The organism is Bradyrhizobium erythrophlei, assembly GCF_900129505.1.
Classification (GTDB): domain Bacteria; phylum Pseudomonadota; class Alphaproteobacteria; order Rhizobiales; family Xanthobacteraceae; genus Bradyrhizobium; species Bradyrhizobium erythrophlei_D.
On the sequence record NZ_LT670818.1, the window covers coordinates 4122088 to 4179758 of the forward strand.

At 59.8% G+C, this 57671-nt stretch carries 43 protein-coding genes and 2 pseudogenes; 22 read left to right on the forward strand and 23 right to left on the reverse strand.

Annotated features, from left to right (window positions below; translation table 11 throughout):
- Window position 1 precedes the first annotated feature (1 nt).
- Window positions 2-1210 (forward strand): formaldehyde dehydrogenase, glutathione-independent, encoded by a 1209-nt coding sequence (gene fdhA / locus B5525_RS19180; protein WP_079567408.1) that lies wholly within the window; start codon window positions 2-4, stop codon window positions 1208-1210.
- A gap of 92 nt (window positions 1211-1302) precedes the next feature.
- Here the strand turns inward: fdhA and B5525_RS19185 are convergent, their stop codons facing one another.
- The 3 genes from B5525_RS19185 to B5525_RS44050 form a co-directional block, all read right to left on the reverse strand.
- Window positions 1303-2046 carry an MIP/aquaporin family protein gene (locus B5525_RS19185; RefSeq protein ID WP_172899926.1) on the reverse strand — a complete coding sequence of 248 codons (744 nt, stop codon included), beginning with the start codon at window positions 2044-2046 and terminating at the stop codon, window positions 1303-1305.
- A 122-nt stretch (window positions 2047-2168) separates the two neighbouring features.
- Window positions 2169-3596 (reverse strand): catalase, encoded by a 1428-nt coding sequence (locus B5525_RS19190; RefSeq protein ID WP_079573552.1) that lies wholly within the window; start codon window positions 3594-3596, stop codon window positions 2169-2171.
- 96 nt (window positions 3597-3692) lie between these two features.
- Window positions 3693-4025 carry a hypothetical protein gene (locus B5525_RS44050; protein ID WP_154073308.1) on the reverse strand — a complete coding sequence of 111 codons (333 nt, stop codon included), beginning with the start codon at window positions 4023-4025 and terminating at the stop codon, window positions 3693-3695.
- 124 nt (window positions 4026-4149) lie between these two features.
- Between B5525_RS44050 and B5525_RS19200 the strand changes: the two genes are divergently transcribed.
- From B5525_RS19200 to B5525_RS19210, 3 genes are all read left to right on the forward strand, one after another.
- Window positions 4150-5388 carry a molybdopterin-dependent oxidoreductase gene (locus B5525_RS19200; RefSeq protein ID WP_079567411.1) on the forward strand — a complete coding sequence of 413 codons (1239 nt, stop codon included), beginning with the start codon at window positions 4150-4152 and terminating at the stop codon, window positions 5386-5388.
- 13 nt (window positions 5389-5401) lie between these two features.
- Window positions 5402-5734, forward strand: coding sequence for a c-type cytochrome (locus tag B5525_RS19205; RefSeq protein WP_079567412.1), 333 nt, complete (start codon window positions 5402-5404; stop codon window positions 5732-5734).
- A gap of 111 nt (window positions 5735-5845) precedes the next feature.
- Window positions 5846-6298 (forward strand): GlcG/HbpS family heme-binding protein, encoded by a 453-nt coding sequence (locus tag B5525_RS19210; protein ID WP_244568056.1) that lies wholly within the window; start codon window positions 5846-5848, stop codon window positions 6296-6298.
- 422 nt (window positions 6299-6720) lie between these two features.
- Here the strand turns inward: B5525_RS19210 and B5525_RS47855 are convergent, their stop codons facing one another.
- Entirely contained in the window at window positions 6721-7419 is a 699-nt protein-coding gene (locus B5525_RS47855; protein WP_079573553.1) for a VOC family protein, read from the reverse strand.
- On the opposite strand from B5525_RS47855, the gene B5525_RS19220 reads away from it, so the two are divergent.
- From B5525_RS19220 to B5525_RS19230, 3 genes are all read left to right on the forward strand, one after another.
- On the forward strand, window positions 7373-8083 hold the full coding sequence (locus tag B5525_RS19220; protein ID WP_079567414.1) for a carbohydrate ABC transporter permease: 711 nt from the start codon (window positions 7373-7375) through the stop codon (window positions 8081-8083). The two genes, B5525_RS47855 and B5525_RS19220, sit on opposite strands and share 47 nt — an antisense overlap.
- A gap of 158 nt (window positions 8084-8241) precedes the next feature.
- Window positions 8242-8595, forward strand: a complete 354-nt coding sequence (locus tag B5525_RS19225; RefSeq protein ID WP_172899927.1) for an enoyl-CoA hydratase/isomerase family protein — start codon at window positions 8242-8244, stop codon at window positions 8593-8595.
- Window positions 8596-9177: 582 nt separating this feature from the next.
- The gene (locus B5525_RS19230; RefSeq protein WP_079567416.1) at window positions 9178-12534 is read left to right on the forward strand and encodes an adenylate/guanylate cyclase domain-containing protein; all 3357 of its coding nucleotides are present in this window, start codon (window positions 9178-9180) and stop codon (window positions 12532-12534) included.
- A gap of 6 nt (window positions 12535-12540) precedes the next feature.
- Here the strand turns inward: B5525_RS19230 and B5525_RS46395 are convergent, their stop codons facing one another.
- Entirely contained in the window at window positions 12541-13161 is a 621-nt protein-coding gene (locus tag B5525_RS46395; protein ID WP_244567953.1) for a hypothetical protein, read from the reverse strand.
- A complete protein-coding gene (locus B5525_RS46400) occupies window positions 13162-14025 on the reverse strand; it encodes a patatin-like phospholipase family protein (protein WP_244567954.1) in 864 nt (287 codons plus the stop codon).
- 439 nt (window positions 14026-14464) lie between these two features.
- Here B5525_RS46400 and B5525_RS19240 point away from each other — a divergent pair, with 439 nt between their 5' ends.
- The 6 genes from B5525_RS19240 to B5525_RS19265 all read left to right on the forward strand — a co-directional run bounded on the left by B5525_RS19240 (window position 14465) and on the right by B5525_RS19265 (window position 21681).
- On the forward strand, window positions 14465-16447 hold the full coding sequence (locus B5525_RS19240; RefSeq protein ID WP_244567955.1) for an AMP-dependent synthetase/ligase: 1983 nt from the start codon (window positions 14465-14467) through the stop codon (window positions 16445-16447).
- A complete protein-coding gene (locus B5525_RS19245; protein WP_079567417.1) occupies window positions 16444-17229 on the forward strand; it encodes an ABC transporter ATP-binding protein in 786 nt (261 codons plus the stop codon). Before B5525_RS19240 ends, B5525_RS19245 begins: the two co-directional genes overlap by 4 nt.
- Window positions 17230-17284: 55 nt before the next feature.
- Complete coding sequence (locus tag B5525_RS19250; protein WP_079573557.1) at window positions 17285-18169, forward strand: branched-chain amino acid ABC transporter permease; 885 nt, start codon at window positions 17285-17287, stop codon at window positions 18167-18169.
- A gap of 15 nt (window positions 18170-18184) precedes the next feature.
- Entirely contained in the window at window positions 18185-19312 is a 1128-nt protein-coding gene (locus tag B5525_RS19255) for a branched-chain amino acid ABC transporter permease (RefSeq protein ID WP_079567418.1), read from the forward strand.
- On the forward strand, window positions 19248-20765 hold the full coding sequence (locus B5525_RS19260) for an ABC transporter substrate-binding protein (RefSeq protein WP_244567956.1): 1518 nt from the start codon (window positions 19248-19250) through the stop codon (window positions 20763-20765). The genes B5525_RS19255 and B5525_RS19260 overlap by 65 nt, the downstream gene beginning before the upstream one ends.
- A 118-nt stretch (window positions 20766-20883) precedes the next feature.
- Window positions 20884-21681, forward strand: a complete 798-nt coding sequence (locus B5525_RS19265; protein ID WP_079567420.1) for an ABC transporter ATP-binding protein — start codon at window positions 20884-20886, stop codon at window positions 21679-21681.
- 517 nt (window positions 21682-22198) lie between these two features.
- On the opposite strand, the gene B5525_RS19270 is transcribed toward B5525_RS19265, so the two are convergent.
- From B5525_RS19270 to B5525_RS19300, 6 genes are all read right to left on the reverse strand, one after another.
- Window positions 22199-22615: a hypothetical protein gene (locus B5525_RS19270; RefSeq protein WP_244567957.1), complete on the reverse strand. Its 417-nt coding sequence runs from the start codon at window positions 22613-22615 to the stop codon at window positions 22199-22201.
- Window positions 22616-23662: 1047 nt separating this feature from the next.
- Complete coding sequence (locus B5525_RS44055; protein WP_154073309.1) at window positions 23663-23926, reverse strand: hypothetical protein; 264 nt, start codon at window positions 23924-23926, stop codon at window positions 23663-23665.
- Between the two features lie 121 nt (window positions 23927-24047).
- Window positions 24048-24575: a hypothetical protein gene (locus tag B5525_RS19280; protein ID WP_079567423.1), complete on the reverse strand. Its 528-nt coding sequence runs from the start codon at window positions 24573-24575 to the stop codon at window positions 24048-24050.
- Window positions 24576-25533: 958 nt separating this feature from the next.
- Complete coding sequence (locus tag B5525_RS19290; protein WP_079567424.1) at window positions 25534-26580, reverse strand: methyltransferase; 1047 nt, start codon at window positions 26578-26580, stop codon at window positions 25534-25536.
- A 41-nt stretch (window positions 26581-26621) separates the two neighbouring features.
- Entirely contained in the window at window positions 26622-27860 is a 1239-nt protein-coding gene (locus B5525_RS19295) for an ABC transporter substrate-binding protein (protein WP_079567425.1), read from the reverse strand.
- Window positions 27861-27873: 13 nt separating this feature from the next.
- The gene (locus tag B5525_RS19300; protein WP_079567426.1) at window positions 27874-28392 is read right to left on the reverse strand and encodes a MarR family winged helix-turn-helix transcriptional regulator; all 519 of its coding nucleotides are present in this window, start codon (window positions 28390-28392) and stop codon (window positions 27874-27876) included.
- 468 nt (window positions 28393-28860) lie between these two features.
- Here B5525_RS19300 and B5525_RS19305 point away from each other — a divergent pair, with 468 nt between their 5' ends.
- Both B5525_RS19305 and B5525_RS44060 read left to right on the forward strand, forming a co-directional pair.
- A complete protein-coding gene (locus B5525_RS19305) occupies window positions 28861-29460 on the forward strand; it encodes a hypothetical protein (protein ID WP_079567427.1) in 600 nt (199 codons plus the stop codon).
- 442 nt (window positions 29461-29902) lie between these two features.
- Window positions 29903-30181: a hypothetical protein gene (locus B5525_RS44060; RefSeq protein ID WP_154073310.1), complete on the forward strand. Its 279-nt coding sequence runs from the start codon at window positions 29903-29905 to the stop codon at window positions 30179-30181.
- Here B5525_RS44060 and B5525_RS19315 read toward each other — a convergent pair.
- The 5 genes from B5525_RS19315 to B5525_RS19335 form a co-directional block, all read right to left on the reverse strand.
- A complete protein-coding gene (locus tag B5525_RS19315) occupies window positions 30157-33300 on the reverse strand; it encodes an efflux RND transporter permease subunit (RefSeq protein WP_079567429.1) in 3144 nt (1047 codons plus the stop codon). The two genes, B5525_RS44060 and B5525_RS19315, sit on opposite strands and share 25 nt — an antisense overlap.
- Window positions 33297-34373: an efflux RND transporter periplasmic adaptor subunit gene (locus B5525_RS19320; RefSeq protein WP_079567430.1), complete on the reverse strand. Its 1077-nt coding sequence runs from the start codon at window positions 34371-34373 to the stop codon at window positions 33297-33299. Before B5525_RS19320 ends, B5525_RS19315 begins: the two co-directional genes overlap by 4 nt.
- Window positions 34370-35440: an efflux RND transporter periplasmic adaptor subunit gene (locus B5525_RS19325; protein WP_244567958.1), complete on the reverse strand. Its 1071-nt coding sequence runs from the start codon at window positions 35438-35440 to the stop codon at window positions 34370-34372. Before B5525_RS19325 ends, B5525_RS19320 begins: the two co-directional genes overlap by 4 nt.
- Window positions 35441-35635: 195 nt before the next feature.
- Window positions 35636-36172, reverse strand: coding sequence for a hypothetical protein (locus B5525_RS19330; protein ID WP_079567432.1), 537 nt, complete (start codon window positions 36170-36172; stop codon window positions 35636-35638).
- 17 nt (window positions 36173-36189) lie between these two features.
- On the reverse strand, window positions 36190-36948 hold the full coding sequence (locus B5525_RS19335) for a sensor histidine kinase (protein WP_079567433.1): 759 nt from the start codon (window positions 36946-36948) through the stop codon (window positions 36190-36192).
- A 130-nt stretch (window positions 36949-37078) separates the two neighbouring features.
- Between B5525_RS19335 and B5525_RS19340 the strand changes: the two genes are divergently transcribed.
- On the forward strand, window positions 37079-37753 hold the full coding sequence (locus B5525_RS19340; RefSeq protein ID WP_079573559.1) for a TetR/AcrR family transcriptional regulator: 675 nt from the start codon (window positions 37079-37081) through the stop codon (window positions 37751-37753).
- A gap of 423 nt (window positions 37754-38176) precedes the next feature.
- Here B5525_RS19340 and B5525_RS19345 read toward each other — a convergent pair whose 3' ends face one another.
- Entirely contained in the window at window positions 38177-38614 is a 438-nt protein-coding gene (locus B5525_RS19345) for a hypothetical protein (RefSeq protein ID WP_079567434.1), read from the reverse strand.
- 634 nt (window positions 38615-39248) lie between these two features.
- Here B5525_RS19345 and B5525_RS19355 point away from each other — a divergent pair.
- The 3 genes and pseudogenes from B5525_RS19355 (at window position 39249) to B5525_RS19365 (ending at window position 45171) form a co-directional block, all read left to right on the forward strand.
- Window positions 39249-40424 carry a DUF3734 domain-containing protein gene (locus B5525_RS19355; protein ID WP_079567436.1) on the forward strand — a complete coding sequence of 392 codons (1176 nt, stop codon included), beginning with the start codon at window positions 39249-39251 and terminating at the stop codon, window positions 40422-40424.
- A gap of 33 nt (window positions 40425-40457) precedes the next feature.
- Window positions 40458-41239, forward strand: a pseudogene (locus B5525_RS19360) (acetoacetate decarboxylase).
- Window positions 41240-41952: 713 nt separating this feature from the next.
- Complete coding sequence (locus B5525_RS19365; RefSeq protein ID WP_079567437.1) at window positions 41953-45171, forward strand: ATP-binding protein; 3219 nt, start codon at window positions 41953-41955, stop codon at window positions 45169-45171.
- 57 nt (window positions 45172-45228) lie between these two features.
- Here B5525_RS19365 and B5525_RS19370 read toward each other — a convergent pair whose 3' ends face one another.
- From B5525_RS19370 to B5525_RS19380, 3 genes are read right to left on the reverse strand one after another with little or no spacing between them, the layout of a single operon-like run.
- Window positions 45229-46638 carry a Dyp-type peroxidase gene (locus tag B5525_RS19370; RefSeq protein WP_079567438.1) on the reverse strand — a complete coding sequence of 470 codons (1410 nt, stop codon included), beginning with the start codon at window positions 46636-46638 and terminating at the stop codon, window positions 45229-45231.
- A gap of 5 nt (window positions 46639-46643) precedes the next feature.
- Window positions 46644-47405 carry a hypothetical protein gene (locus B5525_RS19375; protein WP_154073312.1) on the reverse strand — a complete coding sequence of 254 codons (762 nt, stop codon included), beginning with the start codon at window positions 47403-47405 and terminating at the stop codon, window positions 46644-46646.
- Complete coding sequence (locus B5525_RS19380; RefSeq protein WP_172899928.1) at window positions 47368-48381, reverse strand: catalase; 1014 nt, start codon at window positions 48379-48381, stop codon at window positions 47368-47370. The genes B5525_RS19375 and B5525_RS19380 overlap by 38 nt, the downstream gene beginning before the upstream one ends.
- A gap of 1205 nt (window positions 48382-49586) precedes the next feature.
- Here B5525_RS19380 and B5525_RS19385 point away from each other — a divergent pair.
- Both B5525_RS19385 and B5525_RS19390 read left to right on the forward strand, forming a co-directional pair.
- Window positions 49587-50855, forward strand: a complete 1269-nt coding sequence (locus tag B5525_RS19385; protein ID WP_079573561.1) for a M20 family metallopeptidase — start codon at window positions 49587-49589, stop codon at window positions 50853-50855.
- 69 nt (window positions 50856-50924) lie between these two features.
- Complete coding sequence (locus B5525_RS19390) at window positions 50925-51590, forward strand: trimeric intracellular cation channel family protein (RefSeq protein WP_079573562.1); 666 nt, start codon at window positions 50925-50927, stop codon at window positions 51588-51590.
- A 333-nt stretch (window positions 51591-51923) separates the two neighbouring features.
- Here B5525_RS19390 and B5525_RS19395 read toward each other — a convergent pair whose 3' ends face one another.
- A complete protein-coding gene (locus B5525_RS19395; RefSeq protein WP_079567441.1) occupies window positions 51924-53378 on the reverse strand; it encodes an IS1182 family transposase in 1455 nt (484 codons plus the stop codon).
- A gap of 296 nt (window positions 53379-53674) precedes the next feature.
- On the opposite strand from B5525_RS19395, the pseudogene B5525_RS19400 reads away from it, so the two are divergent.
- Window positions 53675-55584 (forward strand): annotated as a pseudogene (locus B5525_RS19400) (potassium transporter Kup).
- A gap of 1143 nt (window positions 55585-56727) precedes the next feature.
- Here B5525_RS19400 and B5525_RS19405 read toward each other — a convergent pair.
- The gene (locus B5525_RS19405) at window positions 56728-57447 is read right to left on the reverse strand and encodes an ROK family protein (protein WP_079567442.1); all 720 of its coding nucleotides are present in this window, start codon (window positions 57445-57447) and stop codon (window positions 56728-56730) included.
- Between the last annotated feature and the right edge of the window lie 224 nt (window positions 57448-57671).

The following is a 57671-nucleotide window of genomic DNA, read 5'->3' on the forward strand; positions in this document are numbered from 1 at the left end:
GATGGCTTCCAATTCCAACCGAGGTGTTGTCTATCTCAAGCCCGGCAGCGTCGAAGTTCAGAAGATCGATTTTCCGAGCTTCCGCAATCCGGCCGGAAAAACCATCGATCACGGAGTCATTCTCAGGGTCGTGACGACCAATATCTGCGGCTCCGATCAACACATGGTCCGGGGCCGCACGACGGCTCCAGCCGGCATGGTGCTTGGCCATGAGATCACCGGCGAGGTGATCGAGAAAGGCCGTGACGTCGAGTATCTGGAGATCGGCGATCTCGTATCGGTACCTTTCAACGTCGCATGCGGCCGCTGCCGCACCTGTCGGGAGGGCGACACCGGCGTCTGCCTTCACGTCAACTCCGATCGCGCCGGAGGCGCTTATGGATATGTCGATATGGGCGGATGGATCGGCGGGCAGGCCGACTATGTGATGGTGCCTTATGCCGACTTCAGCTTGCTGAAGTTTCCGGACAAGGCACGAGCGATGGAAAAGATCCGTGATCTGACCTGCCTTTCCGATATTCTGCCGACCGGATTCCACGGTGCCGTCACAGCCAAGGTCGGCGTCGGATCGACGGTTTACGTCGCCGGCGCAGGGCCGGTGGGTCTCGCAGCCGCGGCGTCGGCGCGCATCCTTGGCGCAGCGGCCGTGCTGATCGGCGACATGAACAAGGAGCGGCTCGCCCACGCCAGGAAGGTCGGCTTCGAGCCGATCGACCTTACGAGGCACGATCGCCTCGGCGAACTCGTCGCCGACGTCCTCGGAACCCCGGAAGTCGACTGCGCAATCGACTGCGTCGGCTTCGAAGCAAAGGCACAGGGAGCCGATGGCAAGGCGGTCGAGGCGCCTGCCGTCGTTCTGAACAGCCTGATGGAAATCACGCGGGCGGCCGGCGCGATCGGCATTCCCGGCCTGTATGTAACCGACGATCCCGGCGCAAAGGAACGGGCAGCGAAAAATGGCAACCTCAGCCTGCGTCTTGGTCTCGGCTGGGCAAAGTCCCACACCTTCCACACTGGCCAAACGCCGGTCTTGAAATACAACCGTCAGCTTATGCAGGCGATCCTCTGGGACAAACTGCCCATCGCCAAGATCGTCAATGTCAAGGTCATCAATCTTGAGCAGGCGCCGGAAGGCTACAAGGACTTCGATGCCGGCGTCGCGAGCAAGTTCGTCATCGATCCGCACGGGGAGCTGTCCAAGGCGGCGTAAGAATCGAGATGGTGACTGCGCAGCTCTCCGATCGGAAATGGCGCCACTGCCCTCGGCAGCGGCGCCATTTCCATCTGACCGTCGCGGAGAGTTCATTCGGCGGGCGACTGGGCGGCCCTGCCCGACCGACCTGCCGCCCCCTCTTGGATGAACCGGGCGAGGCCGGTGTGCACAAGGGCAGCGATAATCGCGCCAACGATCGGGGCAGTCAGATACAACCAGGCATCATTGAAATTACCGGTCGCGACCATCGGGCCGAGTGCCCGCGCCGGGTTGAACGGAGCGCCCGTGAGAGCCCCGCCCATGACGATGTTGAAGGTCAGCGTCATTCCGATCGCCAGCGGCGCGAGGCTGCCGGCGCGGCCCGCGACCGCGGTGGCAAGGACGACCGTAACCAGGAAAAAAGCCAGCACGGCTTCGATCATGAAGCCGGCCTCCGGCGTGATCGAAAGCGTCGTGCCGCCCAAAGCCAGGTTGTGCGCGAGAGCGGGCAGGCCGAGGCCCGTGGTGGCGCCGCCCAGAACGGTCCGCAGCAAGAGCGCGCCGGCGACGCCGCCAATGAGCTGGCTGATAATATAGCCGACCGCCTCGCCAACGCTCATCGCGCCGGCGGCGAGCACGCCGATAGTGACAGCGGGGTTCATGTGCCCGCCCGACACGGGGCCGTAAGCGAAAGCGAAGGCCATGATAGCCAGGCCGTGGGCAAAGGCAACCGCTGTGATGCCGTTGAGACCGGCGCCGCCGCCGACCACGGCCGCTGCGCCGGCGCCGATGAATACGAACGAGAAGGTGCCGATGAACTCCGCAAGGAGCTTGGGTGCAATCCGATTGGACATGTTTTTCTCCGGGGACGAGATTGGCCGCCGGGCGCGATCAGGTTTGCGCCAGGTAACGATACGTCGGTTTGGGTGAGCCGGCGGCATGCGAAGCGCGCCGCCGGCCTTCGAAGCGCGCGGGCCTACTCCGCAGCCGCCATCTGCGGTTTGAAATCGATGCCCAGTGCCTTTGCGACGCCAGCGCCGTATGCGGGATCGGCTCGGTAACAATGGACGGTCTGCCGCGTGACGATCTCGACCGGCACGCCCTCCATGGCCGCCTTGTAGTTCTGGAACAGCTGTTCCTTCTGGTCAGCCGACATGAGCCGGAATAAGTTGCCGGGCTGACGATAGTCGTCGTTGCCGTCGCGGTGATTGTAGCGGTCGGCATCTCCCGAGATTTTCAGCGGTGGCTCGCGGAAGCGCTCGTCCTGAACGGGGCCGCCCATCGAGTTCGGCTCGTAATAGGCATCCGCATTAGGGTTGCCTGCGAGCCGCATCGCACCATCGGCGTTGTAAGTGTGCACGGGGCAGCGCGGTTTGTTGACGGGAAGCTGATCCGCATTGACGCCGACGCGGTAGCGGTGCGCATCGGCATAGGAGAAGATGCGCGCCTGCAGCATCTTGTCCGGCGAATGGCCGATGCCGGGCACGATGTTTGCGGGCGAAAGCGCGGCCTGCTCGACCTCGGCAAAATAATTCTCCGGATTGCGGTTGAGCTCGAGCACGCCGACCTCGATCAGCGGATAGTCCTTGTGCGGCCATACTTTCGTAAGGTCGAAGGGGTTGTACCAGTGTTTGCCGACATCGCTCTCCGGCATGATCTGCACCGAGAATTTCCACTTGGGGAAATCGCCGCGCTCGATCGATTCGAATAGATCGCGCTGATGAGTCTCGCGGTCGTGGGCGACTTTCTGGGCGGCTTCGGCATTGGTCCAGTTCTTGATGCCCTGCATGGTCTTGAAGTGGAACTTGACCCAGTGGCGCTCATTCCTGGCGTTGATGAACGAGTAGGCATGCGAGCCGAAGCCGTTGATATTGCGATAGCTCTGCGGCAGGCCGCGGTCCGACATCAGGATGGTGACCTGGTGTAGGCTCTCCGGCGACAGCGACCAGAAATCCCACATCGCGGTCGGCGAGCGCATGTTGGTTCTTGGGTGCCGCTTCTGGGTGTGTATGAAGTCAGGGAACTTCAACGCGTCGCGCACGAAGAATATCGGCGTATTGTTGCCGACCAAGTCCCAGTTGCCTTCCTCGGTATAGAAGCGCAGCGCGAAGCCGCGGACGTCGCGCTCGGCGTCGGCGGCGCCGCGCTCGCCGGCAACCGTGGAGAAGCGCAGAAAAGTTTCGGTCGTCTTGCCGGGCTGCAACGCCTTGGCCTTCGTATACTTGGTGATGTCGTGAGTGATGGTCAGCGTGCCGTAGGCGCCCGAGCCCTTGGCGTGCTGGCCGCGCTCGGGAATTCGCTCGCGGTTTTGGCGGGCAAGCTTCTCGAACAGAACGAAGTCTTGCATCAGCACCGGCCCGCGCGGACCTGCTGTGATGCTGTTCTGATTGTCGGCGATCGGCATGCCACCGTCGGTGGTGAGTGTTGGGCGTTTGTCCACGGATTACTCCTGTATTGCGAGACATTGAGATCCCGGCGGTGCCACCGCTCTGCGACAGCGTTACTCCTGCTTTCGCAACCCCGCCTGTTGGAGGAATTGCGTTTGCGAGACGCCGGGCGTGAATGAGAATGTATGGATTCGCTTTGCGATGACTTTGGTTGGATTGCTGTGATTGCCCCGGTTTGCGATAATCTGCGGCAGGCGGAAGTTGTTCGGTTGCTGCCCACGAGGGTTCGGCGAGCGCATTGCTGCAATGCGCGAACCGTCGAACATTCTGACCGATGCGCTGCCGATGATGTCGATGCCGGGCGAGGGTTTAGTGGCGTTCCCCCGTGTGCGCGACAGGGCCGCGGGAGGTGTGGATCTCGCCGAACACTCAAACGTGATGGGCAAAGTGCTCGTTTCCTCCTACCTCCGTGAGAGCGGCGCGTGGCTTTTGTTCCGACGTACCCGGACCTCCGTACCGCAAGGATATCCGGACCTCCGTACCGCAAGGATATAGAGGCAGGAGCAGTTGATGCGGGATCGCGACGTGCAACCATCGGGACTGACGCGACGGCGCGTACTGGGCGGGATGGGCGTTGCCAGCTTGGCGCTATTGTATTCGCCGGTGTCGGCGCAAGAGACGGTCGATCTGCATGTGCCGGGCGGCCCGAGTACGCGGATGATCACTACCTCCTATCCGCAAAAGGGCCGAATAATTTTGCAGCGATCCAGCCCGCCATGGCTTGAGACGCCCTTCGAGGTCTTCGACAAAGGCGTGTTCACCCCTAACGACCAGCATTATGTGAGCTGGCATTGGGCCAATTTTCCGGGCGACATCGATGTGGATAGCTTTCGTCTGACGGTGCGCGGCCTGGTCAATCAGACCCTTTCGCTGTCGCTCAGGGATATTTTGCAGGGCTTCCCGAGATTCGATACCGCCGCGGTCAACCAGTGCGCCGGTGCGTCGCGCATCTACGCCGTTCCACGCGTTGCCGGCGCTCAATGGGCAAATGGTTCGATGAGCAACGCGATCTGGACCGGTGTGCGTCTCAAGGACGTGCTTGACCGTGCCGGGATAAAACCTGGCGCCATTCAGGTCCGCTTCGGCGGCCTGGACGAGCCGGTGATGCAGGACGCGCCGAAATTCCTGAAGTCGCTGACCATCGATCACGCCCGCGACGGCGAAGTGATGATTGCTTTCGGCATGAACGGCGAACAGCTTCCGTTGTTGAACGGATTTCCGCTGCGACTCATCGTGCCCGGCTGGTGCGGGGCTTACTGGATCAAGATGCTGAACGACATCGAAGTGCTGGATCAGCCCGACACCAATTACTGGACGGCGACTGGCTACCGCGTACCCGATACGCCGCACAATACCGTCAAGCCTGGTGAGACCGGATTCAAGATGGTGCCGGTGACCCGCAACGCTCCGCGGTCGTTCATCACCAACATCCACAACGGCGACAGCGTGCCGGCGGGGACGCCGGCTACGGCGCGAGGCATCGCTTTCGGCGGCGATTGCGGCGTTGCCCGCGTCGATCTATCGATCGATGGTGGCAAGAGCTGGCAGCCGACCCAGCTCGGTGCCGACCAGGGGACATACGGGTTTCGGCAATGGCAAACGCAATTTACGCTGCCTGCGGGCGGCGCGCAAACTCTGATGGTTCGTTGCACCAACACCAGGAACGAGGCCCAGCCCGATTTCCCGATCTGGAATCCCGCCGGCTACATGTACAACACCATTGAAACGACCCATGTGGTTGCGGCCTGAGGAGGAACCACGAATGCTACGTGTTTTTCTGCCGACGGTCGCCGTTCTGGGTCTCGTTGTCTTGCCGCATCTCGGTCAGGCTGCAACGCTGACGACGTTGAAGTCGCTGAAGCTCGATGTCCCCACCAGCGACGCGATGTTCCCCGCCGGTCCGGGATCGGATGCGATCAACAACAACTGCCTGGCCTGTCACTCGGCCGACCATGTGTTGAACCAGCCTTCGTTGTCCAGGGAGACCTGGCAAGAGGTCGTCAACAAGATGATTAAGGCCTACAAGGCTCCTGTCAGCCCTGACGACGCCAAAGCGATCGTGGACTATTTGGTCCGCACCAAAAACCCTTCATAGATCCGGTAACGCAAAGCTCGCAGCGATCATATTCTCGCGCCGCAAACTTCAACAAAATGAAATTAGCCCGCCATGACGAAACTTGAAATAAGTGTTGGAATATTGGCCACGGTGTTCTGTTTTTCAGTCAGGGCACAGACCGTCAACGTAATGACCCTTGATCAAGCCGGAGCCCAGACGGCTCTGCAAACAGCGAGGGAGAGCGCGCAGCAGCGGAATGCGCCCTCGGCAATCGCGGTGGTCGATCCTGCCGGCGATCTGCTTGCTTTCCAGCGGATGGATGGTGTCCGCCCGGCAAGCGCGGATCTTGCCATCGAGAAGGCACGAACGGCTGCGCGGCTACAACGGCCGACGGCGGAGATCGAGGAGAACATTAATCGAGGCCGAACGGCATTCGTCACCGCCGGCATCGCGGCACTGCGCGGCGGCGTGCCGATACGCGTAAAAGGCGAAGTCGTGGGCGCCGTAGGTGTTGCCGGCTTGAGCAAGGAGATCGACGCCGAGATCGCGAACACCGCGGCGGCGGCCCTGAGCCCCTCACCGAACACGCCTTCGCATAATTGACGGAGTGACGGTTCGAGTGGGCGTGTCGCGGCGGAAGGTGATACGATCGTGATATTCTTGCAGACGTAATGGGCGATCTTCTCGGCATTCGAATAACCGCTGGATCTCTTGTCTCGCAGCCGGATCAAATGGCGGGGCGAACCCGACCGGACGGCCGATAGTTTGGACATTCGCCTAGCGAGGAGAAGTGACACCAGCTGCGGCGTTGTTGCGATCTCGCCGACGCGAAAATTAGTGCAAATTGCACCACCCAGGAAACCGGTCATGAGGATCGCGCCGAGCATGGTCTTTTGATCGGCGTGGGGGTCCCGACACCGATAACAACAAACCGAGATCAGTCGCAGACCGATCTTTGACCTGCGATCTCTGGGTGCGCCGGTCGCGAGTGCGAGCGCGGGCTTCTACGGATGTGCATGCTGGCATCATCCGGATTGGCAAAAGCACTCTAATGCGACGCTCAGAATGGCTTTTTTGGGGGCTTCTGGAGCTTTGGCAGGCGCTGAATCTTTATGTCGTAGGCGACGCTCAATCATCGTGCGCTTGGGCTCCAACCATGGAGGCAGGCTTACCATTTCCCCGGATCTCTGATTCGGAACGTCTGTTGCGAAACCTGGACCGTCGGTCGCGATAGCGAAATTCACGCCGCATGGCCCCCGAAAATAGACAGCCTGAAAATACTGGCGATTGAGAGGTGGTGTGACGTCAAAGCCGCAATTTGCGAGCATCGTGGCGATCCTGTCCAGTGCCTCGCTATCGGCTACACGCAAGGCAATGTGGTGCGCGACGCCAGGGCCTGTGTGACTCGGCCGGTGGGTCGGAGTGCAAAGAAGATCGACGGCGATCGGCCGGTCCGGGGGTCCATCGAGGAAGCGGAACACCGCGCCATCCTGCCCAAACTCCTCAAAACCTAGTCTCTCCGTCAGAAATCGCGACGTGTGCTGAAACCCTTCGATTTGAATCTCGACGGATCTAATCCGCCGAATTGCTTGATCGGTTGGCCCTTCCCTGTCTTGATCATTCCCTAATGTTGCCGGGTGCGATCCCTCGTGGGCGGGGCTGGCCAACTTCCAGCATATGTTCGGCGATCCGGTCTTCTGGCTGGCGCTGACGAATAACTTCATCTGGACCGCTATCTTCCTGACGGTTCCAATCGGCCTCGCGCTGGTGATGGCCGCGGCGCTATTGATGTCGCCGCGTTCGCGCGCCGTTGTTCAGCCCATCATCTTCCTGCCGCGGATTCTCGCCGTCGCGGTCTCCGGGCGCATCTTCCAGGGCATGATCTTCAGTCCGGCGACCGGTCTGGTCGCGTGGCTGAACGAGCATGGCTTCTCGATCTCCGACCCTCTCGCCGATCCCGATCGGTCGCTCTATGCCGTCGCTGCCGTCGATATCTGGCACTGGTGGGGTTTTCTCGCGGTCGTCTTCCTCGCGGCGATGCGACAGATCAGCATCGACCAGATCGAAGCGGCGCGGCTCGACGGCGCCGGTTTCCTTGCGCTGTTGCGCGACGTTCTGTTGCCTGGAATCCGCCCGACGCTTATCTTGATGCTGATCCTGACCGTCATCTGGTCGTTCCAGGTGTTTGAATTCATCTTCATTGTGACCCAGGGAGGGCCCGCATACGGCAGCGAAGTTCTTGCGACGCTGGCGTACCGGCACGCCTTCTTCGAAGGCGACGTGGGGCAGGCGGCCGCTGCGGCTGGTGTGAAGAGCCTCTTCGGCCTATGCGCGACAGCGGCCTATCTCTGGCTTCAGATCCGCGATAGCGCCGACGCTTCATTTTGAACTGGTCGGAATTCATGTTATAACCAAATGCGCGCATTCGCCGGGATGTGTGATGACTTGAGCATGTTGCCACTAAGTTGTGCAAACCATCATCGGAAGTCTATCGGCAGGGGATGACATGAACCGCAACATTGAGGAGTGACGCGCGCGTCCTTCTGGTGAAGGGAAAGGGCCCGGACTTCTGTCTGGGCGCGGACATCTGGGACTGGCCGGGCATCCCGGCGAAGGACCTCCGTCCGCGGGTCGAGGTCTTCGCCAGGGCGATAGACCTGCTCGAAGGATTGGTTATCCCGACGGTCGCAGTCGTTCAGCGCGGCTGTATGGGCGGCGGCTTCGAGCTGGCATTGGGATGCGACATCGTCATCGCGGTGAAATCGGCGCGGTTCATGTTTCCCGAAGCTCTCCTTGGCATCATGACGCCGCAGGGCGGCGTCTATCAACTAACCGGTGGGTGCCGAGCAGATGGCGGCGTGGAACGTCGTCAACCGGGTCGTGGACGACACTGCACTTGACGAGGCGGCGCACGCACTGGCCGCGCGTCTGGGCAACACCGGGAACGGATTTATCGTCTACCCGGAGCAGTCGCTGAAAAAATAACGCAACAAACTTTCAAATTTAATGCCTTCATTCAACTAAGGCATATGGGGCCCACAGGGCCGGATCGCTCTTCGCACTATCTCTAATATAAGACAGCTGGGTAGCGTTGCCGACATAGGCATCTCCTCCCTTGAGCATTGTTGGCGATCCTTGGATCCGTGAGCGGGGACGACGCGTCCGCCTTGAGACCGTATCATGCTTTCGGTCGTGAGATCAGGAATCTCAGAGTCGCGGAATGGCCACGGGGCATACTCATTTCATTTCCTTTTTTGCGGTACGCATCGCATTGCCCATCCATTGGGATTAGAATGCGGCAGTGTAGCTGTCGGACCTCGATCGTTGGAAGACTTGGGGGCGATCGAGTGAAATGTCGTTGCGATTACTCGCTGAGGCCACGCGCTACATGGGCGGAACTCCGACGATCGGTATTCCTTCGCAGATGTGCCTACGCATGCCTTCCTAACGTGCTATTGTGATCGCTCAGCCATAGGTGTGCCATGATCGGTATTGCAGAGTGGCTAGCATCCATCGGTTTGGGAGAGTACGCTCAACGCTTCCGCGACAACGCCATTGACATCTCAGTCCTCCGAGATCTCACGGAGCAGGATCTCAAGGACCTTGGCGTCCTGCTTGGGCACCGCCGCAAGATGCTGCGCGCGATCGCAGAACTTAAGGGGCACGTTCTACAAACACCCCCGGGCACCCAACCGCCGCCGCGGGACAGCGCCGAGCGGCGTCAACTTACAGTCATGTTTTGCGATCTGGTGGGCTCGTCGGCACTTTCGGTCCGCCTTGATCCGGAGGACTTGCGGGCGATAATCGGCGCCTATTACGCCTGCATCGCAGAGGTTATCGCCCGGAATGAGGGCGTCATCGCGCGGTATATGGGGGACGGCGTGCTCGCTTATTTTGGCTATCCGCAGGCCCACGAGGATGATGCGGAGCAGGCGGCACGCGCGGGGCTGGCGCTGGTCGATGCCGTGGCTAACCTCCAGACAGATATCGGCACCAAGCTACAGGTTCGCGTTGGTATCGCTACCGGCATGGTGGTCGTGGGCGATTTGACCGGCGAAGGCGCTGCTAGGGAGCAGGCGGTCATTGGTGAGACACCGAACCTAGCTGCTCGCCTGCAGGCGTTAGCCGAGCCCGGTACGGTGCTGATCTCCGAGAATACGCACCGGCTCGCCGATGGGCATTTCGACTTCCGCAATCTCGGCCCTGTCGCCCTTAAAGGATGGGCGGAACCGATACCCGCGTGGCGGGTATTGGGGGCAAGCGGAGTGGAAAGCCGCTTTGAGGCGCAGCACAAGACGAGATTGACACCGCTCATCGGGCGTGACGAGGAGCTCGAGCTGCTGTTGCGTCGATGGCAGCATTCCAAGCGTGGTGAGGGCTGCGTAGTAGTGCTGACCGGACAACCGGGTATCGGTAAGTCGCACATTGCCCTGGCGCTTCAAGAGCGGCTCCAAGCCGAACCACACATCACGCTGCGCCATTTCTGCTCGGCGCACCACACTAACAGTGCGCTGCATCCCTTCATCGGCCAACTCGAACGGGCTGCCCGGTTTGAGCGAAGCGACTCGCCCGCGGAGAAGTTCGCCAAGCTTGAGGCTCTGCTCGTGCGGTCCGGCGCTGACGCGGACCGTGTAGTGGCACCTCTGGCCACCCTTCTGTCGCTACCACCCAATGACCGCTACCGCCTGCCAGAGCTGAGCCCGCAGAAGCTTAAGGAGATGATGTTGGCGGCGCTTTCGGCTCAGCTCGATGGCTTGGCGGCGCGGCAGCCAGTGTTCATCATCTTTGAGGATGTCCATTGGGCGGACCCGACCTCGTTGGAACTGCTCACGGGTACCTTGGAACAAGTACAGCGGCTTCCGGTGCTGCTGCTCATCACCGCGAGACCAGAGTTCACGCCGCCCTGGCCAGGTCATGCGCATGTGACGACGGTCTCGCTCACACGGCTGAACCGGCGCAACGGGGCGGCGTTAATCGAGCGCGTCACGGCCGGCAAGACGCTCCCGGAGGAGGTGATGGACCAGATCCTCGCGCGTACCGATGGCGTGCCCCTGTTCGTCGAGGAACTGACCAAGGCCGTGCTCGAAACTAGGCTGTTGCAGGAGCGGGACGGCCACTACGTGCTCAGCCGTCCGCTACCCTCGATGGCGATTCCAACGACATTGAACGCATCGCTGATGGCGAGGCTCGACCGATTGGCGCCGGTGAGGGAAGTGGCTCAGATCGGCGCTGTTGTGGGTCGCGAGTTCTCCTACGAACTGCTGAGCACCGTAGCCGGGTTGCCAAAGGAGAGACTTGAGGAGGCGCTTGCCCAGTTGGTTCGATCGGAGCTGGTATTCTGCCGGGGCCAGGTGCCCCAAGCGGTCTATACTTTCAAGCACGCGCTTGTGCGAGACGCTGCCTACTCGGGACTACTAAAGAGCCGATGCGCAGGACTGCATGCCACGATCGCAGACGCATTCGAGCAACGGTTCCCAGAAATTGTAGAGGCTCAACCCGAAACTCTCGCGCACCATCTCACAGAGGCCGGATTGTTCGAAAAGGCTGCGGGTTATTGGCTGCAAGGCAGCAAGAAGGCCGCCACTCGCTCCGCCAATCTCGAGGCCATCGCACACGCGCAGCAAGGCATCGAGGCCTTGCGCCATTTGCCCGACGGCGCAGGAAAGGACCGGCTGGAACTCGATTTCCACCTCGCTCTTGGTCCGTGCCTGATCGCGACCCAGGGGCCAGCGTCGAACAAGGCGATGGCGACTTTCGCTCGCGCTCGCGAGCTGTGCGAGCGCCTCGGAGATCCCCCGGAGCATCTCCGGGTCTTGTTCTGGTTGACCACCGCGAGCGTCATTCGTGGTGAATTGCCGCTGGCCCAGGAAATGATCGCGGCCTTGCTTCAGCTCATCGAAGCGCGCGGTGATCGACCCGCATTGCTCAATGCGATGCGCGGACAGGCTATGATTCGCCTTTTCATGGGGCATGCCAGCGCTGCCCGCGAATTGCTTGAACGGGCCGTCGAGGCATTCAACGTAAGCAGCGAGGAGGAAAGAATGGCGGCTCGTGCGGCTGGCCAGGATGCTGGAGTGGCTGACCTCGCCTTGATGTCGTGGTCTCTCTGGCTGCTCGGCCACGCCGATACGGCGATCGCACGACTAGTTGCAGCCATTCAGCGGGCCGACGCCATCGATCATCCGCATTCGCAAGCTTATGCCTGTTACTATGCGTCTGTTCTCCATGCTCTTCGCGGCGAGTTCTCGAACGCGCATGGCTTTGCCGAGCGCTGTCTCACCCTGTCGGAGGAACACGGATTCCGGCAGTGGCGCGGTTTGGCACACGCCATTCGGGGCATATGCGTCACCTGGCTTAACCCTTCGCCCAGCGCCCTCGAGGAAGTCCGGGGTGCGTTCGATGAATATGGTGGCGCGGGTTATCAGCTCGGCATCACGGCGCTTTACGTACTCTTGTGCCCTGCTTTGTTATTCAGTCACAATTGCGAGGCTGCGCTGGAGATGATCGAGCAGGGCCTCGCTACAACCAGCCGTAATAGCGAACGGATCTTTGAGGCCGAATTGTATCGACTGAAGGCGCGCGCGCTGCTCCTCCGCGGTGCACCAGACGCCGAGCCCGAGGCGCAGTCATTGCTCGACCGGGCATTGACCACGGCAAGAAGCCAACACGCGAAAGCGCTTGAACTTCGAGCTGCAAGAGACCTTGCCGCGCTGTGGATCAATCAGGGTAGACGCGAGGCAGCGCTCGATTTACTCGCGCCGATCCACGCTTGGTTCACTGAGGGCTTCGACACGCAGGATCTAAAGCAGGCAAGGGCTTTGCTCGATCAGTTGCGTTGACCCGGACTACAGCAGCTTCAGATCGGGGCCCGGGTTAAGCTGATCGTAGGCCTTATTTACCTCGGCGTTGCGTGCCGCAAAGACGGCATATGGGATTGAGCCCTCTCGAAATTCGCCCTTGTCGTCTGGCTGGACTTGTTGGCCTCTGGCGTCGACCCACCAGTTCATCTTTTCCAAAAAATCCTTCGGATCGCTGCCGGGCTTGGCTTGGACAATCGCTTTTACCATTAGATCTTTATCTATTCCCTCTCGCTTCAGATATTCATCCAGCTGTGCTCGCACTTTCTTGTCTTTCGCCGGGTTCTCGTTGATGAACCGTGCTTTACCAATTTCAGTCTTCTTACCGGCATCATTATACGCCGCGATTGCTTCCTCCGCCGCGGCTTTCCCCAAGGCTCGCCCGTGATCGAGATTGCTGTGATTCCATTTGAAATTGATGTGCGCGGGCACATGAATCTCAACGACCGTGCCTGTCCACTTGCGGGGCTCGTCACATTTGACATGGTATTTGAACAGCTTGACGTCGTCTTCGCCGACGGTCGCCGCAAACAACTGGCAGAGATTTGCCAGGGCATCGTGAAGGTTCTCCGGTTTGCGGATTTGCTTCGAATCCACAATCCTGCTCACTCATATCTCCTCTAGATCATCATGTTCTTGGAGCAGGCTCTCGAAGTTGACCGTATCAACTAGCGCCCCTTCGCAGTACGTCTTTCTGCCCATTTCTACAGTTTCCTCAATGAAGGGCAGAGCCGAACACGCACATAAGGTGGATGGGCCAATATCCCCCACGTACGCTTTGTCCATCATTCGACGGTTGCAAAACAAGGCGAGCTTCTGGTCATCAAGATTCCAAGCGTTGTGAAAGATGACTGGCTTTTCGGGCTTTTTCAGCTCCTCGAAATTTATGTCTTTCATGAACTGGCTTTCCGGATAGTTAATCCTGGACAGGCCGGTGACATTGGAAAGATACATCATTGACGTCAAATAACGGACGAAAGGATTGGGCGCCATCGCCTGATTGAGAATCCATTTGTTTATATCTCCCTCGTCCAATTTCTTGAACTTTCTCCCGTTGTCTTTGTCAGGCAGGTGATCGAAAAGAAGCGACATGGAGTCCTGGAAGGCATCCATCATTTTGTATGGGTCCCAATAGAAATCTTTATAATTGTCAGAGTCTCTGACGAAGTTACTCAAAGCCTTCCGGGTGCTCCCCCAATCCGGCCCGAACACGGTATTTATGGGAAAGCGCTCATAACTTTCATCGTCGCGAAACACACCATTCTTGAAGAATTGATAGGTCTGTTCGGCCCTGTCTTTGTCTCTGACTATCTTATTATCGTATTGGTTATAAACGATGCCAACCCAAGCGCCGATGCAGGACAATGCCCACACATCAAACGCTATATCGTTAGCGGCAAGAGCTTCCAGAACCCCGATGTGCAGTCCTGCTGCCGGCCCGCCACCGCCGAGCGTAATTGCTCGCTTCACCATTGGCTCCTCCCTCTAACTTCCGGTGTACCTATAATTGTTGCTCCGATCGAGTTTTGACTTGGTGAACATGAGGAAGTTAGTTGTTTTGTGGACGCTTGGAAAGCGATCGCCCGGCGGACAGATGCGTGCGCGACTCACTGTAAGTAATTTAATACGACAGCAGCGCTGACGCAGAAGCTGCTCGCCGGACGCACCTATCAACTGGTTTGAAAACGCGGTGTGTCACGCATTTGAAACCGGTACGCGTGTTCATCGTGTCGGCCTTTACCTCGCGAGCCTCCTTTCTCATTCCAATCAGCCGCGTCGGCGTCTGCCAAGCTGGAGCTTGTACGACTTACGATCCCTTGTATTGTGAAGCGAAGCATGCGGAACTCGCCTGGCTGCTGTCTGAAGCGCGGGTCACCATAAGCAGGCGCGAACCAACGTGCCGGTTTTTGGGATGGAGGCCGACATGGCCGTTGGAGGTTCGTTTGAAACGTTCCCCAAGTTGCTTCTACGAAATGCCGCGCGGTTTGGAAGCCGTCCGGCGTTTCGGCAAAAGGATCTTGGCATCTGGCAGACGTGGACCTGGACCCAAGTCGCCGAGATCGTGCGTGCTTATGCCGCAGGCTTGCAGCGACTTGGACTGCAGCCAGGCGACACGATCGCCATCGTCGGTTCCAACCGGCCGAAGCTCTACTGGACCGTGATGGCCGCGCAGACGTTGCGCGGGATTCCGGTTCCGGTCTATTCGGATGCGGTGGCTGATGAGCTTGCTTATGTCCTTGCTCACGCCGAGGTGAAGTTTGTCGCCGCGCAAGATCAGGAGCAGGTCGACAAGGTTTTGTCCGTATCCGGCCGGGTGCCGCATCTCCACAAGATTGTTTATGACGAACCGCGTGGACTCCGTGACTACGATCACAGCCGATTGATCGCAATCCACGATGTAATCGAAGACGGTCGCGCCGCGCTTGCGGCCGACGCTGCGCTTGGCGGGCAGATCGATGACATCATCCGGCAGGGTGAAGGTTCTGACATCTCGATTATCCTCTACACCTCGGGAACAACCGGCGCGTCGAAGGGCGTCATGCTGTCGGCGCGAAGCTGCGTCGATGCTGTGACGGATACTGTCAAGTTCGACGGACTGACCGACAACGACGTGGCGCTCGCCTATCTGCCGCTCGCCTGGGTGGGTGATCATTATCTCAACTATGCACAGGGCCTTGCCGCAGGATTCTGCATGGCATGTCCCGAGAGCCGTGAGACCATCGAGCAGGATTTGCGCGAGATCGGACCAACCTTCTATTTCGCTCCGCCGCGCGTTTTCGAAAACATGCTGACGCGAATGATGATCCGCATGGAGGACGCCGCGGATATCAAGCGGCGAATGTTCAACTACTTCCTTGGCATTGCGCGGCGGCATGGCGAGTCGATTTTGACCGGCAAGCCGGTGCCGCTCTCAGGCCGGCTGCTCTATGCGCTCGGGCGCTTGATGGTCTACGAGCCCCTCAAAAACGCTCTTGGCCTGTCTCGCGTGCGCGTTGCCTACACAGCCGGTGAGGCCATCGGTCCGGATCTTTTCGCGTTTTACCGCTCGATCGGATTGAACCTGAAGCAACTCTATGGTCAGACCGAAGCGTTCCTTTATGTGACCTGTCAGCCTGACGGCGAGATCTACTCCGATACGGTTGGCCCGGCGGCGCCGAACGTCGACATCCGCATTGCGGAGTCAGGGGAAGTGCAGTTCCGCTCACCCGGCATGTTTGTCGGATATTTCAAGGATCAGGCGAAGACTGCGGAAACCTTGACGTCCGACGGTTACGTCAAGACCGGCGATGCCGGTTTCTTCGACGAGAAGACAGGACATCTGAAGATCATCGATCGCGCGAAGGATGTCGGCCGGCTGGCTGACGGCACGATGTTTGCGCCGAAATATCTCGAGAACAGATTGAAGTTCTTTCCCAACATCAAGGAAGCGGTCGCTTACGGAGACGCAAGGGAGTTCGTTTGCGCCATTCTCAATATCGACCCGGCGGCTGTGGCGAACTGGGCCGAACGAAACAACATCGCCTACGGTTCCTACCAGGAGCTGGCGGGGCATCCGCGGGTCTACGACATGGTAGCGAAAGATGTTGCCGAGGTGAACCGCTCCCTCGCGGAGGAAAAGGTGATGGCGGGCGCGCAGATTCGCCGCTTTCTCATCTTGCATAAGGAACTCGACGCAGACGATGGCGAATTGACCCGCACGCAGAAAGTTCGCCGCGGGTTCATTGCCGAGCGCTATGCACCGCTGGTCACGGCGCTCTACAACGGTTCGCATGAAGCCGACATCTCCACCGAAGTCACTTTTGAGGATGGCCGCAAGGGTGTGATCGCGGCACGGGTCAAGATACGTGACTTGCAAGTATCTCGCTCGACGGAATCTCTGGGGAAGGCCGCATGAGGGCGCCGGACACGAACGAAATCCTGCTTCAGGTCGAGGGCGTATCGCTGGCGTTTGGCGGCGTGAAAGCGCTGACGGATATTTCGTTCGATATCATGAAGGGCGAAATTCGCGCCATTATCGGACCGAATGGCGCCGGCAAGACCTCGATGCTCAACGTCATCAACGGGTTCTATCATCCCGATCATGGCGCCATCACTTTCAAGGGACGCACCCGCGCCAGGATGCGGCCTTTCGAGGCGTCCCGTGGCGGCATCGCGCGCACTTTTCAGAACGTCGCACTGTTCAAGGGAATGAGCGCGCTCGACAATATTATGGCTGGCCGCACATTGAAGATGCGCCGGGGCCTTCTGTGGCAGATGCTGCGCTTCGGCCCTGCACTGGCGGAGGAGATCGAGCATCGGCACCGGGTCGAGGAGATCGTCGATTTTCTGGAAATTGAGGCGATCCGGAAGGTGCCGGTTGCACGCTTGCCATACGGCCTGCAGAAGCGCGTCGAACTCGGTCGCGCTCTTGCGATGGAGCCTGATCTTCTTCTCCTCGACGAGCCGATGGCAGGCATGAACCTCGAAGAGAAGGCGGACATGTCGCGGTTCATCGTCGACGTAAACGACCATTACGGCACGACCATCGCGCTGATCGAGCACGACATGGCCGTTGTGATGGATCTCTCCCATCGGGTTGTGGTGCTCGATCATGGCGTGAAGATTGCTGACGGCACGCCGGATGAGGTCAAGAAGAATCAGGCCGTCATCGACGCTTATCTCGGCGTCACACACTAAGGAGCATTGCGTGATCGCATTGGGTCAATTTCTCGAAGTGCTGATCGGCGGATTGATGTCCGGCGTGCTCTATTCGCTGGTTGCGCTCGGCTTCGTGCTGATCTTCAAAGCATCCGGTGTCTTCAATTTTGCGCAAGGTGCAATGGTATTGCTCGCAGGGCTTGCGCTGGTTCGCTCGCTCGACCTCCTGGCGGCCAACGGCTTCCCGCTTTGGGCTGCGATCATCCTCGGCATCGGCTTCGCTGCGGTGATCATGGCGATAACGGCCTGGCTGATCGAGCGGCTCGTGATCGGACCTCTTGTGAACCAGGACGCCCTCACGCTGTTCATGTCCACGATCGGCGTGACATTCATCCTAGAGGGTGCTTCGCAGATGATCTTCGGTTCCGATGTTTATCCGTTGCGGCTGTTCCCGACGGACGCCTGGTTCCTGTTCGAAAGTCACTTTCCGGGTGGAATTCTGGTCAACAAGCTGGACGTCTGGGGCGGCTTTATCGCCGGCATTCTGGTCGCCGGCCTCGCGATCTTCTTCCAACGTACCAAGACCGGTCGCGCACTCAGGGCGGTTGCCGACGACCACCTGGCCGCGCAGTCGGTCGGGATTCCAATCAGCTGGATCTGGTTCGTGGTCTGGCTTGTTGCCGGTCTCGTTGCGCTGGTTGCGGCGACCGTGTGGGGTACCAAGCTGGGCGTTCAGTTCTCCATCACGTTTCTCGCGCTGAAGGCCTTGCCGGTTCTGATCATTGGCGGCTTTACCTCCGTTCCAGGAGCCATCGTCGGCGGGCTCATTGTCGGTGCGGGCGAGAAGATCGCCGAGGTGTTCCTGGGGCCGCATATGGGCGGCGGTATCGAATATTGGTTCGCCTATGTGCTGGCGTTGGCGATGCTGCTCGTGCGGCCGCAAGGGCTGTTCGGCGAGCGGATCATCGAACGAATCTGACACGAGGAGTTAGTCGTGCTTTATCGCGAGGCTGGCCAATTCAAGACGACCTACGCGGAGGATATGGCGATCTTCCCGATCCGCCAGGACCGGATAGCGCTCGCCATCTTGCTGGGGATCGCCTTCATTGGGGTGCCGCTGCTGGCGACTTTCCACATTTGGCCGCTCGGCAGCGACTATCTGCTGCGCGCCATTCTGCTGCCCTTCCTGATCCTCGCACTCGCCGCGATCGGCGTAAACGTTCTCGTCGGCTATTGCGGCCAGATCTCGCTCGGCAGCGGCGCGTTCATGGCCATCGGCGCCTACTCTGCTTACAAGTTGGCGACCGGCGTTCATATTCCGCTCGCCTGGCTTGGCTCCGCGCTTTCGATCCCGCCATTGCCCGTGCTGTCATCCATTTTGCTCGGCGGGCTCACGGCGGCGGTTGCCGGAATCCTCTTCGGTGTTCCCAGTCTACGGATCAAGGGCCTCTATCTGGCTGTTGCGACGCTCGCAGCGCAGTTCTTCTTCGACTGGGTGTTCCTGCGGGTGTCGTGGTTCACCAATTACGCGCCGTCAGGGTCGGTCAATGCGCCGGCACTGAATTTCGTCGGTCTGGTCCTGGACACGCCGATCGAGCGCTATCTGCTATGCCTGACCTTCGCAACGGTGTTCGCGGTTCTGGCGAAGAACCTCGTTCGCGGCAATCTCGGCAGACAATGGATGGCAATCCGCGACATGGACATCGCCGCCGAGCTGATCGGTATCCGGCCACTCTACGCAAAGCTCACGGCTTTCGCGGTCTCTTCATTTATCGTCGGCGTGGCGGGCGCACTCTGGGCGTTCGTCTATCTGGGCTCGTGGGAGCCGCTCGCGTTCTCGATCGACCGTTCGCTGCAGCTCTTGTTTATGGTGATCATCGGCGGGCTGGGATCGATCATGGGGTCGTTCGTAGGTGCGGCCTTTATCCTCATTCTGCCGATCATGCTGAACCTGATTCCAACCCAGCTCGGCGTGCCGCTGTCGACAGAAACGATCACTCACCTGGAATTCATCATCTTCGGATCGTTGATCTGCTTTCTTCTCATCAAGGAGCCACATGGATTTGCCCGGCTCATATCGATTGGCAAGGAGAAGCTCAGACTCTGGCCGTTTCCGTACTGAAGGGGGCGGTCAATGCAAAGGAAGCCAGCGATCGCAATGCGGAGCGGCAGTCGTTGGCAGAAGGAGCAAGGAAGCCCGCAAAACAAAACAAGATCCGGTACCGCAAACCGGACTGAACGAGGAGGAGATTGATATGTTACGCAACAAACTGTTGCTGGCGGCAGCCATACTATCAGGCGCGGCACTTGCCGCTCCGGCTGCAGCGCAGGACGAGCAGTTCATCCCGATACTGTCCTACCGGACGGGCGCATACGCCGTGAATGGCGCACCGTACGCAAACGGCGTGGCCGACTATTACAACCTGATCAACGAGCGCGACGGCGGGATCAACGGCGTCAAGCTTCTGGTCGAGGAATGCGAGACCGGCTACGCCACCGACAAGGGCGTTGAGTGTTACGAGCGTCTTAAAGGCAAGGGCCCGACCGGCGCAGCGTTCTTCAATCCGCTGTCGACCGGCATTACATTCGCCCTCACCGAAAAGACCGCGACGGACAAGATCCCGATTATTACGATGGGCTATGGCCGCGCCGATTCGAAGAACGGAGCCGTGTTCTCGTACAATTTCCCGCTGCTCGGAACGTACTGGTCAGCGGCCGATATCGCGATCCAGCACGTCGCCAAGGAGGTCGGCGGCTTCGACAAGCTGAAGGGCAAGAAGATTTCGCTGGTCTATCACGACAGCCCGTACGGCAAGGAGCCAATCCCGGCGCTGCAGGTGCTGGCACAGAAGTACGGCTTCGAGTTTACACCGATCCCGGTCACGCACCCCGGTGTCGAACAGAAGTCGCAATGGCTGGCGATCCGCCAGAATCGGCCGGACTATGTGTTGCTCTGGGGCTGGGGCGTCATGAACGGCACGGCAATCAAGGAAGCGGCTGCGGTTGCCTATCCGCGGGACAGGATGATCGGCGTCTGGTGGTCAGGCGCAGAACCGGATGTAACGCCCGCAGGCGATCAAGCCGCCGGCTACAAGGCGCTGATGCTTCAGCATGGTGCCGGCAAGTTCCCCGTGCACGCCGACGTGGAAAAGTACGTCTATGCAAAGGGCAAAGGTTTGTCGGAGCCTGGCAAGGTCGGCGAAATTCTCTATAACCGCGGTTTGGTGAATGCCATGCTCGGCGTGGAGGCGATCCGCAAGGCGCAGGAAAAGTTCGGCAAGAAACCGCTGACGGGCGAGCAGGTCCGTTGGGGTCTGGAGAACCTCGACATCTCCGATGCACGTCTCAAGGAACTCGGCTTCGAGGGCATGTTGAAGCCGATCAAGATCTCCTGTTCCGATCACGAGGGCGCGCGTCTGGGGCGGGTACAGCAGTGGGACGGCAAGGGCTGGAAAGTCATCTCGGACTGGTACACGGCCAACCAATCCATCACCGAACCGCTCGTCGACGATGTTTCCGCGAAGTATGCCGCGGAGAAGAAGATTCAACCGCGCGACTGCTCGAAAGAAAGCTGAACGCATTCGGCGATCCGGGGGGAGCGTTCGCCTCCTCCCGGATATCCCGAAGCTGCAACCGTTTGGAGGGAGCAGCGTGTCAATCCCTAAGGCCGTGACGGCGACAGAAGCGGCAGCGATGTTTCTGTCGGTCAACAATATCGAGGTTGTCTACAGTCACGTCATCCTCGTGTTGAAGGGTGTATCGCTGGCTGTGCCGCGGGGCGGAATTGTCGCGCTTCTCGGCGCCAATGGTGCGGGCAAGACAACGACGCTGAAGGCGGTCTCCAATCTGCTGTATGCAGAGCGCGGCGAGGTCACCAAGGGCTCGATCATGTTCGACGGCGTCGAGGTGCAGTCCCTGTCGCCGAACGATCTGGTGCAGCGCGGCTGCATTCAGGTGATGGAGGGGCGGCGTTGCTTCGCTCACCTCACTGTCGAAGAGAATCTCCTGACCGGCGCCTTCACGCGCAGGGACGGCAAGTCCGCGATCGTGCAGGATCTGGAGCGGGTCTATGCCTATTTCCCCCGCCTCAGGGAGCGGCGTGGTTCGACCGCCGGCTATACGTCCGGCGGCGAACAGCAGATGTGCGTGATCGGCCGTGCGCTGATGTCGCGCCCGAAGATGATTCTGCTCGACGAACCTTCGATGGGCCTCGCGCCGCAGATCGTCGAAGAGATCTTCGAGATCGTGAAGGATCTCAACGTCAAGGAAGGCGTCTCGTTTCTTCTCGCCGAGCAGAATACCAATATGGCGCTTAAATACGCCAGCCACGGATACATCCTGGAAAATGGCCGCGTGGTGATGGACGGCGAGGCGCGGGCGCTCGCCGCAAATGAGGACGTCAAGGAATTCTATCTTGGCGTCGCCGGGGACAAGCGAAAATCATTCCGCGATGTGAAGCACTACAAGCGGCGCAAACGTTGGCTCGTTTAGGCGATGACACTGAGTGATCGGCCCCCGTTGAGTGGTCCGGAGCAGATGTAATAGAGGGTCCGCCCCCTTCCAGCTACGGAGTTCGAGTTCAATCCGGTTTGATGATGCTCCGGCTAAAGATCGAGTTGGTCGATGTCTGGATTTGGCCGATTTTGTTGCAAAAGTCAGTTGCTGCCGACGGGCCGTCGGCGATTTCGTTAAGAGCGGCTGGCTTTGATCTGCCGGCCCTGACGCTCTCTGCACAACTCCAACGCTACGCGATGCACAGATCCTGAGCGGGTGGCGGTCGCGCGACCAGCGATGCGAGCCGCCTCAGGTACTAAGCCTAGCCAAAACGGCCGCCGAGGATGTCTGTCATCGGCGGAAGAGCATCGTTCCGAGTATTTCTCAGTTTGACCCCGGAGCGGACATTGGCCGCGCCGTGGGGCGTTGAGCCTGAGGTCGGGCACCAGGTTCTGGCGATAACATTAGGTTAGAGCGATCGAAGCCGTTCCAAGAGGGATTGCGGCTCACTGAATTAGATTTCGCAGCCGGATGAATTCAAAGCCTTACGCAAGCCACCAAACGCGCTTAGCCGACAGGGCTCGGTGTCGCTGGCGGCCTTTGAACGATCGGGAATAGCAGTTCGCTTGATATCGGTAGTCTTTGGCTTCGACTTACGAAGTGCAGCGGTAGTGACCTTCTTTGTTTTGGGATCGTGCCGATGGCGGTTGATAATCTTCGGGGCCTCCGGCGAACCGATAGTGGTAGCTTCCGACGGAGAAATGCGTTCGTCGACTAGACCAGGCTGCGTTGGCGTCTCGCTTTTCGCATAGGTAATTTCAAGTCGATCAGTCTTCGCCAATGCACCATGTGAATCGGAAATGCCTACGGTCGTCTCGGCAAGGGGCTGAACGACCGCTACTGCAGTCCGCGGTGGAGTTCTGAGTTCCATTGCCGCGAGTACTCCTACACCCAATGGGATGAGGAGGCCCAACAACGCCATTCTCAGCATGATACTCCCCCGACCAGGATTAGTGCCGGTGGAAATTCTCCGATCTAATGAGGCAACTTGGCGGCGGTCCAGGTAACAACCTGACCCACGTACAGGGCGTTTGCCGACAGGGTTAATGAAGGAGCCCGACGCCAAACGCCGCGGCGTCCGAATCCGACCTCAAAGCGCGCGTTGACCTGCCGCACTGCGAAGTTACGCTTCCATCTCCAAACGAATAGAAGCGACAAGGGCTTGGATCGACTGATGATAGAAGGGTCATTGTATCATCAGTTGCCGAGCGAGCTTCTCCGGATCGCCTAACTAAGAGTTAGTGCCCGGCTGAAACCGTGGCCCCGAAGTGTTCCACCGGCAAAACATTTGAACCCAAAAGGGATGGAGGCAGACACACCTGATAGCTTGGGATCGATTTTCGGTCGGACTATGCCCTTAACTTCGCTATTTCACTTTTGCCGGCGGAGCACTCCTTGCGCTCTTGATGATCGTTTCATCCTATTTTCCCATAACGGAAACAATCACCCACGGCGACGTGGCGAGGCCGTTCTTTCGGATAGCTTCGGATAGGGTGGGTCCACCGCGCGTGGAATTCGATACCCGTGTGCAAACCCCGGTCGTTTCAGCATCGGTTCCGGAAGTTCCGCAGCAAGCGCCGGCGCTCGTCGCGGAAGCCCCGCTTAGCGTACCGCTCCCGACACCTGCTGCAGCGCCTACCAAGATCCAGCACAAGAAGACGTGGGTCGCCAAGCGGCCTGACCGCCAGAGGATGGCTGCTAATCCCCAAGGATTCCAACCCTTCCGTTTAACTTGGTAACCGTTCAGATTTGCGCGTGACCAGGATCGCGAAACCTCCCGAGCACGAAAACTGATATGCCGTTCTGCCCAGCGCATGTCCTCTAACGATGTCCGCTCGTCGGAGTAAAGCAGACCTCGCGAATGCGCATACCCAAGTCCGAGTCGGACCCATTTCGGAAGTCGGCGCTTTGCGACTTGTCATCGTTCTTGAGCTTTACGGAGCTCGATCCGAGCATGTCCATCGCCTTCGTAGGAGATATTGGTCTGCAAAGGGATGGCTCGTGCCCATTCTGGACTTTCAAAGCGCCAATCGACGATTGCGGCCTTATCGTCTCGTGTAACTTTCACTGATCCAGTCATGAGGTCATGGAATCCATCGATTGAAATTTGAAAGACCGAAGCGGCCGCGTTGGCCAGCGGATCTATCGATAACAAAGGAGGCTTAAAATCGATTTCAAGCACATGGCTGCCGTCACGGATTTTCGGCTTAGCGCCGCTGATGTCGCGTCGATGCTGAGATTTCGGAGTATTGAGGGGAGGGGCCGGTCCAGAAGCGCGGAAACGAGCAATAAGTCAGAGCGATCTACAAATTACATCGTGGCGAGAGGTCCAATGATCTTAGGAGACTCCCCATGGCGTCCTGTCGGCAGTGCCAGATCTCGGCCGTTTTGTTCGGCGGGTATTTGCCTGTGCTTTGCTTCGATTCGTTACCTTTAGTATGCCAACGAGGCGACTCGACCGAGTTGATCTTGGCATTGGCGTTCCGCCAATTTCGGTCCGGCCGTCGACCGAGGCCACTCTCGAAGACGGGTGCTTGATGGACGACGGTGCGATCGATATCGACCTTCTTGATGGTCTCGGGGATGGTCGATGGACTTTCCGCAGGCATCGGCTTCGTAACCGGCACAATAAACTCAGTCTTCACAGGGGTGTTGGGCAGCTTTAGCCTATCAGCCTTCGCCAATTCGTTAGGTGCGAACGCCGGCTCGATCTTGCTTTGATCCTGGGCGGTTTCGACGACCTGAGCAGCCGGCCGCGCAGCCAACTTGATCGCTATCGCCGGTCCCAAGCCAACCATACAAAACAGGGCGAGCCACAACGTCCTGGACATCTTCGAACCAACGGCTCCTACAGATTGGAGGAGGATGGGAGCTAATCTTCGAGACTGAAGTTGGGCGGCTCGGTGGCAAGTAAGCGTGAATCTGGAGCAGTCATGGCTGTTCCGAGTCTTCTAATGGTTCCATAGGGAGCCGGACGCAACGACCGCGATTATCTTGGTTCAAATCTTCTGCACGCCCCTGTTTTGCGCTTCCGGGTTAGCCTCGATGTACCGTTGCGTCGTCCGAAGGTTCCTGTGACCGGCCAGAACCTGCACGCCGCGCAGGCATCTCCCACCGCCAAGATCTTCCTGGCTGTGTTAGTGATGAAGGTCCTTCGCCCGCTGTGACTGGAGCAACCCTCGAAGCCGAGGTGTCGATACCAGCGATGGAACAGGTTCACGATTAGCTGGCGGAGGTGGGCGCCATAGGCTGGACCACCTGCCATTTGATTGCTGGGTCAAGCCTCCTCTCAGGCAAATGTCGGTTGTGAACAAGCCTGCTTCTGAAGCCCGCAGCGGTGTAAATCCTTTCACGAAAGAGCCCATGGAGTTCGCAGCCGAGCCAGCCAGCCAGTCGGTCAAGTGACACCGCTGAAGGTTGCCAAAGACGCTGTTTGAAGCGGACGGGTTGGTTGAGGGGTGTTCGTTCGTATGAGCTGTGGGTAATTCCATCACACCCTAGACAGGCACCTCCACCCGCACACTATGCGCCCTGAGACGGAATCTCTGGAGGGCCCAGGGGTACAGTCTCGCAAAGGCCATGCGGTGTAATGCCCGCGTGGCCTTTTGTTTTTTATTGTCTGACGGTGAAAATAGGCCTCTGGGTAAACGGCCGCTTCTGGCGCAAAGCGGTCATTCGCGTAAACACCGAGGTCGACTAAGTGCACCACCTGCGGACATCGCGGAAGCTCGGGAAGCAGATCCGGCTTCAGACCACCGCTTCGTCGCCAGCGGGCGCCGCCCACCGATTTCATTGCGGGTAAGGAGCTCGATTTGCTTCAATAATACTAAACGACGACGCCGTCGGAATTATCGCCTTAATCTCAAGGCCGCTTGCCCTCAAGAGTTGGCTATACTGAGCCTCACCACGTTCGCAGCCACTTGTCATGACGAGCATATTGAGATCAGTCATGAGGGCGCGCCGGTGGAGCGGGTCAGCTTCTATTCTCGCCGGGAGCACTTGTTCGAGCAGAAGAAGTCTGGTGCTTTCCGACATGGCTGCAGCGCAGTTCTTGAGAATCGTGCAGCACATCTCGTCGTTCCAGTTGTGCATCACGCTTTTGAGGATATATGCGTCCGCTCCCGTGGGAACGGCCTTGAAGAAATCGCCGTGGATGATTTTGCAACGCTCGCTAATGCCAGCAGCCGCAATAAGTTCTGGGGCTCCCTCCGTGCCGGAGGGCAGATCAAAAAGTATCCCGTTGAGGCCCGGTGTGGTCGCAAGCAGGCTCGCCAGCAGTGCACCGTTGCCGCCACCGGCGTCTACAATGCAACGGAAGCGGCTGAAATCGTACGCCGCGACAGCGGCCGCAGCCACTTGGCGGGTCATGTCCGCCATCGCCGCATTGAAAATCGCCCTTTCCTCCGGGTGCCTCGTCCGATATTCGTAGGTGTCCATCCCGAAGATATTCTGAAAAGCGGAGTTGCCCGTGCGCACGCTGTAGGTCAGATCACTCCATGCCCGCCGCGCTTCAGGAGCCCCAACCATCATGGCGAGATTGCGCAGGGAGCCCGGCACATCACTGCATAACTGATCACCCAGAGGCGTCGAGGCGAACAATCCCTCTTCGGTTTCGCGGAATACCCCTAGCGATGCAAGAGCGCGCAGCAGGCGTGCGAGCGCCGCAGGCTGCGTGCCCGTCGCGTGCGCCAGTGCCTCTTCGGACTGATGCTCCTGAGCCAGCAAATCCGCAAGGCCCAGCGTGGCTGCGACACAAATCGCTTGCGAAGCCCATGCGCCAGTGATCATGGGCATCAGCGACGGCCCGGCAGATTGAGCGGTCGATTGTGTCTGCATCGCTGGCTCCTTCAAGGCTGGGTAAGGCCCGCAGATCGACGCTAGTATTGCAATCTGATCAAATCGCCGAACCGCTCCCAGGTACTGCCATTGAATCGTTGAAGCTGCATCTGGGTTATGGCGAAAGGACGCTCGGGACTGGTTTGAATCCTGATGCCGGGCAGCAGCATTGGGAGTTCGACATCGAGGCTGTCGGCCTGGCGCATGATGTTCTCCCGAGAGAGGTCATGACCACATTGCTTCAACACCTGGGCAAGCGTCATCGCGCGACTGTAAGCGATAGCATTAATGATGTTGGCAGGATCGCCTTCCGGATAGTAGTCGTGCATGAAACCCCGGTACTCGCGAACACCCTGATCGTCCTTGAATTGCGGATCGGTCGGATCCTTGCTGTAGGCTGCGCTGACAATACCGACGGATTTGTCGGGACCGGCCGGTGTCAACACGGTTGCGACGGAAGACGAAATCGAATTGAGAAAATGCAGCGGCTTCCATCCTATCTCGTCGATCTTGCGAATGGCTTGCGCGGCGAACTTGGCCGTGGTCACGTCGAAGAAAACATCCGCGCCTGATGCTTTCAGCGCGACGATCTGAGAATCTATAGTCGGGTCGCTCACCTGATACGTCAGTTCCTTGACGATCATGTCATCGGCCTTTGCTCCAAGGCCGTCCCTCATTCCCTGCAGATAATCCTTGCCGTAGTCGTCGTTCTGGTAGAGCACGCCAATCTTGGCGTCCGGTTTTGTACGCAGCAGATATCCGGCATAGACGATTGCTTCGGCTCGATAGGTGGGTTGCCAGCCGATCATTCCCGGGAAATTTCGACGGGCCGCCCATTTGCTGGCGCCCGTAACGAAGAACAACTGCGGTATCTTCTGATCGGCAAGATACTTTTGCACCGCCGATACAGTGGCGGTGCCGAATGCGCTAAACATCAGAAGTACCTCATTGCTTTCCACTAGCCTGCGGGTCTGTTCAACCGTCTTCGCCGGGCTATAGGCGTCGTCGAGCGTAAGAAAATTAATTTTTCGGTTATCGATGCCGCCTTTCTCGTTGAGCATCTTGAAATAGGCCGCTTGTGCGCGACCGATGGTCCCGTAAGACGAGGCCGGGCCGCTATAAGGCATCGTGTTGCCGATTTTGATTTCGCCGGAAAGTGTTTGCGCGGATGCGGTCGGAGAAATTGCGAGGGCTAACAGCAGGATCAAGAACGAGAAAGCCTCAGTCCGGGCGAACGAGATTTGCCAGACTGGAAATGCTTGATATCGCGGATACCTCATTTTTGCCTCCTGCTCATTTACCTTGAGGATGAGATCGACGCATTTTGCGACGACCGTTGCCAGGACGGGCGTAGGACTGATTGGCCGCGATCACGCGAGCGAGCATCGACAGAAGCGCTGTTCGCTCGATGGGAGAGAGCGGCGTTAGCAGTCGTTCCTGCGCAGCGAGCAGGGACGGACGCAGCCGGCGTCGCAACTCGGCACCACGTCGCGTTAATCGAAGCACGCGCGCCCTGCGGTCGCTCGGATGAACCCTTTTGTCGACAAGCCCTTCCGCCTCGAGAGAGTCGATCATCTGGCCAACGCTCACTGGATCGACGCCGAGGCGGTTCGCGAGCTCACGCTGACCGCTTCCCGGTCGCTCCTGCAGGTCGGCCATGATCGCGTAGACCATCGGGGTCAGGCCTTCACGTTCAAGGATTTCAGCGGTGACCCCAAGGCATATTTGATGGAAGCGGCGCGCCAAATGAGCGGGGACACGATGCGACACCGGGACCGGCGGAGCGTCCAGGGGGCGAGATGTCTTCGGCATTTGCGCGATTCCAAAACGCGTCTTGGCGCGCCGGTAATCCCAAATAGAAAGTATTATTATGATAAGTAAACTTTCTATTTGTCAATGGTTGCTTTCATCACCTCCAGAAATGACGCTGCTGGCGATCAGGTGTTATTGGGCAACGGGTTCGCTGACAGGGGCTGAAACCGGCATCCAGACATTGCGCGTTGGGCGCGGCCGATGTCTCAGTCGGGTCAAAAGCGCCGGCGGCTGAAGGCCCGGTTTTGGCGCAAAGCGGCCGTTCACACGAATGAGTAGGATCTATCCAGCTTCTAGGCCTCGAGGTCTCAGTTTGACCCTTTCGGAACTCGCAACTTCTTGGGTGAAGTCCGGTCAGACTGCGGACCACTCTTAGGTTTGATATTGACTCACATCAAAAATAGCCTGGCGCGGCGTGCTAATCAGCAACATGGGGCGGCACCATTCGACGGTCATGGAGACGAGCAAATGGTTACGCAAAGCAATATCCACTTCTTTACAAATTGGGCCAAGGAGCGTCTCGACGAAATGGACGCAACGGTGACCTCGCTTGAGGGCAAGGCTGCCGAGGTGCAGGCAGACGTCCGGGACAAGGCCAAGAAGGTTCTTGCTGACCTGCGTAAGCAGCGTGATGACTTCCGCGACACCATGAAGAAGCAGTCGGAAGCTAACGAGGCCGCCTGGATCCAGGCAAAAGCAAAACTAGAGGCTGACTGGCGCTTGTTCGAGGCCGAGGTCAAGAAATATGTCGAAGGCTTCGGCAAGCAAATCGAGCACCAGCAGGCGACGTTCAAGCTTCAAGCCGATGCCCAATTGAAAGCGTGGCGCGAAGCAGCAGACAAGCTTGGCGGCGATGCCAAGAAATTCGCTTCTGAGCGTCGGGGCGATATCGACGCCGCCGTTAAGCGCATGAATGCCGATGCAGTCGAGGCGGAGAAAAAACTCGAGAGGTTGAGCCAGGCGGGGACCCAGTCATGGTCCGTACTCATGGCGGCTTTGACGGAAACGCGAACTGCCTTCGATCGCGCCAATGAGGCTGCGCGGGAAGCGTTCAAGCGAGCTGCTTGATCGAGCATCGGTTAGACTCGGAGAGACCGCCGCGAGGCGGTCTCTCTTTTTGCTCGACGAGGATCAAGAAATGACATTTGGCGGACTTCCGATTTTGGCAGGAAAAACGGACATGGTGGGATGTCCGACTTGAGTCCGCTTTCGGGCAAAGCGGACTATATGTGCTCGGAGCGATTATTCTGGAGGGCCGCCGTAAAAGAGAGGAAGCCGCTGACGATGGCGACTTCCTTGGTAAGGGAATATCATTGCAGGATGATACGCTAATCCTTCGGAGCGGGGCTTTCGGGAAGGCAGTGAGCAGCCGAATTTTCCAACTTCCGCCCTTGCGAACGTCAATTCCAGTCCAAATGCCTTTCACTTCGATAGGCGCGCCAGATTGGTTTTTCCCAGTGATATGGCATTCGCCCATCGACATAAGTGTGTCCGTCGCTAAGGGCCAAGCATGATCCACTGCTATTTCATTGTGATTAAAGCCAGCCTTGAACGCACCTTCATAAATCTGCGCAATATCGGTGTGTGCAGCCCTGTTGGACGGGCAGGTGAGCGTGGGCGAAGCTTTCGTGCTGCGATAGGCCGGGTTGGCCAGCCCTGTAGCGGCAGTGACGGCGAGCGGTTTAAGGGCGGTAAAGAACGCCACGAATCACAGCGCTCCGATGCCGAACGTGAAGAGACTCAGAATTTCTTTCAAATTAGCTCCTATGCATTTTCCATTTCGCACTGACCGGGCGCATCAGCAGCTGACAGATCTGTTTTCAATTCGACGGCTATCGGATTTTCGTGATGGTTGTCCGTCGCGAGCTTCGGCTCCTTGATCCGGAACCACGCCACATACAGCGCCGGCAAGAACAGCAGCGTCAGCACCGTGCCAACGATGATGCCGCCCATCATCGCGTAGGCCATGGGTCCCCAGAAAATCTCCCGCGCAATCGGAATCAGGGCGAGACTTGCGGCGGCTGCGGTAAGCATGATCGGCCGCATGCGGTGCTCGGTCGCTTCCACGACCGCGTCCCAGGCGGGCCGTCCCGCTTTCTTCAGATCTTCGATCTGAACGATCAGGATCACTGAGTTGCGGATCAGGATACCGATCAGCGCCAGCACACCGAGGATCGCGACGAATCCGAGCGGCGCTCCGCTTGGCAGCAAGGCCATAACAACGCCGATCAAGGCAAGGGGGGCCACTGCGAACACCAGGAACAGCCGGTGGAAGCTTTGCAACTGTATCATCAGGATCGTCGCCATGATGAAAAGCATCAGCGGAACGACCGCTTCGATCGGGGCCTGGCTCTTCGCGCTTTCCTCGACCGACCCGCCGATTGCGACCGAGTATCCGGCCGGCAACCCTTTAGCGAACGCGTCCACCTTCGGCGCGAGTTGATCCGCGACGGTCTTCGGCTGCACGGTGTCGAGGATGCTTGCCTTGAGCGTGATCGTGGGAAGCCGCGATCGTCGCCAGATTGTCGGCTGCTCGATTTCATAGCGCAGCGTGGCGACCGCTCCGAGCGGCACCGACTGGCCACCAAGGCCGGTCAATTGCAGGTCGCGCAGCGTATCGATCGATGCGCGCTCCGGTGCGGTCGCGCGTCCCGTCACGTTTACCAGGTAAATGCTATCGCGCACCTGGGTGATCGAGGAGCCGGCAAGGACGCCGTTCAACGTCGTCGCGATGTCCTCCGAGCTTACGCCAAGCTGGCGCGCCTTGTCCTGCAGGACATCAACCTTGACGACCCGCGCCGGCTCCATCCAGTCGAACACGACATGATCGAGGTGCGGATTGGCGCGCACAACGCCGGCGAGCTCTTGGGAAAACTCGCTCACCTTGGCGATATCGGGTCCGCTCAGCCGGTACTGCACGGGACGCCCGACCGGAGGTCCGACCTCGAGCAGTTTGACGAAGGTATCGGTGCCCGGAAAGGTCTTTCTCAGATAGGTTTCGAATTGCACCTTGGCGCGGTCACGCGCGGCAATGCCACCCTTGGTGACGACGACCATCTGGCCGAACCAGGTATTCGCCGTCTGCACGTCGAACGACAGCACAAATCGCGGAGCGCCGGTTCCGACATAGGTCGACCAATGGTCCACGGCGGGATTGGTCTGTAGCTGTTCACGTTCGAAGCGGGCGATCTGCGCATTGGTCTCGGTTATCGAGGCGTTCTGAGGCAGGTTCCAGTCGATGACCAGTTCGGCACGGTCCGACGAGGGAAAGAACTGCTGCTGCACGAACTGCATGCCGAATAGAGCGAGCGCGAAGGCCGCGACCGTCACCCCGACGGTGATCCAGCGATGACGCATGCAAACCAGAAGCAGGCGGGCAAACGTCTGCCCAACACGGCCCTTGGATTCATGATGGCCTTTCATCCTGGCCGGCAGAATCGTGACGCCAAGCGAGGGCGTGAACAGCACGGCAACAATCCATGACACGAGCAACGAGACAGCAATGACCACGAACAAGGTGTAGGTGAATTCACCGGCGTTGCTGGTATTCAGCCCAATCGGGATGAAGCCGGCGACGGTGACCAGCGTGCCGGTCAGCATGGGAAAGGCCGTGGAGGTGTAAACGTGCGTTGCGGCCTTCTCCAGGGGATCGCCGACTTCCAGCCGCGCCACCATCATTTCAACGGCGATCATGGCATCGTCAACCAGGAGGCCGAGCGCGATGATCAGGGCGCCGAGCGAAATGCGCTGCAGCGAGATTCCTGCATACGCCATCACAACGAACGTGATCGCCAGAACCAAGGGGATCGCGATCGCAACGACCAGACCGGCGCGAACGCCGAGGCTCAAGAAGCTGATCCCGAGCACGATGACCACCGCTTCGAACAGGGCTTCCGTGAAGCCCGACACGGCGTGCTCGACAATGACCGGCTGGTCAGCGACGCGATGAACACCCAGGCCGATCGGCTGCTCGGCCAGAATTTTGGACATTTCCTCTTTCAGCGCCTCGCCGAATCTAAGCAAGTTCGCGCCCGACTTCATCCCGATCGCGAGTGCGATGGCGGGCTCGCCGTTGAAGCGAAACAGCGTCATCGGCGGATCGGCGTAGCCACGCGTGATGGTTGCCACGTCTGTCAGCGGGAAGAACCGGTTGTTGACCCTGAGATTGATCGCCTTCAGGCTTTCCTCGGATGCGAATTGACCGTTGACCCGCACGCTGATGCGCTCCGGTCCCTCCTGGAATACTCCCGAGGGCGCGACGGCATTCTGGGCCTGTAGCGAGGAGACTATGGAACGGATGTCGAGGCCGAGCGCCGCGATCTTCCGGGTCGAAAATTCCAGAAAAATCTTTTCATCCTGCGCGCCGAGAATGTCGACCTTGCCGACATTCGGGACGGTCAGGACTTTTGCGCGAATGTCCTCGACGCGGTCGCGCAACTGGCGCTGGGTCAGGCCGTCGCTGGTGAAAGCGTAGATGTTGCCGAAGACGTCCCCGAAGCGGTCGTTGAAGCCCGGCCCGATCACGCCTTGCGGGAAATCGCCCTTGATGTCCGCAATCATATTGCGCACGCGCGCCCAGGTCGGGGCGACGTCGGCAGCCTTCGTCGTGTCGCGCAGATAGACGAAGACAGTGGTTTGGCCCGCAACGGTGACGCTCTTGGTATAGTCGAGCGACTCTAGCTCTTCGAGCTTCTTCTCGATCCTGTCGGTGACCTGGCGCGTCATTTCCTCGGGCGAAGCGCCCGGCCACTGCGCCCCGATCACCATGGTCTTGATGGTGAAATCAGGATCTTCCTGCCGCCCCAGCTGCAGATATGCGAAGAGACCGGCCGCCATGAAGGCGATCATGAAATACCACACAAGCGAGCGATGTCCGAGTGCCCAGCTGGAAAGGTTGAACGATTTCATGGCGTAGAGTCCTGTTCGATGCGGACTTGCTGTCCTTGTTTGAGGCTGTGGATCCCGGCAGTCACGATGCGCGCTCCGATGGAGAGACCACCGGTGACGCGGATGCCTCCTTCGTCCTCGGAGAGGTCGACCTTTTGCAGCGAAACGGTGCTCTTGGGAGCGTCGATGAGCCAGACGAAAGCTTCGGTGCCCTGTTTGAGGACGGCGGACGCGGGCACGCGCAGACCTGAGCTGTGACCGTTGCTTAGCCTTGCCGTGATGGTGCTTCCGAGCCGGAAGCTTTCAGGCGGATCATTCAAGGCGATACGGACGCGGCGCATACGCGTCACGGAATCAGCTTGCGGCGCAATCTCGCGAATTTGCCCTTGGACTTGAACACCAGGAAGCAGCTGCAAGCCGACGGTGAACGGCAAACCGACGGTCAAGGGCACGGGGAAGTCCGCGCCGATATCGACTACAGCTTCCCTGACATCCGGCCGCGCCACGGTCGCGATACTCTGACCCGGCGAGGCGACTTGTCCCACTTCGGCGCTCACGGCCGTGACGACACCGGCGAAATCGGCCTTGACCTCCGCATAACCGAGCTGCTCGATCGCCTTGGTCAGGTTTGCGCGGGCGCGAGCGGTCGATGCCTGTGCGCCCGCGCGCACTTGCTCTGCATCGTCAAGCGTCTGCTGGGTCGTGGCGTCGGTCTTGATCAGGATCCGTTTCCGCTCCTCGGTCCCGATTGTGTTTTCAAGTAGGGCCTGGGCTTTCGAAAGGTCCGCTCTCGCTGACCGCACGGCGAGCTCAAGGGCAGTGGGATCGATTGCCGCAATCGTCTGCCCCTCGGCAACCAGATCTCCGACGTTGACTGGACGCGCGATGAGGCGTCCCAGCACGCGGAAACCGAGATTCGTTTCATAGCGGGGCTGGACGGTTCCCACCGCCACCGTGCTGCCGGATGCGGTCGGCTCCAGGACGGACGACAGCACGGGCCGAACAGGCTCCGGGGCCTTCGCCTCCTGCTTGCATCCGGCCATCACCAGTGCCGAAGCGATGGCACTTGCGACGACAAAAAACCGCGTTTTCATGATCGATCCTCGCCATATGTCACCGGCTGGCCGGAGCTCAGCAGCTTGCCTCCGTCGACAACGACGCGGTCTCCAGCCTCGAGCCCTTCCTTGATCAGCACCGCTCCCGCTTCGTAAGCGCCGACAGTTACCGGCTTCAGCGACGCTGTCTTTGTCTGGGGGTCGACGATCCAGACTGCGGGCTTTGACCCCACTGCCGTCAGCGCGGTCCACGGCAACGTGACCTCCGTCGCCGGTTTGGTCCCGGCGGTCCCCGCGATGGCGCCTCCGAGCGTCATCGCAGGGGGCGGATTTTGGATCGCGACTTTCACGCGAACCGTGGAGCTCTTGGGATCGACGGCAGGCGATATCTCCCTGACGTAGCCGACTGCGGTGACGTCAGAGCCCGAAACCAGCGCCAGCGACACGCGGCCTCCCTCCATATCGCCCAAGAACATGGATTCAGGGACATCGAAGACGGCGTCACGCTCGCCATCTTGCGCCAGCGTGAAAACCGATTGGGCCGCCTGCACGACTTGCCCGACCTCGAGGCTTCGCGCCGTAATAACACCCGCAGCGCGGGCGTGCAGTTCGGTATCGCCAAGCGCCTCGCGGGTCCTTCCCAGCTCCGCCTTTGCCGATTCAAGCGTGCTTTGTGCGGTTCGCAATTGCTCCTGCGCCTGGTCATAGGCGACGCGGGTGGTGAAGCCGCTCGACAGGAGATTGCTCTGCCGGTCAAAGGTCGCTTGCGCCACGCGCAGCTGGGCCTCCGCGGCGGCCACAGCTGCGGTCGCGGCGTCAAAATCGGCCTGCTGCTCGGCCGGATCGAGCCGGGCCAGAAGGTCGCCGGCATTGACGTGGGCGCCGACATCCACCGGGCGCGCGAGCACGCGCCCGGTCACACGAAAGGAGAGGTCGGCGCGGAAACGGGCCTGGACCTCGCCGGTCAGCGTGAGGCCACCCTGACAATCCTGCGGCTGCACGATTTCGGTGTGCACGAACGCGGCGCGCTCGACGATGGTGGCGGCGCGGTCATTGCAGGCACTCAGCGGCGGCGCCAGCAGCACGAGCGCGAGTGCGGCACTCATGGGCCTCGGGATGGCCCGCACGGGCGGAGGAGGGACAAAATGGTGCATGGCGATCTCTGCTCCAATTAAACTAAACCGTATAGTTTATTTAATACGTCGTCAAGACCTAAAAGCGGCTCTGACGGGTAAGTTGCGATCGGCCAAAAGACCGACGCCCCGGTGCTAGACCGGGGCGCCCAAGGCCGTCCGCCTCAATCAGTCTCCATCACAGACCAGAACGCGCCTGGTGCCGTATCGCCTGTATGTCGACACGTAGTAGCAGCCGTCGTCGGAGGAGTAGGATCTGCCGTAGGCGTAAGCCGCGGCCGCCGCATACGGCCCGTACCGGTAGCCACGGCCATAGCCATGGCTGTCGTAAGCATTGCGAGCGTATCTATTGGCGCTGTAGGCCGCGCCGCGACCCTCGATGCCGCGAAAACCGGCCTGGCCGCCGCGATCGGGACCCTGTAGTCCGCCAGCACCATTGAGACGCGGCGGAGCACCAGCGACGTCGCGCGGCGGTGCGCCCACGGGGCCGCGGGCCGCAAAGCCGGCGACAGGTCCGGCCGGAGACCCCCCGGGCGGAGGACCGCCGGCGCCCAGGCCCGGAGGAGGACCACCGGCACCGAGGCCGGGAGGAGGACCCGCGAGGGCCGGCGGAGGGCGGAACTGCGCGAATGCGGCATGAGGTGCGGCGATAGCGGCGCCGAGCAACACGCTCGCGGACAGGGTAAGCAGAGCCTTTGCGGACATTGTGTGTTTCCTTCGATCTAGAGCCGTGGCTGAGCGATGATCGGATTTGCCAGCTCGCCGGCAACTGGCTCGGAAGGCAGCATAGGCGTTGCCTTCAATCGACGGCTGCTTCTGGAACGGCGGGCGACAACCGCGCGGTTGGCGTGCTGTTCGCGTTGCGTCAGAGGGAAGTCCAGGGCGAACGAGGTCCATGCCGTGCCGAAGGTGTGCCCCATCCGGCCGCCCAGGCTCTTTGCCAGCTCGCCAACGATCCGCAGGCCCCGACCAGGCTTGATCCTTCCGAGGCCCGATCCGTTATCGGTCACTCGACAGTTCACCCAGGAACCGGCACGCATCAGCTTGATTTTGATTTCGCCGTCGTGGCCGTCAAAGCAGGCATGGCGGACCGCGTTCGTCACCAACTCGTAAACGGCCAGCGCCAGCCGCCAGCACCGCTCCGATTCCAGCGGTAACGTGTCGATCGACAAGAGAAGGTGGATATTCATGCGGTCCAGCTTGCACCGGCTCATCGCCAAGCCAAGCTTGCGAAGCTGTTCGCCGGCGTCGACGAGCGCGTCACGGTCCGGCATCGTCAGAATGCTGTGGACCTCGATATGCTGGTGAAGCAGATCGACGACATTGCTCAGCTCTTCCTTGGCCTCGACATTGTCGGTCCAGATCGCCTTGAAAGAGACGAGGTTGATGACCGAGGCGAGTTCGTTCTTGATGCGGTGATTGAGCTCGTCCAGGAGGGTTCGTCCTTCCAGGGCGGGCGGATGGGGTAGGGAAACGGGCACAGCGGCCTCCTGATTGATATAAACTATACCGTATAGTTTATTTTACTTGCACGCTCACCAAAGACGTGTCAAGCCGGAATTGTCAGTGAGCTCGGGCGCTCGCAGCATCGTGAATGCAGGGATGAAGCCGATGGTGAACAAGCACAATGATTTGAAACGGCCGCGTCTGGGAAGACCGCCCAAAGACCTGGCGGGCGACGTGAAAGCGCGGATCCTCTATGCGGCTCAGCTGGTGTTCCTCAAGAGAGGTTATCAAAGCGCAAGTCTCGACGAGATCGCCGAGACGGCGCCGGCCAGCAAGCCGACGATCTACGCTCACTTCCCAGGGAAGGAGGCGCTGTTCGAAGCGGTTGTGGCCCGCGTCCTCGGTGGATTGACGAATTTCGAGGGTTTCGAGCCCAAGGGACGCACGGTTCAGGACAAGCTCGCGAGCCTCGGCATCGAGGTTGTCGAACGATTCATCGAGGAAACGCTCGGCATCACACGCGCCACTATCGCCGAAGCCGACAGATTCCCGGCGTTGAGCCGCCATGTCCATGAGGCCGGGCGCGATCAGGCAGCGGCTGCTGTTTCCCATGTCCTGAATGATGCTACCCACACGCTTTCGCGCGGCTCCAAGGGACCCTTCAGCGGCAAACGAAGCCTCGCCACGGCGCAAATCTTCATGGATCTCATCCTGCTCCCAATGCTGATGCGGGCTCTGATGGGGGAGGGCGGCAAAGAGCTGAGAAGCGAGTTGCCGGCGTTCGTGCGTGAACGCGTCAGCTTCTTCCTGGCGGCTTGTGAAGCGGATTGGGGAAAGTAACGTCCTTGCGTGCCGCGTGGCAACGTCCGCGGCGTCGAGTATCTTTCCCGACTGGCGAGGCCTCTTGCTCCGCAAGCTGGCGCGTGGCGCATGACGGCTGAAAGCACGGCCTAGAAAGGCGAGGCCTCATTTCGGCAAATGCTGCGAGTGGACCCTGCCGTCCTGTCTCAGCGAGGCTTTGATCGGGCGCAACATCGGCGTCGGCGAGACGAGCATCAGCCGATGGCAGCGCTGCCGGATGAGCGTATCGAACTGCACGCGTTCTGGCCATTTCCGTGCGGAAGTGGATCCGGATGCTGATCTTCTCGTCCAGCGGAAGCTCGGAGGACGCCGCACGGAAGCACCAACTTGCGGCAACAAGCGGCGCAAGCAGAAGGCTTCCTGCACACCCGAAATACTGAATCAATGGCATGGCAGAGCGTCTCAGCGCCGGTCCGCTGCCTGCAATTCGCGGCGACAGGCGTCGCTGAATTCCCGGAAGGGATCCATTCCGCCCAACAGCTCCGGCAAATCCGCAAACGACCTGTTCGGGGAAAGATAGGTTTCGACGATCAACCGGCCGGCCTTCTCGGCTGCTTCGATCACCTCGTCGCTCGAGAGGATCTTCATTCTCCCGACCAGGGCGAACAGGTCGACGAGCTTCGAGATCTCGGATTTATCGCTCATCAATGCGTCGGCATACAGCCGCGACGCCTCTTCGATGAATGTCGTGTAAAGCTGCTCGCGCTGGCACGTGGCCCGCAGGCTATGCCGGACGCGGTCCTTGCGACGCTGGGTCACCCAGCCGGTGACAATCGATGCCAGCGTTCCGGAAGCCGATCCCGAAAACGACGCAAGTGCGGGAATGTAGAACATATCCATCCTGTTAACTCCTTGTTGCTGCTCACGCGGCGTTTCTGCCGTGTTTGCGCAGGATTCCGGTCGTGCTCCTAGGGCAGCCCCATTCAGTTATTTGCTTCTGCCGGCCACTGGGCCGGCGCTTTGCTCGAACACCAAACGACACGCGTCGCTAAGGTCGAGCTTGCTCTGCCTCAGGCACTGCTCGACCCTCGTAGGGTCGGGAATGTAGCCAGCGCAGAGTCTGAAGGCGTCGGGCGCGCACGCGGCCCTCTGCTCGGGGGTGCCGCGATTCTCCTGCGCAGAAGCGGTTGTGGCGCAAAGCAATGCTGCCACCAGTGCGATACAGCGACGTCTGGTTTTCGAAATCATATCTGATCACTCCTCTGGTTGGTCTTGGGTTTCGTTCCGAAGCGGCGGCCTGCGTAAGAAGCCGGGATTTCAGCGGATTGCCGCACTCACAAAAAGCTGAGCGGGTCGCTTGAGCCCTTCTCCTTGACAGGTCTGCTCGTTCGTAGTTTATGTAAACTACACGGTTTAGTTTTATTCGTCAACCGAGAAAGACAATCCTCTTTCTCACACCGAGCAGAACAGGCGAGCACGAGTCGGACTCGACAAACATCGAGATGGTCCGAACGCTCCAAACGGAGAGCAGGCAATGAATTTCCAGCTTCGACCACACCTCGCGACCGCGGAACGGCGGCTACCCTTTGAGTGCGTCACCTTGTTATTGCAAGGCGGAGGTGCGCTCGGGGCATATCAAGGCGGCGTCTACGAGGCGCTTGCGGAAGCCAATATCCATCCTGACTGGATCGCCGGCATATCGATCGGTGCGATCAATGCCGCCATTATCGCGGGCAACCCGCCCAATTGCCGCGTCGATCGGCTGCGGGAATTTTGGACGCACGTGACTTCGAGCGCCCCCTGGGATTGGTTAGGCAATCCCTTCGGTGATTTGGCCCGGAGTGACGACACGCGCAATCTACTCAACCAAATGAGCGCCAATCTCGCGGTTGCGTCGGGCGCCACGGGATTCTTCTCTGCGCGAACCGTGATGCCGTGGCTCCAATCGGGCGGAACGCCCGGGGCAACCAGCTTCTACGACACCAGTGACCTCAAGCACACGCTTGAGCGCCTTGTGGATTTTGATCGCCTCAATGCCGGAATGACGCGTTTCAGCGCGGGCGCGGTCAATGTCAGGACCGGCAACTTCGTCTATTTCGACACCAGCACTCACAAGATCGCTCCTGAGCACGTCATGGCGAGCGGGGCACTGCCACCGGGCTTTCCGGCGGTCGAGATCGATGGCGAGCAGTACTGGGATGGCGGCCTCGTGTCCAACACACCGCTGCAGTGGGTGATCGAGAGCGATCCCCGCCGCCAGGATACGCTCGCATTTCAAGTCGATCTTTGGAGTTCGCAAGGCGCGCTTCCGCGCAACCTTGCGCAGGTTGCCACACGTCAGAAGGAGATTCAGTTTTCAAGCCGTACGCGAGCAAGCACCGGCCAATTTAAGAACGTGCACCGGATCCAGCGTGCCCTTGATGCCCTGCTGCGCAGGCTTCCTGCTGATTTTGAGGAGAACGATGACTTGAAGATCCTGAAGTCGGTCGCTAGTGACAAGGTCTACAACATCATTCACCTGATTTACCGCGCTCAGAACTACGAAGGTCACTCCAAGGACTACGAGTTTTCGCGCCTGTCGATGCAGGATCATTGGCGCGCGGGATATCACGATGCAGTACGCACGCTGCGCCATCCCGAGGTTCTTACTCGCCCCACGAGCCTGGATGGCGTCTTCACGTTCGATCTCGAGCGCGACGGTCGTGAGTAGGACAAACTGAATTCAACACTAGGAGAACCCACAATGCAGGAGAAACAAGTGCTGGAGCGCGCCTTCGCGATGCCGCTGACGAGCCCTGCCTGTCCGCCCGGACCGTACCGGTTCGTCAACCGCGAATACCTGATCATCACCTATCGCACCGATCCGGCCAGGTTGCGCGCGGTGGTGCCCCAACCGCTCGAACTCGACCAGCGCGAGGCGCTGGTGAAGTATGAATTCATCCGCATGCCGGATTCGAACGGTTTCGGCGATTACACCGAGAGCGGGCAGGTTATCCCCGTCTCGTTCCGTGGCCGCAAAGGCAGCTACACCCATTGCATGTTCCTCAACGACGAGGGGCCGATCGCCGGTGGCCGCGAGCTCTGGGGCTTTCCGAAGAAGCTGGCGCAGCCGACGCTGCGAACCGAGATCGACACGCTCCTCGGGACCCTGGATTATGGTCCGGTTCGAGTCGCGACCGGCACGATGGGTTACAAACACCGCGAGGCCACGTCAAGGCTTCGCTGGAGGCGCCGAACTTCCTGCTCAAGATCATTCCGCACGTCGACGGCAGCCCGCGTATCTGCGAGCTCGTCGAATACCGCCTTGAGGAAATCGCCTTGAGGGGAGCCTGGACCGGGCCAGCGGCCCTATCCCTGACACCTCACGCATTGGCTCCTGTAGCCGAATTACCGATTCTCGAGATCGTCTCCGCAATCCACATCCGCGCCGACCTTACGATCGGCCTCGGGAGGGTTGTCCATGATTATCTGCAGCAACCGATACGAAGCTCGCTCCGGGCCAGCGAGAGAGTTCTGGTTACCTGATCGCAACTCTAAGCCAGAACACGGTGAACAACATGGGTATTCTGAAAGGTAAGACGGCACTCGTGACCGGTTCGACAAGCGGCATAGGTCTCGCGTCGCAAAGTGGCCGTTCAATAACGCGACCGCTGTCACGCAACATGATCATCCTCCTTGAGGAACTATCGCTCCCAACCTCGACACGCATCGCAGGTGGCAATCGCTCCAAAGAAACGAAACGCTACTGGCTTCGACATCACTGTTGCTCAACTCCGCGAGACGCCTGACTAAATTTAAAGTCAGAAAGCGCGCTGCGCGCGTAGCGCGAGTCAGGCTATTCCACTGTTGCAGATGTAACCTGATCCTGGAATCGCGTAATAAAAAACTGCTACCGAGTGGAGCCACCGACGTGACTTCGCTCTCGCGCTCATCCGTTCTGCCGTCGGCGTACGCATCAAGGCGGCGATGACGTCGTGTTCGATTTCTCCATACGGGTACGGCACGCCGCCACGTCGGATGACGTAGGACGCTTCGCGGTGGACCCGTCCTCAAGAGAGAATAGTGCGGCTGGGAAACATCGCCATTCCAAAGCAGAGTTTTCTGGCACAAAATCAGCTGTACGACTGCGAACATATGGTGTTCAATCTGGAACTGCCTGCCCGAGCACAGGCCGCTTGGCAGCGTTGCCGTCTATCTTGCCTCGCGGCGGGTACGGCGGAAACTGAACGTGGTGGGTCATGAGCAGCGAGCCGAAGCCCGATCGTCCGGGCGGACTTCAGCGGACGCAAGCGCCGCCGAATGTCGAGAATGAAGCTCTGCATGCCGAACGCCGGCAGCTCACCGTGGCATTTATCGACATCGTCGGCTCGACGCCGCTGAGTGAGCGGATCGATCCCGAGGAGTTCTTCGCGGTTATCAGAACTTACCGCGATATCTGCGACGAACAGATTCGCCACTACGGCGGTCATATCGCCAGAATGATTGGTGACGGGTTGCTCGCATTTTTTGGCGTCCCGCAAGCCCATGAAAATGATCCTGAACGCGCGGTCCGCGCCTCTCTGGCGATTTCCGCGGCGATCAAGGAACACAAGTTTCTGCTGTCGGACGGTAGCTTCGTTCGTCTGGGCGTGCGCATCGGGGTAAACACGGGGGTGGTCGTCGTCGGCAGCGTGCCCGGCGAGCCCCCCGATCGACGGGAAGTGTTCGGCAGCTCGGCACATGTCGCTGCCCGCCTGCAAGGACTCGCCAGTGAGAACGGTGTCGTGGTCGGCTCGAGCACTCACGAGCTGACCCGCGGAACGTTCAGCTATGCGCCGCTTGGCCGGCAATCTCTCAAGGGCGTGGAGGAGCCGGTCGAGGCCTGGCGTGCAGAGGCGCTTGCGTCCAGCGAAAGCAGGTTCGACCGAGCCCGGAGGTCGCCTCTCGGCCCAATGATAAACCGAACCAGCGAAGGTGCGTTGCTTGCCGAGATGTGGCAGCAGAGTCTCGCCGGCTCGGGGCAGGTTGGCGTTATTTCCGGTGAACCCGGCATCGGCAAGTCACGTTTGATCCGCCAGTTCCGCAATTCCCTTGATGCGTCTCCACGTGATGTTCTGTCGTTGCAGTGTTCGCCGTTCCACGTCAACACGCCGCTTGCCCCGGAAATCGAGCGGCTCATGCGCGCGACCGGCATCCAGGAGACCGACGACGCGGAACTCGCATTGGCAAAATTGCGTTCGCTTTTGGCAAGAGCCGCCACCGATGTCGAGCAGGCGCTTCGCTACTACGGAGCGGTGCTGTCGATACCCGCATGCTCGGGATACGAGCCCGCGGATTTCGGATCTCCTTCGGAGCGCGAGCGTGGCTTTCAGGTGCTCGTCGATGTTCTTGTCGCCGCCTCGCGCAAGCGGCCGATCCTCGTAATCGTCGAGGACGTCCAATGGATGGACCCGACCACCATCGAACTGCTGGTACGCGTGGTAGCTAACTGTGCTGGCGAGCGGATTATGGCCCTGATCACGCATCGCGATGATTACAGGGCCGACTGGTTGTCAGGCCCGGCAATTCGACGAATTGCCCTGAAAAAGCTGGCATTGTATGAATGCGAGCAGATGGTCGCAGCCATCGCGGGCAGCGATTTCGTGCCGCGCCGGATTACCAGCCAGATCGTGGAACGAACCGACGGCGTGCCACTCTTTGTCGAGGAGTTTACGCGGGCCATCGTCGATTCCGGTGCGGTCCCGCTGGCCGCTGAGAACCCTGTGCCGAGCGGGAAGTTGCCGGATCTGGTGCCGGCAAGTATTCAAGATTCACTGATGGAGCGCCTTGATCGTCTCGGTCCTGCCAAGCGCGTCGCCCAGATCGCCTCTGTTTTCGGAAGGCGCTTCATCTATGAAAGCATTTTCAGCGTGCTTCCAGATAAGGGCCAAGCGCTAAAAGACTCGTTGCGGGCGCTGGAGAGGGCCGGGATTGTGTATCGTAGCGAGGAGTCTCAAGGCACGGTCTTCACGTTCAAGCACGCGATGATACAGGAAGTCGCCTACTCCTCGTTGCTCAAGGAGGAAAGGCGTGAGCTCCACGCCCGCGTCGCATCGTGGCTGCTCCAGGAAGCCGCCATTGGTGAAAGTAGCCAGCCGGCGGTGTTAGGCTATCATTATGCACGCGCAGGCAACATTCCGGAAGCGATCGAGGCCTGGCTTCAGGCGGGCAAATCCGCGCTCCGCCGCTCTGCCACCAAGGAAGCCGTGGCTCATCTTCGCGAAGGCCTCTCGCTGATACCCAAGATGCCGGCGTCACCACGGCGCTTCGAAACTGAAATCGCACTGCAATCCAATTTGGCGATGGCGTACACCGCCAACGCCGGATGGTCCGATCCGAACGTCTATGGCCCCTACAGTCGCGCACTCAAGCTTTGCGCGAGCCATGGCACCATTCGCGAGAAGGCGACGGTGCTGTGGGGAAGCACCATAGCCAAGCTGGTCGACTGCCAGCTCGCCAAGGGCCTCGAACACGCGCAGGATTTCGTCCGGCGGGCGGAAGAGTGGCGCGACGACGAGGCTGCCCTCATGGCCTACACCGCTGCCGTAATTGCCAATTTCTTTCTCGGTCGTCTGGAGCAGGCGAGTGAGCTCGCGGCCCTGGTCAGCGCTCGCTACAATCCGCGTGAGCACGGCAAGCTGGTCCAGATTTACCAGCATGATCCATTGATCGTATCGCTCGTCTATTCCGGACACATCGAATGGTTGTTGGGTCGGCCAGGCCGGGCCAGAGAGTGCTGCGTGACAGCGCGGCAGCTCGCGAACGAGATCGGGCATCCGTTCATGCTGGCTTTTGCCTCCATTCTTGGCGTCTCCGATCACTGGTACGAGGGCGATCTTGCGGCCAACCTTGCCAGCGTAAAGCGCGGTCTGAAGGTCGCTGATGAGTATGGCTATCCGATGTACCGGGTCATCGGCCCATTGTGGGCAACCGCTGCGTTGGCGGCACGAGGCCCCGCGCCGAAAGTGCTCGAACAATTATGCGGCTTGCTCGACAAGCTACCCGCCGAGAATCGGTGCATTCAGATGCCCCTCTATCGAATTCTGCTCGCCACAGAATTCGGACGGATCGGGCAGATAGAAAGGGCTCGAAGCTTCGCTGCTTCGGCTGGGGCTCTGGTAAAGCAAACCGGCGAGCGCTGGGCTGCTCCCGAGATTTATCGGATCCACGGCTCGCTGCTGTGTAGCGAACCATTGCGAGACGACAGGGCTGCCATGCGCTTGTTCAAACGCTCGCTTGCCTCTGCCAGTAAGCTCGGGGCGGTCGGTTGGGAATTGCGCACGGCGATCAGCATCGCGCGCCTCGTCAGCGCCGGCGAGAGCGCATCCGGACGCGCCGAAGCACGAGACCTGCTGATATCGACCCGGGCGAAATTTGCATCCGCGGAAACTTCCCGCGATCTGCGCGAGGCTGATGATCTGGTAAGAGTGTTGAACTAGTGAATCATGCCTTACTGGGGCCCCCGAATGACCCTCGGCCTGTTTGGTCGACTCACATCACAGCGATCCCAAAAAGCGGATCGCCGAGAGGCTCGGCAGGAACGTATAGGCGCCGCCCCGCGTCGAGACAAATTGCGGCAATTCCCGCAGCCGGATCGTGCGGCCGGATTTAAGCGGCAAGTCGAACCAACTCGTGCCGGTACCGTTGGCGCCTACGATCGGATCGTTGGAGCCGGTGATGCGCGGATCCTGAAGACCAAGATTCAGCCAGTCGCAGGACATGGCCTCGAACTGGGCGCCGAGGCTGGCACCAATGAAGTTGCCAAGCAGGCCCCGTTCCGGCTCGGGCTTATCCCGATCACGCTTCGCCGGATCATAGGCTGGTCCATAGGGCATGCCGCGCCGAACAAGGCGCCGGCTGTTATTCGCTACGCGTTGCACGATCTGCCCGCCCCGCGGATTGCTCCGGCGGATATGGGCTCCATAGGGGCAGCGGGACCCATCAACATAGTCAAAATTCGCTTTATTCACGTTGGGATCAGGTGCATCCGCCGACAGTGCCAGCGGCGTGCCATCGCGCCATCGGCCGCACAGGTTGGCGGCGACGACCTCGCGCAAGGCACCATGACGCGACAGGCCTTCGATTGACAGGACTTGGCCGATTTTCGCTTCTGCGCCTTGCGGCAGCAACTCGTCGACTTGCGGGTGCTTGAGCAAATCGGATGCTGCCTGATCGAGATACTCCTCGAATCCGACCACATCCTGCTTCAGCACGCGGAAGGCGTTGAACGTGCCGTTGCGTCCCAACGCCGCGGGTTGAGGAACCCGCCATTTCAGGCCTTCCAAATTGGTCGGATGTCCCAGCAACACGGTGCCGAGCGGGGCCCTGGGTTGTCCGTCAGCATGGCCCTGTGGGTCGTGAACTCCCTCGAATCTTGGTTGCATGATGTTGTCGCGATAACCGAAGTGAACGAAGTCGTCTCGGAAATTATAACCCTCGCGTGTACCGAGCAGCGTCAGGGCGTTTCGGTCGAGGGCGCGCTGCTGGACTTCGTCCAGTTGCCTGACATTTCCCGCGTAGATCGTTGCGATGAGATGGATCCGCCTGGGCTCATCGAAGGGTGATGGCCAGGTTTCCGGCGCGCTCGGCCCGACATCCCCGAGCTTCAAGGCGCGGGCGGTCATGCCCTCGATGAATTCGTTGGGGAACATTTGAAGCGAAGAACTCGGCGTGCCGAGGGCGCGCAGTCCCTCGTAGGTCAGGCCAATGTTGAAACAGGTGTCCGGCTTGGCTGCCCCCCAATTCCCTGTCGTTATCTGCGGAACGCCGTGGTCGCGGCCGGATATGGAGGCGGCGAGCCAGCGCCGGGCGGCGCTGCGATCGGCGACTTCAAGAATGAGGTACCGCACGTGCGGCTTGCGATAGCCACGCAAGATGTTGCCCTGCAGATCAGCGAGGTCGAACATGGTACTCACCAGCCTATCCCCAGTTGTTTGCGAACCTGAGCCACCGAAAATCCGGGATAGGCCCGGTAGCCGCTGCCGAGCGATACGTTCGCGTTGGCGCGAAGCTGCAGGACCATTTTGCGCGGAAGCAGGGTCAGATCGTCATTGACGGGTGATACGGCCCTGTCTCCATTCAAGGCTTCCTGGTCTCTCAAAAATTCGGTGGCGGTGTCCGGCACCTGGTACAGGTCGCGCTCGTGTATCCATTGGATGAACGCGTCGACATTCTCCTCGCAAGGGATCACGTCATCTCCTCCTTCGACGAGGTCGACCACGGCGTTGAACACGCTGCCGATCGTGGCGATAAAGTCACGAATGTAGTTGGTGAAATCTCCGTCATAGACGGAGAACATGCAAATATTGTCGCCGACGATGACAAAGCGCGCGAAGTGCACCGTGCCGACATTGTTCAAGCCGGCATAGATCGCATCCTTGTTTTGCGCGATTGCCAGCGCGGCTTCCGCTCTTCCGATCGGCGACTTGATCTTGAGCGGCATGATCAGATTCATCATGCACTGGACGTTGTCACCGTGCTGGAACGACGGGTGGGGACCGCCGGGCAGAGGCTTCACCGGCGTCAACCGCGCCCAGAGCGGCACCAGTGTCCATGACGCCACGCATTTGAACACGAGGTTCTTGGGCAACCAGTCCACAAAACGATCGAGCAAACCTTCGTCCGTTGGCATCGACTTACCTCCACCTGAGGGGACACCCGCCGCGCATTTCACGCGAGACTTCATAGGCGCCCAGGCGGGCCTCGAGGATGGGATCCCCGGAGACTTCGATGCCGGGCGCGAGACGGCAGGGATTGAAACTGATGCGTTCGCCAGCCGCTTCCTGATCCTCGGGGACCTCGGTGAGCGTAAGGGTACCCATGGCGACCCGGATTCGCGTCCCCGGCCAGGGCTTTGTGGGATCGTCGAGCGCATCGGCCGCTTCGCCGATTGTCATCATCAGCATGAATCGGGCCGGCCACCGCCGCAGGCGGTTTTTAAGCTCCTCGAACAGATATTTGTCGCGCGGCACGGTCTTGGAATCGGTGTTGCGAACGCCTGCGACCGGCTGCCAGGAAAAGCGAACGGGACGGCGAGTTCCATCGGGACCCGTCACCCAGAAGGTGTGGACGGCGTGATAGCTCGCGCGGGCATAGCTCTCCGGTGCGCCGATCAGTGCGACCTGGAATACTCCTAGCTGGGCGAAGCGGTGCCGATTGGCATAACAGAGCGCCCCCGCATCGACATTCCTGGTTTCGTTCGGGTACGGATTGCGAGGGGGCACCTTAAGCCGCAAAATGTCCCAAAGCTTCAGCCACCAGCGTCGTCTTCGATACCGCTCGAGCTTCGCGACCTCGGCGAACTCGAAAAAGTCCTCGACATTGCGGACAAAGAATTCGCCGAGCGTCGTGGCGATCAGATCGCTTCCCCTACCGTCCGAAAGGTGGAAGCGCGTCGCCATTCCCCGAACATCGGACCATCCATCATGTTGCTCCAGCCCCCCCAATCCGTTGGAGAATCTCACCGACACGTCGACGGGCTGTCCGTTGAAGTGCTCTGCGATGCAATAGGTGCGCGCCACGTCCGACGCCACGAACTTGCCCTTCACGCCCATGCCGATGGTGTGAACCGGCCTCCTCGCGGGGACTGGCTCCGGCAGATTGTCGATGATGACCTGGACGAGTCGCTTTGCTACTGATGCATCGACCATGTCCCTCTCCATTATGGACGGACCGCCGAGGGTGCCGTTGGTGCACCCGGTACGTTAGCGTTGTCGATCGAATTCAGCCCATTCACACAAATTACATTCGATCGCCGGTCGGATATGTGATGTCGTTCACAAAGTTAAAACGTTGATATTGGCATCTGGATAAGGGGCCAGTTTTCAGAATCGGTGAAAACGATAAAGCCCCCGCCATATATCGCCAAAAATTATCAGGCCAATTCGCTGTTGGGTTTGTGGTCCGTCCTGTCCGCAGTCCGTTGTTGGGCCAATGCGGAAAACAACCTGCTCGCAGCGAGTATTTCGCATTTTGACCAAACTCGGAGTGCGCCAGGAAGCTGGCAAAGAATAGGAGGTGCAAGTCCCCCACGGGGAAGGTCTAGCCAACCACCCCGACCCCGAGTGATGCACGAGTTTCTGCTCGCGAGGGCAGCCGTGAAGCGTTCACAGGGGAGACCACGGGCCAAGTATTGACCTGCGAAACGGGTCTAATTCCGAGGTGCCGATCTTATTCTGAGAAAGAGAAGGCAACATCTTCCATGGCGTATTGGCTTGCATGGCAAGAACCTCGCGCAGTCGGAGACCTTGTGCACGTGGGGAAGTTCTTTGCGCGGAACCTGGGAGGTCTCATCCGTGCCCGGACGTGTGCCGGGCCGGCTCGGGAAGGCAAAAGCCGCACGCCGAGCATGTACGCGGGTGAGAAGTCGGATGAGGTCGTAGTACCGAGGAAACGACCGAACAAAGGAAGGCAACTTCCGGCGGAGGTCGTGGAGGGAAGGGCCTCACCCGAGGGGAACAGCCGACAGGCGGCCGTGGTTCGGACACTGAGCCGAGCTGCCAAATCGATCCAATTGGCGGCTGTACGCCGGAGCGCATGTGGGTTCAAGCGTGCGTGCCGCCGACGTTCGACCCGAGGGAGGAGCCCGGTGCGTTAGCAGCGCTCGCCGTGATCTGTGCGGGGGGCGAGGAGAAATCCTCGTCCCTACCGCGACCTCCGGGAGCTGTTGCACCTCCCGCCAAGTGAGCCTCCAATGGCGACGCCGGGCGATATAGTGCTGCCGTTCTGCTGCAGCGCGGCCGGGAGCCGCAGAAAATGACTTCACACCCAGTTGACTTCATTCCACGTTAGTTACTTGCACTTCGAAAAGCATCGGGAAAAACTACCTTGCTTCAGGCCTGCGATGGAGACGTCCATGAGCACGAACGAAGCCAACTCTTCCGATCTGGCGTTACGTAATCTAGAAGGCCTGCTTCCCGATTTGGCTGAGTTCTACGAGGATGTGCATTTACACCCCGAGCTATCGATGCATGAGACGCGGACTGCCAAACTCGCTGCGGACCGTCTTCGTGCGGCCGGCTATGAAGTGACGACGGGTGTCGGCAAGACCGGCGTAGTCGGCTTACTTCGGAACGGCGATGGGCCGACCGTCATGCTGCGCGCCGACATGGACGCACTGCCGATCCAGGAAGCGACTGGCCTTCCCTATGCCAGCAAGGCGACGGCCACTGATCGAGAAGGCAATACGGTCCCGGTGTCGCACATGTGCGGGCACGATATGCATGTCACCTGGCTCGCGGGCGCCACCAAGCTGCTTGCGGACGCGCGAACCTCCTGGCGCGGCACCTTGATGGCCGTCTTCCAACCCGCAGAAGAAACGGGGGAAGGCGCACACGCCATGATCGACGACGGTCTGTTCAACCGTTTTCCAAAGCCCGACGTGATCCTCGGCCAGCACGTCATGGTGGGGCCGTCCGGCACCGTTGCCGGGCGCGCGGGTGCCATCACTTCGGCGGCAGACAGTCTGCAAATCCGCCTGTTCGGACGCGGCGCGCATGGCTCGATGCCGCAGGCAAGTATTGATCCCGTGGTGATGGCAGCATCCACGGTAATGCGGCTTCAAACTGTGGTGTCACGCGAGGTGGCTGCCGCCGAAGCCGCCGTTTTGACCGTGGGCGTCCTGCAGGCAGGCACCAAAGAAAATGTTATTCCCGACGAGGCTATCATCAAACTAAATGTGCGGACCTTCGATGCCGGAGTGCGTACGCGCGTGCTGGCCGCGATCGAGCGGATCGCCAACGCCGAGGCGGCCGCCTCGGGCGCGCCCCGACCACCCGAGATCACGACCATCGATCAATATCCGCTCAATGTGAACAATCGAGATGCCACCAAGCGCGTGGTCGACGCATTTCGGGGACATTTCGGCGCAGAGCGCGTCCGGGAAACCGGCCCCGCGCCAGCCAGCGAGGATTTCGGATCGTTCGGAGCCGAATGGCACGTCCCCTCGGTGTTCTGGTTTGTGGGCGGCACGGATCCGGAAGTCTATGCCAAGGCGAAGGAAGCAAACCGGCTCAACGAACTTCCTGTGAACCACAGCCCGAAATTTGCACCCGTTCTCCATCCTACGTTGGAAACCGGTGTCGAGACACTGGTCGTCGCGACCCGCGCGTGGCTGCCGGCGTAGAAACCATACCATTCGGGGAGTCACCTATCTCAGGCATGTTTGCGTCTCTGTCTGCCAGAAGGCCGTATGATGGATAAACTTCCGCTTGTGCTCGACCTGATGGGCACCTTCGTCTTCGCGCTTAGCGGGGCGTTGGCGGGGGTCAAGCGAAAGCTCGATTTGTTCGGCGTTCTGGTGTTGTCATTCGCGGCGGGGAACTCGGGAGGCATCACGCGGGACGTGCTGATAGGTGCGGTTCCTCCCGGCGCTGTCAATGATTGGCGTTATCTGGGCGTGTCGCTCGTTGCTGGAGTGACCACATTCTACTTCTCGCCCCTGATCGTGCGGATGTGGAATCCGGTCCTTTTGTTCGATGCCGCAGGGCTCGCGTTATTCGCCGTGGCTGGTGCGGCAAAGGCACTTGCGTACGGACTAAATCCGGTCATGGCGACAGCGCTCGGCATGGTGACCGGGATCGGCGGCGGCATGGTCCGCGACGTATTGCTGGCCGAAATTCCAACCGTGTTGCGTGCAGAATTTTATGCGGTCGCCGCGCTTGCCGGAGCAGCGGTGGTGGTGATCGGGCACACGCTGCAGCTGCCAGCCGCGCCGGTGACCGCGGTCGCATTGATCCTCTGCTTCTGGCTCCGCGTGATGGCGATCAGGCGAGGCTGGCGGCTACCGGTTGCGAAATTCAATGATCGGCACGATCCGAATGTTGCAAAAGCAGCTTCGAATGATTCCGAAAAATCCTAAGCGCCGGATGCATTCGATGATGGCTGTCCGACGACAGTGCCGCGGAGGGCTTTTAGTCCCTACATCGCTAACGTGATCCGACTTCCGTTGTTGGCACGAAACGGTCATTGCGGTGCAGCCATCGCATGTCCGTTGTCGGAGGCGAAGCGGAAACATGTGCTCGGCGAGAGTATTTCGCCTTTTGACCCAGGCTGTGTAAAAACGCGGCTCCGCATTCCGAATGTCGCTCTCGACCAACCGTGACTGACACCAACGCGGTATCTTTGCTGTTCTGCGTCTCGCGTCAACCTCCTTGCACCTCCGTGCAACGTGGGGCGGCCGTCGGCCCGCGCCTCACGCCTGCATGGCTGCCAGCAATGGCTTGACGCCGACGATGTTCAGCACACGCGTGAGGTTGTAGGCGAGTACGTTCAGCGCCATTTCGGTCGCGACATTGGGCAATCGCTTCATCAGAAAGTGCGTCGCACCCATCCGCATCTTCAGTGTGGCGAACGGATGCTCGACGGTTTCGCGGCGCACACGCATGGCTTGCGGGGTCTGATCGAGCCGCGTCTGCGCGGCCTCGACGACGTGTTCGTGTTCCCAGCGTTTGATACGGCGTTCGTTGGACGTTGTGCACTGATCCTTGAACCGGCAGGTGCGGCACGCCTTCGTCAAGTAAATCCGCATTTTCTGGCCATCTTCATCAGCGGTGAAGTGGTGCGCCAGCTTCTCGCCGGCCGGGCAGCGATAGACATCGTCCTTGGCCAAATAAACAAAATCAGGCTTCCCAAAACGGCCTGCCGACTTGGCGTTCGAGGTTTGCGGCTTGGGCAGCGTGACTGCGACGCCGGCCTGTTCGCAGGCCAGGATTTCCTCACCTTTAAAATAGCCCCGATCCGCAACGACTTCCAAGTTATCGCTGCGCAGCGCGGCTTTCGCCGCCTGCGCCATCGTCGCCAGTTGCGATCTATCGGTGCCGACGTTGGTGACCTCATGCGCGACGATCAGATGGTTCGTGATGTCGACCGCACTTTGCACGTTATAGGCAACCATCCCTGAGCCGCGCCCGCTCGTTGCCATCGAGCGGCAATCGGGATCGGTCAGCGATATCTGCTTGTCGGGCGAGGCGAGCAATGTCTTTTCAATCGCGGCCAGCCGCTTCACTTCTTCGTCGAGCTTCGCCAGCTTTTCCTTAAGCCGTGTCTTGGTAAGCAGCGCTGTTTCCGACGGTTCTTCTCCTGCGGCAGTCTGGCGGTCGGCGGTATCCAGTTGGCTCATGTAGCGTGCCACGCTCTCTTCGATCTGCTTCTGGCGACGTTGGATCTTGCCCTGCGTGAAGTTGTTGTCACGACTGTTCACGGCCTTGAACTTGCTGCCGTCGATGGCAACGCTGGCCTTTGCCAGCAGGCCCATCTTGCGGCACAACTCGACGAAGCGCGCGCAAACCTTCTTGATCGCGGGGCCATTGTCCTTGCGGAAGTCGGCGATGGTTTTGTGATCCGGCGCCAGCCGTCCGGTCAGCCACATCACCTCAACATTGCGGCCGGCCTCGCGCTCCAGCCGCCGGCTCGATTGGACCCGGTTGAGATAGCCGTAAATGTAGAGCTTGAGCATCGGCGAAGGATGGTACGCCGGCCGGCCGGTCGCTGCAGGATCGACCCCTTCAAAGCCCAGATCCCGCAAATCCAGTGCCTCAACGAACACATCGACCGCACGAATAGAATTACTCTCGTCGATCCAATCATCGAGGCATTCCGGCAACAGCGTGGTCTGCTGGCGATCCGCCCCTTGAACGAAACCCTGCATCGCTTCCCCCGCCGATTCAGCAGGAGAAGTATACCATGGGGTTTTCACACAGCCTGGACCCTTAGCGGAAGTAGCACCTTTTGACGAACGGTCTGTCGTTCGCCAAATACCGCGGTCGTGAAACGGCGGTTGTGCGACACCTGAGGATGGTTCTACTGAGCCATACTCCCTCCTGTGTGTACCGAAAACTCAAACCCGGACGATGGTGGGCCCGCAGATCAACCGACATCGCCGCTAGCCATTCGCGTCGGCCGGATGCAGACTGTGCAGCGAAAAAATGTCGATCGGGGGAAACAATGGCTGTTCCTCACCCAGGTGAAGCGGCACACACCAAAGGTCTTCCGGTCGTCGCCACACTGGGCGCACTCGGCGTCGTCTATGGCGACATCGGCACCAGCCCGCTCTATGCCCTGAAGGAGGCGGCCAAGGCCGCCGCCCATGGCGGGGCGATCACGTCACAGGCTGTCCTCGGGGTGGTGTCGCTGATCCTGTGGGCGCTGATCCTGATCATCTCGATCAAATACGCGCTCTTGATCATGCGCGCCGACAACCGCGGCGAAGGCGGCATCGTCGCGCTGCTGGCGCTGCTGTCGGCGCGCAACGCCCAGCCCGGAACGTGGCGGGCTCAGCTACTGATCGTCGGGCTCGTCGGCGCCGCCCTGCTCTACGGCGACGGCGCGATCACGCCGGCGATCTCGGTGCTGAGCGCGATCGAGGGCCTCAAGGTCGATGCGCCGTCGCTGGCGCCGGTCGTGGTACCCGTGACGATCGTCATCCTGATCGGCCTGTTCCTCATGCAGAAGCAGGGCACTGGGGTCATCGGGCAGATCTTCGGGCCGGTGATGGTCGGCTGGTTCGCCATTCTCGCCGCGCTCGGCATCCACGGCATTATCAAGGCGCCGGCGGTGCTGGCAGCGCTGAGCCCGCTCTCCGCGTTCGACTTCCTGATCCACCAGGATTTCCACATCAGCTTCGCCATCCTCGGCGCGGCCTTCCTGGCGGTCACCGGCGGTGAAGCGATGTACGCCGACATGGGCCATTTCGGACGGGTGCCGATCCGGCTCGCCTGGTTTGCAGTTGCGCTGCCGGCGCTGGTGCTGAATTACTTTGGGCAGGCAGCTCTGCTGATCACTGATCCGACCGCGATCGACAATCCCTTCTATCAGCTCGCACCCGATTGGATGCAATTTCCGCTGGTCGCGCTCGCGGCGATTGCCACCGTGATTGCGTCGCAGGCGATCATTTCGGGCGTGTTTTCCTTGACCCAGCAATCGATCCAGCTCGGCTTTCTGCCGCGCATGCACATCAAGCACACCACCAGCCACGCCATCGGCCAGATTTATGTGCCGCTGGTGAACTGGCTGCTCGCCGCCGCGACGCTCGGGGCCGTGATCGGCTTCGGTACATCCGACGCGCTGGCAGGCGCCTACGGCATCGCGGTGTCGCTGCTGATGGCCATCACGACGCTGCTCGCGGCGCTGGTTGCGCTGCAATGGGGTTACCATCCGATCGTCGTCATCCCGGTCAACGGCTTCTTTTTTGTCATCGACCTCATCTTCTTTGCGGCGAATTCGACCAAACTGTTCGAGGGCGGCTGGTTCCCGCTGGTGCTCGCGACCGCCGTGGCATTCGTGATGCTGACCTGGCGGCGCGGTGCCAAGCTGGTCGAGGGGGCCCGCCGCAACTTGCGCCAGCCGGAAGCAGACCTGATCGAGACCGCCACCAGCGGATGCCAGGCGCGACTACCCGGTACCGCTGTGTTTCTTGCATCCGCGGCCAATGGCGTGCCACTCGCGCTGACGCAATTCATCCGGCACAATCACGTGATGCACGAGCGTATTATACTCCTCACTGTCGTTATCGAGGAGACGCCGCGTATCACCGACGAGGATCGGGTGGTTGTGATTGAAGTGATCAAGGGTATTACGCGCGTCATTCTCCACTTCGGCTTCATGGAAAGCAACATCACGATCGCAGCAGGATTTCAGGCCGCCTGCGATCAAGGAAAAATATGCGGCATCGATCCCGCAAAGATCACTTATTATGTCGGCCGCGAGACGATTATCCCGAGTGACGAGATCGTGGGCATGGCAGTATGGCGGGAGACTCTCTTCGCATTTTTGCAGCACAACGCCAAAGGCTCCGCAACCTTCTTCGGCGTGCCCGCGAGACAGTGGTGGAATTTGGCACCGAAATCGAGATTTGAGAGCTTTGGCGAGAACGATCGGACAACAGATCGGCGTTCATTGCCAGGCATGAAGTTGGCCTTTGCTTGAACCCTCGACACGGCAAGCGTCTTCCGGAAACTCTCCCTCGGGGCTCAGGCCCAAAACTCTGCGAACCACCCAGGGCTTTGTAGGCCTCCGGCCTGCCGGAATGAGGACATCGCTTCGTCGTTTGCTGTGGTGCATGAGTCTGGTTGTGGCAGTGCGCCCCGAAGGCGCGGATCACTAGTGGAGGAAGATTCCACCCAGAGAGTTGACGATTGATCTGGTAGCTGACGAGCGGTTCGGCCGGGTAACCGGCAGGGCTGGAGCCTCGTGACAAAGGCCGCTTTTAGGCGGTTGAGCAATCCGGCGGGCCGTAACGTGAGTGAAGCCTGAGCAGGCCTCGAAAGTGACAATGCGGATGCCGACCCTCCTGCCATTTGGGGAAGGCTGTATGAGCGGGGAAGCAATCGACACGCGCACCCGCTTGATCCGCCGGGGTAGTGGGCACGGCACGTCGGAAAGGTGGTTCGGGTAATCGGGGGAGACCCGTCAAGGGTGAGGGTAGCGGCCTCAACGTCGCGAAAGGCGGCGGCCATGGCGGGAGTCGGACGGGGTCGTATGACCGTTGAAGCCGGGTAATGCTGGCTGAGGAAAGGGCCCCGACTTCTGGTGCGCTTTCGAAGATGGCTAGGTCGTGGTGATTGGCGATGAGCCTGCAAACACCATCAAAGACAGGAGCCGCCGGAGATTGCTGTGTCGAGGGGCGAAGGAGAGTTACTCACTGCGCGGAAGCCGCGTGCGGTTAGTTTGCTCTCCGTGTGCCTCACGGTGAAGCCAGTCGGAGAGCCGGATGCCTTAATCGGGCACGTCCGGTTCGATGAGCGGGGATGGGAAACGGAGCGTTGCCGAATGGCCCAAGCTACCGCGCCCATCCTCGACTCTACCGAAACGGACATGGCCGCGCTGGCCGACGATGTCCGCTGTCGGGGGTACAGCGGAAGTCGTCGCTCGACTCGTTGGCATCATCGATGGGTGGCTCGACGCCTTGGTCACAAGTTCGAAAATATTTCGAACGTAGATGATGATTGTCAATGAAGGACCGCTCTTGGCGCGAAGCGGACATGCGGCCAGCGCTCTCTTCAAGTTCGCGTGCGCTGATTTCTAGAGCCAGACATTTTTGTCTTTTCGCGGCCGCAATTCAATGGTGCGTACGCGCTGTTCCACATACGAAATCCGCCGATAAAGGCATAGGCATTGTTGCCAGCCCGGCATCCTTTCGGCAGTTTAGTCAGATGCACGAGATTTCCGCCGCCGATGACTACATCCTCGGGTTCGGTGGCCGCGACCAATCGTTCGATCACATCATTTGCGAGCTTCCGCCAGCGCTTTTTACCGACGCGTTCGAGGCCCCTGTCGCCAACGTAATCTTCATAGGTGCCCTTCTTGTAGGGCAAATGGCCGAGCTCCATCGGTTCGACAATGCCGTTCACGATCATTGCAGAGCCGAGTCCCGTTCCCAATCCCAGGAACAACATCTTGCCGCCCCGGTAGCTGCCGAGAGCCTGCATCGCTGCATCGTTGACGACCCTTACCGGCAGGCCAAATGCCGGAGCAAAATCGAACCCCATCCAGCCAGGTCCGAGATTGTGAGGCTCGGCGACGGGGCGGCCGTGGAGAACCGGTCCGGGAAAGCCGACCGATACCACGTCGTAGGCCCAATCCTTCGCAAGTTTCTTAACGTCGGAGACCATTTGCCGTGCCGTCATGCTTGGTCCGGAGACGATCTCTCGCTTCTGCTTCTGGCCGGTGGCAAGTATTTTGACGTGAGTCCCGCCGACATCGACAGCTAAGATTTTCATACACGAAGCTCGTTAACGGTCATCTGCATTGGCAGTTACAAACTTGTGGGATCACATTTGAGGCGGCGCTAAACCACAGCCTAGGAGCGAAGTTCCTGACACCTGCCATTGTCGATGAACCTACATAAATTGAAAAAGTTCCGCCTGCGGAACAAACATTGGATAGGCCGCAAAAGCAGATCACAGGGCCTTTTCTAAATCGTCCTATTTCGTCGCGGACCCAC

Excerpts from the sequence above, each read along its gene's own strand:
- B5525_RS19270 (WP_244567957.1), bottom strand. The coding sequence starts at position 22,615 with ATGGAACTCAGAACTCCACCGCGGACTGCAGTAGCGGTCGTTCAGCCC.
- B5525_RS46400 (WP_244567954.1), bottom strand. The coding sequence starts at position 14,025 with ATGGTGAAGCGAGCAATTACGCTCGGCGGTGGCGGGCCGGCAGCAGGA.
- B5525_RS19305 (WP_079567427.1), top strand. The coding sequence starts at position 28,861 with ATGGTTACGCAAAGCAATATCCACTTCTTTACAAATTGGGCCAAGGAG.
- B5525_RS19290 (WP_079567424.1), bottom strand. The coding sequence starts at position 26,580 with ATGCAGACACAATCGACCGCTCAATCTGCCGGGCCGTCGCTGATGCCC.
- B5525_RS19345 (WP_079567434.1), bottom strand. The coding sequence starts at position 38,614 with ATGGATATGTTCTACATTCCCGCACTTGCGTCGTTTTCGGGATCGGCT.
- B5525_RS19260 (WP_244567956.1), top strand. The coding sequence starts at position 19,248 with ATGGATTTGCCCGGCTCATATCGATTGGCAAGGAGAAGCTCAGACTCT.
- B5525_RS19190 (WP_079573552.1), bottom strand. The coding sequence starts at position 3,596 with ATGCCGATCGCCGACAATCAGAACAGCATCACAGCAGGTCCGCGCGGG.
- B5525_RS19395 (WP_079567441.1), bottom strand. The coding sequence starts at position 53,378 with ATGCAGGGTTTCGTTCAAGGGGCGGATCGCCAGCAGACCACGCTGTTG.
- B5525_RS19320 (WP_079567430.1), bottom strand. The coding sequence starts at position 34,373 with ATGAAAACGCGGTTTTTTGTCGTCGCAAGTGCCATCGCTTCGGCACTG.
- B5525_RS19330 (WP_079567432.1), bottom strand. The coding sequence starts at position 36,172 with ATGTCCGCAAAGGCTCTGCTTACCCTGTCCGCGAGCGTGTTGCTCGGC.
- B5525_RS19265 (WP_079567420.1), top strand. The coding sequence starts at position 20,884 with ATGTTTCTGTCGGTCAACAATATCGAGGTTGTCTACAGTCACGTCATC.
- B5525_RS19370 (WP_079567438.1), bottom strand. The coding sequence starts at position 46,638 with ATGTTCGACCTCGCTGATCTGCAGGGCAACATCTTGCGTGGCTATCGC.
- B5525_RS19365 (WP_079567437.1), top strand. The coding sequence starts at position 41,953 with ATGAGCAGCGAGCCGAAGCCCGATCGTCCGGGCGGACTTCAGCGGACG.
- B5525_RS47855 (WP_079573553.1), bottom strand. The coding sequence starts at position 7,419 with ATGAAGTTATTCGTCAGCGCCAGCCAGAAGACCGGATCGCCGAACATA.
- B5525_RS19185 (WP_172899926.1), bottom strand. The coding sequence starts at position 2,046 with ATGTCCAATCGGATTGCACCCAAGCTCCTTGCGGAGTTCATCGGCACC.
- B5525_RS19220 (WP_079567414.1), top strand. The coding sequence starts at position 7,373 with ATGTTCGGCGATCCGGTCTTCTGGCTGGCGCTGACGAATAACTTCATC.
- B5525_RS19205 (WP_079567412.1), top strand. The coding sequence starts at position 5,402 with ATGCTACGTGTTTTTCTGCCGACGGTCGCCGTTCTGGGTCTCGTTGTC.
- B5525_RS19315 (WP_079567429.1), bottom strand. The coding sequence starts at position 33,300 with ATGAAATCGTTCAACCTTTCCAGCTGGGCACTCGGACATCGCTCGCTT.
- B5525_RS19280 (WP_079567423.1), bottom strand. The coding sequence starts at position 24,575 with ATGTCCAGGACGTTGTGGCTCGCCCTGTTTTGTATGGTTGGCTTGGGA.
- B5525_RS19390 (WP_079573562.1), top strand. The coding sequence starts at position 50,925 with ATGGATAAACTTCCGCTTGTGCTCGACCTGATGGGCACCTTCGTCTTC.
- B5525_RS19355 (WP_079567436.1), top strand. The coding sequence starts at position 39,249 with ATGAATTTCCAGCTTCGACCACACCTCGCGACCGCGGAACGGCGGCTA.
- B5525_RS19240 (WP_244567955.1), top strand. The coding sequence starts at position 14,465 with ATGGAGGCCGACATGGCCGTTGGAGGTTCGTTTGAAACGTTCCCCAAG.
- B5525_RS44060 (WP_154073310.1), top strand. The coding sequence starts at position 29,903 with ATGATCCACTGCTATTTCATTGTGATTAAAGCCAGCCTTGAACGCACC.
- B5525_RS19300 (WP_079567426.1), bottom strand. The coding sequence starts at position 28,392 with ATGCCGAAGACATCTCGCCCCCTGGACGCTCCGCCGGTCCCGGTGTCG.
- B5525_RS19405 (WP_079567442.1), bottom strand. The coding sequence starts at position 57,447 with ATGAAAATCTTAGCTGTCGATGTCGGCGGGACTCACGTCAAAATACTT.
- B5525_RS19340 (WP_079573559.1), top strand. The coding sequence starts at position 37,079 with ATGGTGAACAAGCACAATGATTTGAAACGGCCGCGTCTGGGAAGACCG.
- B5525_RS19230 (WP_079567416.1), top strand. The coding sequence starts at position 9,178 with ATGATCGGTATTGCAGAGTGGCTAGCATCCATCGGTTTGGGAGAGTAC.
- B5525_RS19325 (WP_244567958.1), bottom strand. The coding sequence starts at position 35,440 with ATGAGTGCCGCACTCGCGCTCGTGCTGCTGGCGCCGCCGCTGAGTGCC.
- B5525_RS19200 (WP_079567411.1), top strand. The coding sequence starts at position 4,150 with ATGCGGGATCGCGACGTGCAACCATCGGGACTGACGCGACGGCGCGTA.
- B5525_RS19245 (WP_079567417.1), top strand. The coding sequence starts at position 16,444 with ATGAGGGCGCCGGACACGAACGAAATCCTGCTTCAGGTCGAGGGCGTA.
- B5525_RS19295 (WP_079567425.1), bottom strand. The coding sequence starts at position 27,860 with ATGAGGTATCCGCGATATCAAGCATTTCCAGTCTGGCAAATCTCGTTC.
- fdhA (WP_079567408.1), top strand. The coding sequence starts at position 2 with ATGGCTTCCAATTCCAACCGAGGTGTTGTCTATCTCAAGCCCGGCAGC.
- B5525_RS19250 (WP_079573557.1), top strand. The coding sequence starts at position 17,285 with ATGTCCGGCGTGCTCTATTCGCTGGTTGCGCTCGGCTTCGTGCTGATC.
- B5525_RS19385 (WP_079573561.1), top strand. The coding sequence starts at position 49,587 with ATGAGCACGAACGAAGCCAACTCTTCCGATCTGGCGTTACGTAATCTA.
- B5525_RS19380 (WP_172899928.1), bottom strand. The coding sequence starts at position 48,381 with ATGGTCGATGCATCAGTAGCAAAGCGACTCGTCCAGGTCATCATCGAC.